Below are 57,381 nucleotides of genomic sequence, written 5' to 3'. Positions count from 1 at the left end.
TAATGAAAATAAGTAACATATATATCGTGCTATTTGCCCTCTTCTCGTTGAACGCGATGGCACAACAGGACCCCAGCTTTATATTCTACAGGTACAATATGAACTTTGTAAACCCTGCCTACGCCGGAGCGGAAAAGAAGACAGAGTTCGGGGCGAACGTACGGAGCCAGTGGTCCGGGGTAAATGGCGCCCCTGAAACGCAAAGTTTTTTGGTCGGTACGTATTTAGGAAGAAGTGTTGGTTTGGGGCTCAGCATCATAAATGACAAGACCTTCATAGAGACCCAGACTTCCGTGGCACTTGATTTTTCCTATCAGGTTCAGTGGGATAGATATACGAACATTTACTTTGGACTTAAGGCGTCGGGCAATTCCTATAATGCGAATACGGATGGCCTGATAACCTTCGATATACAATCAGACCCCTCCCTGATGAACATCGACGGAGGGATAACCCCGAATTTGGGCGCGGGAATCTATTTCCAGAATAGAAGGCTTTCGTTGTCCATTTCCTTACCCAAGATTTTAAAACCAAAAAGATTGGAACAGGACGGCGGATCGGCAAGATTGGGCAGGAACAGATTGCATATGTACCTGATGGGTGCCTATGATATCGAGATCAATGAAAACTTGATATTGAAGCCTTCTTCAATGATCAGGTATGTGGAGAGCGCGCCACTATCCATCGATCTGACCATCGCGCTTCGCTTCAATGAAATATTCGAACTTGGAGCTGCATATAGGCTTGACGAAGGCTTTGCTGGTTTCCTACTCTTTAACCTGGCCGATAGTCTTGATATAGGATATGCATATGAGGCCTCGATAAATTCTACATTGGCAAGTAGTAATAATGGGACACACGAGCTTTTTTTGAAGCTGAACCTGTAACCCGATTAAAGTAATAAAGAACTTACTATTCCTACAATGTTCTATAAAACTGAGTGACTAGCTGCTTCCATAGCCCAAGGCCATAAAGTTTAACTAAATCTATTTTCTACCTCATTCAACTTGTATTTTCAATCCCATTTGTAATTGAACTTTCAAAAAATACCATTTTGCGTAGCTAAAAAAAAGGGATTTGTATGCTAAAGTGACGAGGTAGCCATTTTAAGGATAATTTCTATAGTTCTGCAGCAGCCACGACCGTTTTAAAGAACTATTTTTTACATAAAAGCTTAAATTCGAACAAAGAAAGAAATATTTGGACATTTGATACAAATATAGTACTTTTACTTGTACATTTTTTTGTACATAAATAATAATATTATGAAAGCTATAACAATATCTACTTTAAGAAAGAGTATGAAAAAGCAATTTGATTATGTTTCTAAATCAATGGAAGTTATAATCGTTCCAAGAACTAAAGGAGATGATGCTGTTGTAATAATGTCTATTAGCGAATATAATTCACTGAAAGAAACAGAGCATTTATTATCTACAAACGCTAATAGAAAACGACTTGCAGAATCAATTGAACAAATTTCCAATGGAGAGTTAGTTCCTTATAATGAGGATGAAATTCAACTGGCACAATAATGAACATTGATTTCACCGCACACGCTTGGGATGACTTTACATATTGGTTAGAAAATGATGCTGATACAGCTCTTAAAATAAAGGAGTTGATAAAGGCAATTAAACAAAACCCCTTTAAAGGTTTCGGAAAGCCTGAACCGCTAAAACACGGACTTAAGGGGTTTTGGTCAAGGAGAATTACTGGAGAGCACAGACTTGTTTACCGTGTTTCCGGTAAAAAAGGAATTGACCAGAAATGTACAATTATTCAATGTCGATTTCATTATGACGACAAATAAAAACAGTTGGCTACTTATCTTATGAAAAGCCCCGGCCTAGTTTCTTAAACGGAACGATTTAGGGAGCACTACTTGTACTTCAAACCAGTTTTGTAAAACCGCAGTTCTAGAGGACGCTCCTATTTTATTCTTTTCTTTCCGATTGCAATTTTTTAGTGCCACTTAAATTCTTTTTTTAAAAACATTAATTTCGAAAACCAAAAAAGAAGCAATTATTAATGTTTTAAATAAAAACCTGAAACCAATATTCCCACATATAAAAAATCCTTCCGTAAAGCTACGGAAGGATCAAAGCACCTGAATATTAATTCTATTAAATCGTTCAAAAAGAGAATCCAGTAAATAATCTGAACCCAAAAGCATATAGGACTACTACGAACATGGCGAAACTGAACCATGCAAAAGCTTTGAAATAGCTTTTCACCAGCCAATTTCCCAGTTGCTTGAATCCATTTAGGTAAATCTCCTTAAAAAGTAAAATTGTTTCCATACTAAATTATTTAGGGTTTGGGAACAAAGATATTACAGTAATTTACCTTTTATTTTCTTTTTCTTCAAGATGTTAATAAATGGGGTTTAAACCCCATACAAAATATATTCATCTTGGATTATGGCACTTAATCGAATGTATATCTGTTCTTTATGAATTCTTAGGGAAGTCGATGCAGCAATTATGAACTTTGGATTGCTCGAATCAAAAAACGCGGCTCTGCCAAATTACACCTATCACACTATTGTCTAGATTGCCTTTCGATAAAACGATTTGTTTACTGCTTTTTTGAATGAAGGATCTTATCCATGATACTTTTTGAAAGCGGTTTGTCAAAATGCCCTTTTATCATAGGGTGCCCCTTGGCCCTGGCCCGGTCATTCGAATTTGCAAAGGCGGATAGAATATAGATGTCCGTCTTCTGTAAAGCATTACTGCCAATCTTTAGCTTTTCGAGAAATTCCCAGCCGTCCATACCCTGCATTACCAAATCGAGGAATAATAGATCCGGCACGTCCTCTTCATTATGTAAAGGATCGGCAAACATGTTGAGGACAGCTTCGGCAGTGTCATAAACTATGGTCCTACAATTGGAAATTGATTGTTCTATACAATATCTCGATGCAAATTGCGACACTAAGTCATCATCTATTATTAAAACTTTCAATTCCATATTTGGCATATTTATAGGCTGTAAATATGGGAAAGTTTTAACACTTTAATAGATATTGGGCAATAGAATTCAATTTTTATAGAAATTCTAATTGGTATGGGTTCAAAAGGTCAATATTTTCGGCGAAACAAGCGAGTTCCGTAAAAAGAACCATTAATAGTACTCAAACCATTTTCTTCATTTGTTCTTTCAACTGGCCATTTTATGGACCTTATAATTTAACGTATCTATGTATTAAAGCAAATACTAAAATACATACCTTTGTTTTATGGGAAAGCAAATATGTATTAGATTGGAAGCAGACGCAAAACAAATAATGGACTGTAGGTCTTCAATCGAGGAGTTGGACAGTTCTTTAAGCTTTGTTTCAGAAGTTCTGAACTTGGCTGGAAATAAAGTTAGGCTTCAAATTCTCTTTTTGCTCCAAAGGGAGGAAAGGCTTTGTGTTTGTGATTTAAGTGATATACTGCAAATGAACGTGTCCGCAATTTCACAACACCTAAGAAAACTAAAGGATAGAGATTTAATCTACGCCACGAAGGAGGCGCAGACCATATTCTATGCACTAAACAAGAATAAGATGGAGACCTTACGTCCTATTCTTAACTTATTGAAAAACGAAAATATAGTGGTATGATTGGAAACAACAAATTGATTGGCACGTCGGTTCTGACCGCTCTGGCAGCATCCATATGTTGCATAACACCTGTGCTTGCCTTACTGTCAGGAACAACAGGTTTGGTTTCTACGTTTTCTTGGATAGAACCTTTTAGACCCTATTTAATCGGCTTTACAATTTTAGTCCTGGCCTTTGCATGGTACCAAAAATTCAAGCCCAAAACCAAAGCCGAAATTGACTGTGAATGTGATGATGAGAAACCCAAGTTCATTAACTCCAAGGGATTTTTGTTTTTGATAACATTATTTACCTGTATGATGTTGGCCTTTCCTCATTACTCCCATATTTTATATTCTTCTCCCGAAACAAATAAGGAAATCGTGTATGTAGAGCAATCGAATGTAAAGGAAATCAGGGTAACCATTGAAGGAATGACCTGTACTGGTTGCGAAGCGCATATTGAAAGTGAAGTCAATAAACTAGATGGCATACTAAAAGTCGATGCAGATTACGAAGCGGCGAATACAATCGTAAAATACGATGAAACCAAGGTCGACCTTCAAAAGGTAGAAACTGCCATATTAAGTACCGGATACAAAATAATCAAATAATGGAAGTACAGTTGGAATCTACGATTACCTGCCCTGAATGTGGACATAAAGCGAAAGAGGTGATGACCACAACGGCATGCCAGTTTTTCTACGAATGCGAGAATTGTAAAACATTATTAAAACCAAAAGAAGGCAATTGCTGTGTTTATTGTTCCTATGGAACGGTGGCCTGCCCGCCTATTCAGGAAGGTTCTGGTTGTTGCTAAATAATTTCAGGATAAATTTGCAGACCACTCCCAAGACAGTTATATATTGCCAAAATTTTAGAACTGATGATACCACGAGATTTAAGCAAGGACATAAAAACAAGGCTTCAGAGCATCAGTGGTCAAATAAACGGCCTTATAAAAATGCTTGATGAGGATGCCGACCCCGACAAAATATTGATTCAATTTAAAGCAGCGCGGAAAGGACTTGATAAAGCGCACTTCCTTTTACTGGATGAAACCTATCGAAAGGCTCTGGCCATAAAAATATCCGAGACTGTTGAAGCTTGTCCTGGAAATTGTGGCAATGAAGACCGTATTGAATTCATACGGAAACAATTCCCAAATCTGGAACTGGATACCCTTACCCAACAGATGAAGGAAATAGACGTGCTTAGAAAAGGTATCGAAAATAGTAACGCTGATAATGATTAATCGGCACTATTCCTTATAGCAAAAAATCGTACCATTCAATCTTAATAATTAAAAAGCTTACCAATCGGTAAGCTTTTTTTTGTTTTTTATTTGGAGACCACCCCACTCCCCATCATACCTTCGGTCCGTTGTTTTGATGAATGACAAAAAGGATTTATCAATATTAAATATGAAGGAAATGAAACGTCAAGTAGAAATTTTTAGCGCCAATTGCCCGGTCTGTGACCCGGTAGTTCAAATGATCAATGAACTGGCTTGTGATCAGTGTGAAGTAACCATATATGATTTGGTAAAGCAATGTGATGATAAGACCTGTCTTTCCAAAATGTACGACTACGGCATACATAAAATACCGGCTGTGGCCGTTGATGGCAAATTGTTGGATTGTTGTAAAGATCCGGCCATTACCAAGGGAAAATTGATAGAGGCCGGTATCGGCCAGCAATAGGTAATCAAAATAGGGGTGGCCTTTTTTTTTCAATAATTATCTTGTTACTGTACTAGTGGGATATCTTTTAAAATCCATGAAATATGACAATTCCCAACGTGATTTTAAGAATCATTTTTTTATCGATTTTCAGTCTATCGACATTATCAGCATTATATGCTCAAGGGCACGGGCCGCTTTATGGTCTACAAACCCCTACACTTGCCAAGGGCGGTGTCGATTTAAATGTCGCCGCAATGAGTTTGAGTACAAAAACCGAAACCTCATATATGCTACGTTACTTGTTTTCCTACGGTATTACCGAAGATTTGCAGGTAAATCTGACCACGCCCACAATGATAGAGCGATTGGACAATGCACCCAGAACTCGTGGTAATAGCAATATGTCCGCGAATGGGGATATCGAGGCTTCGTTATGGTACCGATTTTTTTCCAATTCCTTTGGGGTCGGGAAGCGGTTGGAATCTACAGCGATCCTAGGTGTTTCAACTCCTACCGATGATGAACGTGGCCAGGTAAATGTAGGTAATGCCATTCACGGAGCTGTATCTACCGGATATGCCTCCCGCACTTGGTACGCTTGGATAGGTGGTGGCTATCAGTTCTATTTTGAAAAGGACAATGAACAATTAGGAGATCTGCCCTATGCAAGTGTTGTGGTTGGATATCGACCGGATATCTTTATGGGCGATTATCCAAAACCGGATTGGAGGGTCTTTGTAGAATCCCTTGCCGAATTTCCCGGAGACAATCGATATTTGGAACAGCAGGATTTTACCGATTCACGAAGCAAAAAAGTATTGGTCGGCCCTTCCTTTTTGGGATTGTATGGGGCTTGGGGAATTTCATTTGGAGCCTTGTTCCCTGTCGTGCAAGACCTGACCCCAAGTGCAGTAAAGGAAAATTACAGGATATCCATTAATTTAAGTTACTGGCTATAATAGAATTAAATTTAAAAAATAGAAAGATGAAAAAAACGGTGTGTATTGCGCTACTAACAATATTTGGAATTTTTAGTTCCAAAGCACAAATTCAGAAAGTGAACCAGGAAGTTTTTGGGATGGATTGCGCCCCTTGCGCCTATGGATTGGAACGTGGGCTTAAGAAAATGGATGGACTAAAAAATGTAAGGGTAAGTCTGAACGACGGAAAAGCGTACATAGAGCTTTCAGAAAATAACAGTTTAAGCCTCGGTCAAATTCAGGAAGAAGTAAAGAATAATGGTTTCTCCGCTAAAAAAGCGGAAGTGGTCGTTGAAGGCAAATTATTCAATGAAAACGGTAACTTTTATCTTAAAACAGATACAGAAACCTATAGTATCGTCAACGACTCCTCAAACGGTATAAGTTTAAAGCTGAAAACGGGAGCGGTAAAACTAAGCGGAATTGTTGAGGATGAAGAGGACAAAGAACTATCCGGAAATTGGAAGATTACGGTAACGGAAATCCTCTAGTAGTATGGGAAAACTAAGGAAAACTGCCCTTTTGGGAACTAGTCTTTTTACAGCAGGACTTCCCTTTTTATGCTGTTGGACGCCTGCTATTTTAATCGGCGTCGCGGGCTTTATGGGTCTTTCATCCAGTCTGGAATGGTTACATCCGGTCAGGACGTATTTGTATAGTATTTCCTTTTTGACCTTGGGTATTGTTCATTACAGAACCTATCGGAAATCCCAAGTGAGTGCTTTAGAAAGAAGTAAGGATACAAGTGAATGTGGATGTATTCAAACCAATAAAAATTCGACTTACAATAAATGGTTCTTATGGACAACTACATTTTTGGTAGTCATAATGACCCTCATAAACTATTTAATCGATTAGTAATGCTCATACCTAAAACATTACTATTAACAACCATATTTTCGATGTTATTGAGCCTGGAAATGAAGGCGCAAGGTCCTCCTATTTTTACGGATACCCCTATAATGTTGGGTGTACAAGGTCGCGGTATACGTACTTTTGGAAATATTATATCCAAAGAGAATGCTAATATTTATTCACAAATTCTGGTATTGCCCTATAATATTACCAGTAAATGGCAGGTGGTTACTGTCTTGCCTTACGTATCGATTTCTCCTGAAGGAGTCTCATCAAGATCCGGTTTCGGGGACTTAAAGGTATTTACCAAGTATCAGCTGTATCAAAAGGACGGAAAGGGTACGACATTAAGGGGGCTGATCAAACTGACCGAAACCTTTCCTACTGGAAATTCAAGCAAGATGCCCGCATTAGGTTCCGGTGCTTATCAGACAACCTTAAGCCTGGTAAACGGTTATATTACCACTAAGTATGGCATCTATGGAGAAGTGGGATATAATATTTCGGGCAATGGTCTCCCAGACAATCTTATCTATAATATTGCGGTAGGCTTTCCTTTGTTGCCCCAAAAATACCCACCAAACCAGCTAAATGTTTTTTTGGAGCTTAACGGGAATTATGTATTCGATGATGTGAGAAACAATATATTTTTATCTCCGGGCATTCAATATATAGCGGGAAGAAAATTACTTTTTGAATCGGGCATTCAAATACCATTGGCAGATGCAGCCCCAAACAACCAACAAACAAACTACATTTTGAGAATAGGAACGAGAATATTGATTTTTTAAAAATAAGCAAATGAAAAAGTTATTGATACTGCTGTTCATGGGGCTAAGCACTATGATACTGAATGCGCAAACGGAAACGACACCGTTGGAGGGTAAGGTTGTGATAGAAGTAGATGGTCTGGCCTGTCCCTTTTGTGCCTATGGCTTGGAGAAAAACCTTAAACAAATTGAAGGAGTAGAAAGCATTGCTATAAATATTGATGAAGGGTCTGTACTTCTTGGAATCGCTGACGGAATACAAATTTCAGAAAGCGTGGTCAGTGAAAAAGATAAAAGCAGCGGGTTTTACTCCAGGAACCATTAAAAGGGAAGGCGATGAATAGATTTTTGATAGTATTGGTTTTCTCCCTATTGCTTTTCAGCTGTGAGAAAGAAAGTAAAACATGGACATTCGATAGAAAAATAGAGCTTCCCGCAAAGGCACGACCTCTGGCGTTGGCCAAAACAGGTGATGATTTATGGTTTTCGGACCCGGATCAATTTCGATTGCTAAAAATAGACCTTAGCGGAAACGTACTGGATTCCATAGTGGGCATTGAGCGGCCAATGAATATCGGTTTCAACAAAGGCAAATTGTATGTCCCTGAATTTTTAACGGATACCATTTGGGTTTTTGAAAACGGGAAAAAATCGCCCCTTGATTTGAATGCTAAACCAGAAGCACCGGCAGGACTCGATGTAAAGAGCGACACTATAGCCGTAGCAGATTTTTATAATAATAGAATTATCCTCCAAATAAACGGTCAGGTTAGTTTTATCGGAAAAGAAGGGCACGATAGCGGGGAACTTTATTATCCCATAGACGTAAAAATCCAGGAAGATAAAATCTATGTTGCCGATGCATACAACAACAGGGTACAGGTATTTGACTTAAAAGGTAGGTTAATTCAAGTTCTGGGCCAGCAGGACGGATTGAATGTAGCTTCTGCAATAGACCTAAAAGGAAATTTTATTGCGGTAACAGATCAGGAAAACAGTAGGGTACTTATCTTTAATATCGATGGAAGTCTTTTCCAGATCCTGAAGAGTAATATCAACTATCCAACTGATGTTTTACTGGATGGCAATACTTTGTACATAGCAAATTTCAAGGAGAATTCAATATCGGTCTACTCTGCTAGATAGTGGCATAGATTGGGTTTTATTTTTCAGTACTGTAAAACGAACCTTTTTCGGAACAGTATTTCTAAATCCAACATTAGTTCTATCATAGATAATATTAGAGTATAGAATTAAGATTCAGTTAAGTCAAATTCTAAAATCTGACCTTATAAAGCTATAATGTTATTGTTTTTACTGTTTCAATTGTTGATAACCCACATTTTTCTGCCAAATCACGGGCTATAACCTCATTTTATTTAGTCCTGTTTGGCATCAAATGAAACCAAATAAAATTAATGTCCTTTTAGCACAATCTAGTTTGATGTTATTTATTTTAAATTGTTGTATATCAATTATTTGTGAATAACTCTTTGCGGTGAGTTATTTCTTTATTCACCTATTTTCATACATTTATCCAGTAATAATATTGAAGGAAAACAAAAGCGCTTTTGTTCATTTCGTAACCCTAAAAAAGGAAAGCAATGGACAATTTTTTAATTCTCGAACGGCTCGACCGTTTGGAAAAACTTTTAATAGCGAATAAAAAGGTATTAACCTTTGATGAAACCTGTGACTATACGGGAATATCCAGAAGTTACCTGTATAAACTTACCGCTGCGGGAAACATTCCGCACTCCAAACCTAATGGAAAACTGATATTTTTCGAGAGAAAGAAAATCGTTCGTTGGCTACTTCAAAACGAACGGAAATCCATCCAAGAAATCGAAGTGATAGCGGAGTCTATTCGCTAGACGATATCTTTTCTAAAATTTCTTATCAACTCACTTTTACACCTTGGGAATCCTCTTGGTGTTTAAAACGTCATTATATGAAAACAGTACCATACTTACGAGTAGGCACTTCGTACTATAAACTAGTGCAGGCACCAACCATCGCAGGCCATTTCAATGAAATCTTGGTACATTGGAACATAGAGACCATCCGACAAGACCATGGAAAGGATTACCTGAGCAAAGTTCCGAAGTATGATGGCTTTACCTGTATTCCAAATCACATCGATTTCAAACAAGAATATAAAGGCTTCTACAATACCTATTCCCCCTTATCCAAAATACCCAAAGATGGGGAATGTAAAACTTCATTGAGTTTCATCGAACACATTTTTGGTAGGCAATATGACTTAGGGTTAGACTACTTGCAGTTACTGTACACCAAACCAGTACAAGTATTACCCATTCTGTGTTTAGTTTCTAAAGAACGTTCCACGGGTAAGAGCACTTTTCTAAAATGGCTAAAAGCCATCTTTGATAACAACATGACCTACTTGACTAATGATAGTTTCAGTAGTCAGTTTAATGCGGACTGGGCGAACAAGTTACTTATCTGTATTGATGAAGTATTATTCAACAAAGAAGAACTAACAGAACGTATCAAATACCTAAGCACAACCAATATCAACAAGTTGGAAGCCAAGGGAAAAGACAAACGTGAAGTGGAGTTCTTTGGGAAGTTCGTCTTATGCAGCAATAATGAAGACAACTTCATCAAGATAGACGGGAACGAGACCCGTTTTTGGGTGCTGAAAATACCAGTACTCAAAAAAGAGGAGACCAATTTTTTGAATCAATTGATATCGGAAGTACCCGCATTCCTTTCTCATTTAAGACAAAGGGAGCTTTCAACGAATCATACTACTAGAATGTGGTTTACTCCAAATCAGATACGAACAACTGCTTTGAAAAAGTTGGTGCAGAATAATCGTAATAGGGTCGAAAAAGAACTTGCTACAATTCTCCTAGGAGCTATGGAGCAATTCAATATTGAAGAAATAGATATTTGTCCTTTGGATGCGCTACAATTATTAAATAGGACACGAATAAAGACGGATTTGACCCAGCTAAGAAGATTACTTAAAAGGGATTGGAAACTGGAGAACAAAGACAATTCTCTGAGCTATCAAAAATTAGTGATTTGGCAAGATGCTTCTATGCAACTATTGGATGCCAAGGGACGCTATTTTGTAGTGGACAAACTCTTTTTGCTTGACAATTTTGATGAATCGATGACAGATTAAGCTTTTCCCTTAAGCTATCGATGCTAAAGCTGTCATCAGTATATCATCATTTGTTCATCAAAAAATAAAATGATGACAAAAACTAACATAAAAAAAGCAAAAACGATGAATCGATGAAGAGAATGATGAAGAAGAAACCTAATTAAAATAAGGCTTACTAAGGGTTTGTCATCAAAACATCAAAAAAACACTTAAAATCATATGGCTTATGAAAAAAGAAAGAACAATCAGATTATCGTGTGAAAGAGCCCGAGCTTTTCCCATCGAAAAAGCGCTGGCAAAACTAGGGCACTTTCCAACCAATACAAACGATAAAGAAGCTTGGTTCCTGAGTCCGTTCCGCTCAGAAATCCAAGCCTCTTTTAAGGTGTCCAAGAAACTCAATAGATGGTACGACCACGGAGAAGGAAAAGGCGGAAATGTAATTGACCTTATTTGTTTGATTACAGAATCTACCGTTAGTGAAACTTTAAAATTTATAGCAGAGGATCAAGACTCTTTTTCTTTTCAACAGCAGCCCGTCATTAAAACTGAAAAGGATAAAGGACTTCAAATTCTTTATGCACGACCCTTACAACATTACAGTCTATTAAAATATGTAGCGGAACGAAGCATATCCATTGCTACAGCAGCTATGTACTGCTATGAGGTTCACTATCTGCATAAGGGAAGGTCTTACTTTGCTATAGGGCTTAAAAACGATTCAGACGGATGGGAATTACGGAACAAGTATTATAAGAACTCTAGTTCACCTAAGGATATCACCCATATTAAAAATGGAAATGATAAACTCATTATTACTGAAGGGATGTTCGACCTATTATCGATTTTAGATAGTACTAATAATTTGGAATTGGAATATGATTTTTTGGTTTTGAACTCTACTGCATTTTTAAACAAAGCGATGAAAGTTATTGATGATTATCATCAAATCGACCTCTATTTGGATAATGACAGAAATGGTAAAGCAACAACCCAAAAATTGATTGCTCATTCCGATAACTGCCTGGACAAACCAAGTCTGTATGAAGGATTCAAGGATATGAACGAATGGTTGATTTTTAATGCTAAAAATGGATTTGGTCAGGGAGTGCGAGATGTGTTTTTGTTGCCACAAAAACAAACTCGCTTTACTCCCGGCGGTCGCAAAGAAAAAGAGAAATGAAAAGAACCTATATCAAATTTCGATGTTCCATCTACGAGAAAAAGCTACTAAAAAAGAGGGCAGAACGGGCAGGTATTTCCCTTTCTGAATATTGCCGAAGTTCTGCTTTTGGTAATTCGGTTATCGAGCGTTTGACGGAGGAACAATTGACACAATATAAAATGCTGGTAAAGTACAAAGGTAACTTTACCCGTATCAGAAACATGTTTAAGAAACGTAACCCGAAACTGGCAAGTGAGGTCGAAAAATTAGCAGAGGAAATTCGAACACACCTCTATAATTTTAAAAAAATAACGAAATGATAGGCAAGGGAACTTCCATAGGGCATACGGGGACAAGTATCGAATACGGTTGGAACCAGGAGAAAGATGCCGAAATTGTATTTAGCGAGCATTTGGCGGGAACTGACCCTCAACAGATAACAGAAGAGTTTAAGCTGATACAGGAACAAAACACCCGTTGCCAAAAGAACACCTTGAGCTTCATTCTTAGCCCTATACCCGAAGAGGGTAAGAACCTTTCCAAGGAACAGTTAGGAGAAGTCGCCCAAAGGTTCATTAAGCAAATGCAATTGAAGGAGAATCAAGCCATCGCTTTTGTCCATCGAGACAAGGCACATACTCATGTACATCTTTATGTCAATCGTATTGGTTTCGACGGTAAGGCCTACAATGATAGCTTTATTGGAAAACGCAGTCAACTGGCTGCAGAAAATGTTGCCAAGGAAATGGGGCTTACCACGGTCAAGGAAGTACAACTGGAAAGGGGACGGAATTTCATAAAAGTCAGGCTTGAAATTAAGAATATTCATCAGAACGTAATGAAGACCGAAAGCCCTAAAACATTAGACTCCTATATAAAAGCGATGCAGGAAAGGAACGTTAGCGTCATTCCGAGCATCAACAAGGCGAACAGATTACAAGGGTTTCGTTTCAAATATCAAGGTCATAACTTCAAAGCAAGCGAGGTTCACCGCTCTATGTCTGGAGGAAGAATAATGGCGCAACTTTCCCAAAATAATGGAATAACTAAACCAATAAAGTTAGGGAAGACTATCAATTTACTTGGAAAAACTATGGAAATGAGCACCAATTTTGCCGCAAGCATCGCCAAGAATATCATCAAAAAAACAATCAAAAGAGCAATTGATACGGGAATAGGATATTAAAAATAGGAGATTATGGGATATAAGAAACTGGATGAAGTAATGGAGTTGCTAAATGATGAGCTGGACGGTTTTAATAAAACTGTAGATAAGTTAGAACTGTTGACTCAAAATATAGACAACATAAAGATAAAATCAGATACTTCTGAATTTGAAAGGTTGCTGCGTGAACATTTGAACTTTAAGAAGACCAAGAGTACAGACCTTCAGAAATCGTTATTTGATATCGATAATCAAATTTCAAAAGCAAGATTGATTCCGAAAATACAGTTATGGCTTCATTATTCAATTTGGTTTGTCTCTTTAGTAACCATTGGATATTTAGGCTTTCAAGTATCTAGAATCGGCACTTTGAAAGATGAGGCTTTTGCTAAAGGAAAGCTAGAAACAATGTCAAATGTACAAGGCTATTTTATTCAGAACCCCGAGCATTATGAGTCATATCAGAAATGGAGAAAAGAAAATAAACGTGTTCCAAATCAAAAGTAGCGTGCGCCCTATGAAATTTTTACTTAACGCTTATCTGCCGGAACGCTACAAAAATTCCATAGGATCCATGCGCAGTTAAGTTATGGTAAGATTTGGGGACAAGTTTTTTAACCACTAACAAAAAGCTCAAAATCAAATTGGTTTAATAGTGGATAGCATTAAACGCTACCAGTTAAAAGAGATTCTGTCTATCACAACTTAAAAATTAAATCATAAGCTCTAAGACACAATCAATTCATTAGCGTCATCTAACACAGAGTTATCAAAGCTTTTCAAATATACTTCGGTTGTTTTTATTGAATGATGTCCGAGACCTTCGCTAATAATCTCTGTAGAAATACCCATGTTCTTAGCGATAGTGGCCCAAGAATGTCGAATGTAGTATGAGGTTATCTTTTCTTCTATACAGGCATCTTTAGCAATCTGCTTTAATAATTTATTGACCAATCTCCGATCAGAAGTATACTTCTTAAAGGTTGCCACCGACCCATCATAACCGATAGGAAAAACAAAATCATTTTTTTTCTTGCCTTTCAAGTAATATTCCAGAATAGTAGCAAACTCATTTGTAATTCGCACCGATAAAGGATCTCCAGTTTTACTGCGACCATAAAAAATTCGACTCTCTCCGATATCTACCAATCTTAACTTGGCAAGATCTATCAAATTCATTCCTCTACAATTGAACATACATAATAGATAGTTTTGAGTGTGCCATAGATTACTTCCTTCTGTATATTGAAGGTTTCTAATGGCAATTATTTTTTCCTTTGTTAGCGCTTTCTTTTTTGTTCGTCTCGATGTTGGGATTTTGTAATGATTAAATGGATTCTTAATTGGAACGTACCTATCTTCTTTTACGGCACTATTATAAATTGCCCTAATAGCTCGCATATATGAACTTATTGCATTATTTGAATTACCTCTCGCTTTATTATCCATTTCAAAATCTTTCAAAAAAGTGACATTTAGATGATAGAGTTTAATGGCTTTACCTTTATTGAACTTTATAAATGCTGAAATTGATTCCTTATACCATTTAGCAGTACTTGGTTTTCCTTCTTTTAATTTACGGTCAATTAAGATTTTACCACATTCAGATAGTAGTATTCCGTTTGAAAGATTTTTTTTCAAGTTTGAATCTAACTTACTATCCCAAGATTCCTTAATGCTCTCTATTAGTGTATCAACGGTAATATTATTTATGGTTATTCCAAGTTTGTCGATTATTGCTTTAGCGGCATATATTCTCTCATTTAAAATTTTATTTATGTAGTCACAATCTTGTTCTCTATTGGCAATAGCCGATTTTTTAAGAACCATGTTTTTAGAATCCCAGCCATCTTTTGATGTGTTAAAAGAAAGTCGCAAAATCCTTTGCTTCTTATGATACAAGTTTAATGCAATCGGAAATAACCCTGAATTATTTTTCGAGTGTTTTCTTACATCTAAAATCAATCTAGCCCTAGCCATATGTTTGAATTTTCTACTGTAAGATACTCAAAAATGTGCTTAGTTTGTGCTTAGTTTTATTTGATGCGTTTTAACATCAAATAAGAACAAATGAGTATATCTGTCATGTTATCAGTCGATTAAGATTAATTTTGGGTTGGTTTGTTTCAGGATGGTACTAAAAAAGTTGCCTTCTAAGCAGGCGGTCCTAGGTTCGAATCCTAGTGCCATCACTTCAAAGCCCCTTTTAAGGGGCTTTTTTGTTTTTAGTATGTAAACCTTTATATTTCTTATTTCATTTAGCTACGTCTCTATTCTGTAAATACTTAATATTTTCACGATTTTATTATTTTTACTATCTAAAATCAGTTCAAATGCAGATGTACACTTTAACTTATGAATCTACTGCGACAGAAGAAGTTCAGGTTACTAATATGGAAGAGCTGTTAGAAAAGGCTCGTGTAAATAATCAACGTAATGGTATTACCGGATGTCTTATTTATTTTCAAGGTGGCTTTGTTCAATTGCTAGAAGGTGATAAAAAAAAGATTGAAGCACTCTACAAAAAGATTAAAATAGACGAGCGCCATAAAAACGTAACCATCTTTTCTGATGATGAAATAAGTGAGCGGACTTTTCCTAATTGGGGAATGGCGTATTATCCTATAGACGAGAAACACGCAACTAAATATGAATTTGAACAATTTAAAAGAAATCTAATCATGTTGTCTGACTTAGTTGAACCTACCAGTACTACCGCGAAACTATTTTGGAAAAAAATAAAAAAACTTATTTCCGAGCCACCACTGTAAATGTTTACTTGAACATCAGCTATAATATTTTAAACTAGCAAAACACTTTTAACCCTATTTTAAAATCAAATTTAATCTGCTTCTTTATTTTTTATTAATGGGTGATCGGTTATTCCCAACCCTATAATTTTGATAATGTTTATTATGGTATTATAAAGCATTAACACCACCACTATTAATGCAGAACTCAAAATAGCACTGACCGCAATAGTGACATAATAAATTACATTAAACCAATTACTTGGAATATTTTCACTCTCAGTAACCGGTAGGTTAAACATTAAGAAAAACAAAAGTGATGCAATGAAAATAGCAGTATCTAATTTAGCTATTTGCATAATGTGTAAGTAATGATCGTTTTTTAACTTAGAATTCGTTCCAGAACTAACACCCAAAAGTGTTAACATTAAGGCAAGAATAGTAGCAGAAGCCAAAACTATAGTGTTACACAAAGTATTTAGCCCCGTTAAACTAGACTTTATAAGTTCCTTTGCCTCATAACCACTAAGGTTACCTAACATAAAAGTACCTAAACCAATAAAGGCCAGCGATATTACCCCACCTATAATCGCTCGTTTTGAATAACCCGATAAGCTCATCTTACAAAATCAATATTTAAACATAAATGCTAAAAATGGTCAAAAAGTTAACCACAATAATTAAGTGCTTTTTTTATTGTTCAACCAATTATAAATAACCAGCACAATCGCCAAAATTAGTAGTAAGTGAATTACCGCTCCTAGAATTTTAAAAACTACAAATCCTAATACCCAACCAATTATCAATAGAAGAACTATTCCCCAAATAATATTTTTCATCTTTATAATCTTAATTTGTTTTCAAATATTTTCTTATCAATACTAGGCCCTATATTCATAGCATAATATGATAGGTTCAAGATAATTTAAGAGACTAATTTACTGTACTTCAAAAACATCTTTTATTAACTTAAATGCAACGTTTCATTGAGATGTACAAGTCCTCGATTTGTCGATATTATTGTATTTAAAAGAGAAATTTGATTAAAACCCAAGTAGCAGTTAACCCAAAAATAATATGTGCTACAATTAATTGAGCAAAGAAATACTTCCACTTTGTACATGGTGGATTAGAATGAAAATTAATTATAAGAGACCAGCCTACAATACCTATTATACCTAATACAAATCCCAACAAAGAACCAACCCATATACCAATGCGATCAGCCATGTAGAAATAGTAACAAAAAAGACCTGCTGCCATACAAACACCTATCGCATAATGAATTATCCATCCATAATAATGATTCTGCCCAACGTTAAAACTTATCGACTTTGAACGACTTATTAATTCATTTAATAAATGTGCTTCATTAAATTTGTGATGTGTGAGCAATTCAAGAATATGACTAAACAGGGTCATCAAAGTTGTACCTAAAACTCCCGAGGATAATATTACCAAAATAACCATATTACACTTATCTAAACCACTAACAATAAGTAAATTAGTTATTTTTTTATTTCAATATCCGAACGCATCCTTTTGAACAAAAAATTAAATCATATAAGCTATTTTTTAATTTTATATCTCCCGGATTTATGGAAAAAATTATAACAATTTGTACTGATTTTAACCCTAGTAAAAACCTTGTCATAAGCTTGAAAAGTATGGAATACAAACAAAGGTGCTCTATTACAATTATAAATAGTGTCTCAGTTATATAAAACACCAGGACTTAGCACTTAGTCATTAAAAAACTTAAAAAAATAACGAAGTACATATGTAATTAGTGTTAAACATTAATTCATACGAACAATCCAAATACCTTCATATTATAGAATTTTGAAGAAATCAATGTTACGTTTATTTTTTCAAATTCTAAATTCAATATTATGAAAGAATTATTTAATACTTCTTGGGAAACTGTTATGCTAATATCAGCAAGTGCGTTAGGTATCTATATTGCTATAATTGTCTTAACAAGAATAATCGGAAAACGAAGTTTTTCTAAAATGTCAAGTTTTGATTTTGCAATGACCGTTGCAGTCGGATCAATTGTTGCCACGACTATTCTATCTTCTTCTGTAAAAATGATAGAAGGTATCGTAGGGTTAGCCGTAGTATATCTATTACAAATTAGTGTTGCCTTAGCTCGTAGAAACAAAACCGTTCAAAGTCTAGTTGATAATTCACCGTTATTATTGATGGATGGAGATAAAATTATTGATGCCAATTTAAGAAAGGCACGAGTTACCGAAAGTGATTTACGATCTAAGCTAAGGGAAGCAAATGTTACCGAACTAAGTCAGGTTAAAGCGGTAATTTTCGAAACTACTGGTGATATTTCGGTTCTTCATGAAAAAGACAGCAAACCCTTAGATTTATGGATTATGAAAGATGTAAAACGAGATTGATTGTATACTTAATTAATGAATACACTACAAAATATATTTTTTAAAGTCTAACCTCTTCTTTTCATCTGTTGAAACTTTCATTCATTTTTTTTGAATTGGTTTTAACGTTCAACTTCTTATTAATTGAGCAAATATTTTCAATTGCTAAACAATAATTTTAACGTAGAAATAATTGTTCAACCAAAATATAAGAGATGTCTTCAAAATATCAAAACTGTATTGATGCTTGTCAAAAATGTTTTATTGATTGTCAAAAATGTATTGTACAAATGGTTGGTCAAAAGAGTAATAATGATTGTCCAAATTGCTGTATACAGTGTGTAGACGCATGCCTTTTTACCATTAAACTTATGTTAGCCGATAGTCAATTTACTATCAAACAAGTATTATTGTGTGCCGAAATTTGTGAATGGTGTGCCAGCCAATGTCAAGAACATGACCACGAACATTGTAAAGCGTGCGCTGAATCTTGTCTAGCATGCGCAAAGGAATGTAGTAAATTAGCTGCTTAATTAAATCATGCTAACTGTAATTTATTAAAGATGAATGATAGTGAGCTATTCTACATTTATTTGGCAGAAGACGATTTAGATGATCAACAAATTTTTGAAGAAGCTGTCACAGAAATAGATAGTAATATAATAATTATCCCATTTACAGATGGTCAGGCTTTAGTTGACGCCTTATCTAAAAAAAATCATGAGCCTGATGTGGTATTTTTAGATTTGTATATGCCTAAAATGAATGGAGAAGAGGTGCTAAACGAGATAAGAAAAAATTCATATTTGGATTACTTACCTGTGGTAATATTCTCAAATGAATATAATTTAGACCGTATAGCAAATTTATTTGAACTTGGCGCGAATAGATATTTACATAAACCAGAATCTTATCGGATATTGATTTTAGCGCTAGAAAGAACCATTAATTCAATTAAAAACAATGATTTAGGGGGAACTTCAATAATAAATTATGTAGAATAACAGTTATTAGAATATGGAAATTCTCAATGATTTTATGGTGAATTTTACTTATTTATTGATTTAAACAACTCTATTATTTGTTGTATTGAGTTAGATCTAAAATGAATAGCATTATTGTTTAAAACACGAAATATCTAATTTGCAATACAAAACTGATGTTATTTTTTAATTCCATTTGTCTTGATTTTTTATTTTGAAATTTAATTTATTGATTTAGCATGCGCGAAACTTTACTAAATGTCTTTTTAGCAGACGATGATAGTGATGACAGAACTTTTTTTTCTGATGCATTACGTGAAATACCTATTTCATCTAAAATTTTCGAATTTAATAACGGGGTAGATTTAATGGCCGATTTAATCTCAGAGACTATTGAAAAACCAGATGTGATTTTTTTAGATTTAAAAATGCCTATGATGGATGGGTTCGAATGTCTTTCTGATATTAGAGAACTTGTCAAATATGCAAATACACCGGTAATTATTTATTCCACTTCATACCACCCCAAAGAGATTGTTAGATTAAAAGAAATGGGAGCATCTTTATACTTGCAGAAACCTTCCTCATACAATCAGCTCAAAACTTTACTACACAAATGCCTTCGTTATGTCAAAAATTCTGAAGGAACTAAATTAGACCCAGAATTTGTTATCACCATTTAAGCCATTTTCATTATTAATGATGAGCATTTATTTTTCATACATTGCACAGCTGATTACCTTTCCTTAAAAGCATATTACATTTTATCCATTCTATTCTATAAACGATAAAAGTTCATGTTTACCATTCTGACCAGGTTCCCTATTCATTTTACACCTATGCCATTTTAGAATAAAATAAACTGGCCTGTATTTATTTTAAACGTAAAAAATACATCGTAACAATCTTATGCAACAAAAGTTTTACAAACAAGGAAGGCCAGCAAAGCTGGCCTTCCTTGTTAAATAATATATACAATTATGCAGAAATCGATACTTTTCTAATATTCATTAAATAAGTCTTAGGCGTACACTTAAATCTATTTCTAAAAATCTTAGAAAAATAACTTCTACTAGTGAAACCTATCGAATAAACTATCTCAGAAATATTCATATCTGAAGTTTGAATTAATTCTTCAGCTAAAATTAAGCGTTCATTTCTTATGAAATTAGTTACTGTCGTACCCTCCATAACTTTAAAGCCTTCTTGTAGTTTTGTTGGTGAAAGGCCATACTCCTTACTTAAATCGGTTACCGTATAAGGATATTCAGGTTTTCTTTTAATAGCATTTACAGCTTCCTCAATTCTTAACAACTCTTTTTTAGTTAAGAAGGTACTCACTTCCCCATCACTTTCAATATCTTGCTTACAATGAAGAATCTCAAGCGCCAATGTAAAGTTTACGATACCTTCAATTAAAAGTTTTCTAACCAAACCTTTTTGAGAAATAGCTCGAATTTGTAATAATTGCTCTTTTATTTTTAGATTGAAAGTTCCAATATGAGCATTGTTATCTTCATTTAAGAATGATGCAAATAATTGGTCATACAAATCAGATCCATCAGTATTTTTAGCTATTTGCTCACTGTCTTGAGTAACCTTTATAACAGACAAATTAGATTTTGTGTCTTGTCTTAATTTAATATTTATGATTTCATTAGCCCCCCCAACAACAACTGTCTGCAAAGCCTCTACCTTAGATGTATCACCACCCTTGGTGAAATTAAAATTACCTTCTAAGCAGTATATAAAATACAAACTACGATTGTGATCCAATTTTAAATCAAAATTAAAATCCTCTATCAATTCCAAATCATATTCGGTATATGATATTCCAGAGTTTAATGAAACGGTTTGAATTCTGCCGGTTCCTTTCTCATTATCGTATTGCAATACGCGATCACCTTCAAAGCTCGAAATACTTCCTCCTAAAACGTTATTGAAATAATTTAGTTGATTATGGACTATTTGCATGATATATTGTTTAGAGTGTTATTTAATGATTCATTTTCCGAGCTATTGAAACTCTTTACAAACCCAGTTGATCTTTGATGATTATTTGTATTGTGACCGTTAGAAGCTTTTGCTCTTACATTCCCAACTCTAGCATATTGAAGATTTTTCATAAAGATTGATTGTTTGCTGATACAAATATCTACTCTATGACCAGTAATTGTGTTACATCATTTTCAAAAGCTGTTACACAATTTTAAGAACTACTCTATTTTAGAGTATTAAATTAATAATGAAGGCTATAATAAAGTTGGCAAGTACACGGTGAACTCCGCACCTTTATCTAATTCTCCTTTTGCCTGTATCAACCCATGGTGCGATTGCACAATCTTTTTACAGATCGATAATCCTAGGCCTGTACCAGAAAATTCATTTTTACCATGTAGCCTTTGAAAGATTTCAAATATTTTTTCTTCGTACTTTTTTTCAAATCCAATACCATTGTCAATGAATTGAATTTTCACATAACTAAGCCCGTAAGGCACAAGTTCAGCAGGCAAATCTTTTCGTGGTACTATTTTACTTTTGATTTGGATCTTTGCCTTGGTTTCTGGTTTCATATATTTTAGAGAATTACCAATAAGATTAGCAAATAACTGTTCCAATTGAAACTGCACTCCATTTACGACCGGTAAGGCATCTGAATTAATCTCAGCATCCATATCACTTATACGTTCGCCTAAATCATCTAAAACATTAGTTAGTACATCATTTAAGTTGATTCTTTTAGGTTGCTCATCAACTTCCTCCACTTTTGAATAAGACAGCAGGTTATTAATGAGGTTTCGCATTCTGTTTGAAGAAGATTTGACTTTCTCCAAATACCCTTGAGACTTTAAACTCATATTGTCTTTTTCTTCTTCGTTCAATCGACTAACGAACATTTGAATTTTACGTAAAGGTTCTTGCAAATCATGACTCGCTACACGATTAAAAGCTTCCAAATCTGAATTTGTTCTCTTTAACTCTGCGTTTTTCGTTTGTAGTTTAGATTCCGATTCTATTTGTTGGGTGACATCTCTTATCACCCCTACCATATACCAATTCCCTTCTTTTTCGTAACACTCGCCTATAGTATTCATATACTTCATATCATTAGATTTAGTATATATGCGAAAAACTAGGTCAGATTTAGTTTTATTTATGCGAGATTCCTTAAAACTTTCTTTTACTTTTTCAATATCATTAGGGTGAACAAATGTTAACAAACGGTCAAATTTATCATCGAACTCATTTGGTTCAAAACCGAACATACGATATACGTTATCAGAATATTTAATCTGCTCTTTTCCTAAGTTCCACCTAAAGCTACCAATGTTGGCTACGTGTTCAGCTTCTAACAACAATCTATTTTGAATAAATAATTGCTCTTCGTATTTCTTTTCTTGAGTAATATCTTTTGAGAAAAGAATTAAGCCATCATTCATTTTAACGGCTCTTGTACTTAACCAAAATGATTTTTTATTGAAAATAAATTCTCTTAGATAATCCTTATTCTCACCCGTAGAAAAACATTCTTTGAGAATATCAACAACCCCATTTTCTAAATTTTGAGGATAGTATTCGAATAACGTTTTACCAATTATAAGTTCCGGCTCTTCGTTAGTGATATCATCCATTCGGTTATTGATATACTCTATCCGAAAATCAATAATTTCATCAGCCTCATTAAATATTGGTTTTATATAACAGATAATACTATCATTATTATCTAACACTCTATAACTAAAAAGGTTAGAAATTTCAAGCTCATGTATTTTAGCTTGTAAATCGCTATCTGAAAGACTCGATTCTTTGTCGACTACATAATAAACCTTAGCTTCCGTTATACTTATTAAAAGGCCATTACTATAACTATCTATTTTAAACTGCATGTTCAAATTCTTGAGACCAACCTTTTGAACAAAATTAAATGCTTTATATTTTTTTGATTTTAATACCGCATCTAAATGAATTACTAAATCACCAAATTCGAAAAATTTAGTTAATTGATTAATTGCTTTATTCTGAATACTCTCGCCCTTATTTGAAATAAGGGCTTCAGCTTTCTTATTTGCGTATACAACTACAAAATCTTTTGCTTCATTAGAATTTTTAGCATTTGGGCATATAAACACCAAAGCTTCGTTAGAATCATCGACAATATTCTTAAAAAAACTATTTGATGTAGTATTTGTCATACGCATTTTAAAAATTTAATACTCTTAAATAGATTACTGCGAAATAAGCAGTATTAATTTGATTTGACTAGTGCTAAAACTAAAAAAGTTGCTCCTAACAGAGCAACTTTTTTAATTAAATTTTATATGGGTCATTAAATTTTCAATAAAAAATTTTCTTTTTTAAAATCATTTAAATGATAAGCCCAATTCATTTTAACTACCTGTTTCAATGATTTTTTCAATTCGCTGAAACTAGACGGCTTTTTAATATAGATATTAGCACCTTTTTCAAAGGTCTCTTCAATATCTCTTTCAGCAGAAGATGTTGAATAAATGGCTACTAGCAAATCTTTTAAATGTGGTGTACGACGAATTGCTTCTAGACATTCGAACCCATTCATTATAGGCATATTCAAATCTAAAAAAACTAAATCTGGTGGATTTTCAGTTTCTTTAAGCAAATACTCCATACAGCTTTTACCATTCTCGAGCTGGTGTAAATCAGTATTAAGCTCAATGCCTTCTAATGCGTCTGCAAAAAACTGCCTATCATCTTCATCATCATCTACAAGAAGTATTCTTAATTTATCCATTTTTCAAATTTCATATTGGCTGAAGAACTATTCTTCTTATTTTTTTCTAAACTTCAAATATTGGGTTATGGTTAACCCCGTTACTTTCTTAAATTGATTAGACAAATGCGGAACACTACTAAAACTTAAATTATGCGCTATTTCACTTAAACTCGCATTTTCTAAGAGTACTAACTCCTTCACCTTTTCTATTCGCACTAAAATATAAAAATTCTCTATTGACGTATATGTTTTACTAGAAAACAAATTTGAAAGATATGGATAGCTAAAACCCAATTGGTTAGATAGTAGTTCTGAAATTTTTACATTTCTGATATCTCCATCATGTACCATTTTCTTTATGTAAATCTTTATTTCCTCAACAACATCAAGATTTTCTTTCGTCTGAATTTTTATGCCAAAATTATCAAGTTCATTAGAAATAGACCCCAGTTTCTCGTCACTTAAATCATCTAAAAACTTAATAGTACCATCCTGCAAAATTTTAAAATCAACCTCAGCAGCGAGCATTGTTCTATGAAATAATTCATTAACCATTTTTTCAGGGTCATATATGAAACTATACTCCATTCAATAAATTACAATTAATTCGCTACTCAAAAGTTTGTAAAATTATAGCATTAAAAAAAAATTCTATAACAAAATACGGTAAATTATTACCACTTTCGAATCCAATTACAAAAAATGACAGTTTTTCTGTTTTTTGACCGCTAATGCTTTATAAAACAGAATCTTGACGCTGCTTATCCCTAAGATTTTAGGAAAATTAATGAGGCATAAGCCGGTATATTTATCTTACCTGTCCATGCTTTAGTATCTGTTTCTTCTTCGACCACCTTAACACTGTCTACAGGTAAATCTGAAAATGCGGAATCATATTCTTTACTAGCAGCATTTATTCTTATCTCGTACGGCTGGTCTGCATTTAATCCTATGCCATAATCTTCATATTCTTGATTACTGAAATTTAAAACTACCAATACTGATTCATCAGCATTATTATCATCGAACCTAGTATAAGCAAGTACTTTAGTTTCATGATTTACATGTAGAATTTCAATGTTCTGACTTCTTAATCCTTCAGCCCCTTTTGCCTCCCCTGTTCTTAGTTTAATTACATCTCGAACCAAATTTTCAATTCCTTTGTGTCTTTCCTCCTTGTTCCAATCCAAACCTTCGGTATCCTTAAAATATTCATCTTCAATAAATTCTTGCCCTTGAAAAAGCATAGGTATACCTGGCGCTGTTAAGGTTAGTACGATACCTAAAATAGCTCTCTTTTTAGCAAAATCGCTTTCTGCATCGCCGGGCTGAATCTCTTCTGGTACCCTTGCTTTACCATTGGCCACCTCGTCATGAGACTCTGTATATACAATACGACTAAAGGCATCATTGCTATATTTGAACTCCAGCGCATCAATAACTTTTTGAAGATCCCTACTATCGTCATGCGCATCTTCTATGACTTCACGAATTGGATGTACAAAGTTCATATCCCATTGCGAACCATAAGCCAGACCATTCATTTCAATTGAATCGGTTACCCTACTATCCCCTTTTAAATCTTCTGCAATGGTTAATACATGTGGATACTTTTCTCTAATCTCCGTATTGATATCCCGCATTAAAATATTACCCTCTTCAATTTCTGTATCATACCCTAAGCCGCCACCTTCATATCTTATATAAGAAGTCGCATCCATACGTAAACCATCACAATGATATTTCTCAATCCACATTAATGCATTATCTCTCAAATATTGGCGCACCTCTTTTCTACCATAATCTGGTCTAGTATCACCCCAAGGAGTCACACTTCTATGGTCATTATAAAAATATATTCCGCCTTTATCATTCTCACTCCACCCATCAAATTGCCATAAGTCTACATCTGACGGACCAAAGTGATTATACACTACATCTATAATAACTGCGATACCAAGTTTATGGGCTTCATTCACCAATTTTGCAAATCCATCTGGACCACCATAATCTTGTTCAATTGCAAAAGGATGCGAAGGGTTATACCCCCAAGATATACCGCCTGCGAATTCTGCTACGGGTAGTAATTCTATACAATTAACACCTAAATTTTTTAGATATTCTAGTTTACTGATAACATCTTCAAAAGTACCTACCGCATCAGGATTCGACCTGTTAAAGGTGCCTACATGAAGTTCATAAATAACTAATGCATTCCAACTTGGCATTTTAAAATTGGCATCGTCCCAATTAAAATTCAGGGTTCTAATAACTGAATTTCCATTACTATTCGTTACTTCAAAAGCATATGGGTCGTTTCTAGAAAGTATTTCACCTTCAAATTGAATGAAAAATTTATACTCGTCACCTTCAGAAACTTTCTCGGTTATAGCGGACCAATACCCATTTTCCTCTTTCTCTAAAGAAATCTCATTTTTAGACCAATCATTGAAGCTTCCGCCAACGAAAACATTTTCTGCATGTGGAGCCCACACTCTAAAGGTTACAGCGCCATCTTCTAAGACAGCACCCATACCTGCCGATTTTGATATTGTAGTGTTCATGCGACAAATTTAGAGTGTCGTTTTAACAAAAAATATCTATAAAAAAACATGTGTTAACTCTAAAAGATAAATGTTAAGCTTCTAGTTTTTAACATGTAATATAAAATTTAACAAACCACTGTAGGAATTTAAAAAACATATGCACAATTGTATGACTGAGAAATGAGGAATTCTGGTCCATTATATAAAATAACAAAACCTACTTATAAATTGCTGCGCATAAAACAGCTAAAACGGTATATTTATATGGTATTTTCTTGTCTGCTAGGCATAATTACTTCAAATACTGCACCACTACCCGATTCACCACTTGCGCTAATAATGCCATTATGATTCTGCACAATTTTCTTAACTATTGCCAAGCCAACGCCCGTTCCCACATACTCTTGTTTTCCATGTAATCTTTGGAATACTTCAAAGATTTTTTCAGAAAATTGCTTGTCGAACCCAATTCCATTATCGGTTATTGTAATTTTTGCATAACTAACACCAGCCTTTAAAAATTTATCATCGTTTTCTAAACCTTCTATTGTCTCTCCAACAATTTTTATTTCAGGTGGCACATCAGCTTTTGAATATTTAATTGAATTAGATAATAAGTTGTAAATTAATTGACGAAATTGAAAAGGCACTACCTCAAGTTTACAACTACTTAATAACTCTACTGTACCTTGTCTTTTCAACAACTCTTCACCTAAATCATTCTCAACTTCATCAATAACAGATTTCAAATCAATAAGTTCAAATACTCTTTTTTCAGTATCGGTTCGTGAATATGCCAATAGGTCATTAATCAATGATTGCATTCTATTAGCTGCAGACTGTATTTTTTCGAACTTCACCTTACCACTTTTTGATAAGTTATCATACTCCCGCTCCATCAAAACCTCAGCGAACATCTGAATTTTTCGAAGTGGTTCTTGAAGATCATGACTAGAAATATAAGCGAACGACTGAAGTTCTTTATTCATTGACGCTAGTTTAATATTGCTATTTGCAAGCTCTCTAGTTCGATGATCAACTTCACTCTTTAAATGTTCTGCAAATGATTTTTGCTTGTCGATATTCATCCCTGTACCTATGAAACCGACCATTTCACAATCTTCCAACTTTGGCACACCCATGACCTTGAACCATTGATAAGTATTGTTCGCCGCATTTTTGACTCTATATTCTAAAGAAAATTTTGACTTGTCTTCGACCGCCTTAGCAAAGCCTGAATACACAATTTCTATATCATCTGGATGCACACTATCTTTCCAAACCTGCCCAGTAAAGTCAGCGCTGTTTTCCACACCTACATAGTTAAGAAGTTCACGATTGGCATATTGTATATTTACATCGCTGTCTGTAATCCAAATCCAAATTGGTGATAAATCGGCCATTTCACGAAAACGATGTTCACTTTCGCGCAGACTATTAGCAGCTTTTACGGCATCCGTATTATCTGTGCATACTGTTAATACACCGGCAACATTACCCGACTCATCTTTTACCGGACTATAACTAAAGGTCCAGTAAACATCTTCTAATTGACCATTTCGAAAAATAGGAATCAACTGATTCTCTCTCCAAATAGATTCTCCTTTCTCAGTAACTGAATGAAGCAATGGTGAAATATCGTCCCATATCTCTGGCCATGCCTCTTTACCGCTCATTCCTAAAATAGATGGATGTTTACCATTTATACCAAGACTTGGCCTGTAAGCATCATTATAAAAACATTTTAATTTTTTACCCCAAAAAAGAAACATGGGAAAAGGGGAATTCAACATTATACTAATGGTTGTTCTAAGGGTTTGCGGCCAGGTTTCTGGCAACCCAATTGGTGTTTTTGACCAATCTTTCTTACGCATCAATTCGCCCATTTCACCCCCATCTTCAAGAAAATAAAACTCTTTGTTCTTATTGATCATTGAATTGTTCTTATGATTTGAAAATTTACCTCAAAATTATATTAAACTTTAGTATTTGTAACACAATACTATTAAATCCAACTTTATTTCGATTTTTTCTGAGTTACACTTACAAATAAAACAAATCAAAATTTAAAAAATAACCCTAAAAGAATTTGGGTGATTTTTTTTATGTGATACAGCACATACAATTAATAATTTTTTGAAAAAAATAAAAATTTGACCTATAGTAAATATTTCAAAAAACATCAAATTTTACCCAAAATGAACCAAAAAACCTTTTAAAATAGTCAAATAAATCATAAAATGGTCAAATTACTTGTGTTTTAACTAAATATTGCTATGTTATATATGAACCAATATATACTATATGCGACAATTAAAGATTACCAAACAAATTACTAACCGAGATTCAAAATCCTTAGAAAAATATTTTCAGGAAATCAGCAAAATAGATTTGATTACTGCTAATGAGGAAGTAGAGCTGGCTAGAGAAATTCGTAAAGGTGATCAAAAGGCATTAGACAAATTGGTAAGTGCCAATTTAAGGTTTGTGGTATCTGCAGCAAAACAATATCAAAATAGAGGATTACGATTAACCGATTTAATCAATGAAGGTAATTTAGGTTTGGTAAAAGCTGCTAAACGTTTTGATGAAACTAGAGGGTTTAAATTTATCTCATACGCTGTATGGTGGATCAGACAATCTATATTACAAGCACTTTCAAAAAAATCTAGGGTAATTCGATTACCACAAAATAAAATTGCAACGAATACCAAGATATACCAGGTGTATTCTACATTAGAACAAACCTATCAAAGACCACCTAGCCCAACCGAGATAGCATCAGAATTAGACATAAGTGTATCTAAAGTGAAAAGTTCCATTAAATCATCTGTTAGACATGTATCATTAGATGCTCCTTTTAAAGACGGTGAATCGTCTTCATTGCACCATGTAATCGAATCGAAAAAATTGGATAGTCCAGATAAAGAAATGATTGATGAATCGTTAGAAATGGATATCAATCAAGTGCTGAATAAAATTCCAGAAAGACAAAGTGATGTTCTTCGACTTTATTTTGGCCTCGGTAATCAACAACCTATGAGCCTGATAGAAATAGGAGAGCTTTTCGACGTTACAAGAGAACGCGTTCGTCAAATTAAAGACAAAGGTCTTAGAGCACTTCGTCGCAAATCTAACACAGAAATGCTACGGGCTTATCTATAAGCCTACTTTATTACTATAAGCATTAATCCCCGCTTATAAATCAATTATTAATCCATATTGAGGATAGTATAACATAAGCTTAACACGTCATATTAGGACTTGGCTACGCATATGTTATGTTAACCACTATAATACTACACCATGAAATTTATTTATGTTAAAAGACAAAGCAATACTAAAGAATTATATAGAACGAGAACAGAACTTAAAAACTTAAAGGTTACTTCAATTACAAAATACTTTTTGGGCATACCAATTAAAAATATGCATACCTATAGACAGATCTACTATGGTAGAAAAAACAATGCTATTGAGAAAATGCTATTTATTTAAAAGCACATACATAAAATAATACAATCAAGACATAATTTGAATTTATGAAGATATTAGTAATAGGAGCTGGAAATATGGGCTTGACCTATGCAGAAGGCATGTCGAAATCAAAATTATTGAAGAAAAGAAATATAATGGTACTCGATACTTCAGAAGAGAAATTGGAAGAATTACGAGAGAATCCACAATTTGATGCGTTCGACGATTTAAAAAAATGTGCGCCACAGGCAGATATTATATTTATTGCAGTTAAACCTTATCATGCTGAGAGTGTATTTCTTAAACTGAATCCTTTAGTAAAACCAGGGCAGATTATAATATCCATTATGGCGGGAGTTACTATGGAAACTATAAAAAATCTAACCGGTCTTACTAAAATCGTTAGAGCTATGCCCAACTTACCGGCTTCAATTGGTAGAGGGTTAACGTCTTTTGTAGCTTCTGAAGATGTCACTAGAATAGAATTGTTGACCATTGAAAGCTTACTAGATACTACAGGGAAATCTGTTTTAGTGAGCGATGAAAATTTTATTGATGCCTCTACAGGTATATCTGGAAGCGGACCTGCCTATGTTTTCTATTTTATGCAAAGTATGATGGAAGCTGCACTGAAAATGGGTTTTACACCAAATGTGTCCAAAATTCTAGTGGCTCAGACCTTTACCGGTGCCATAGAGCTTTTTAATCAGAATGAATTATCACCGAATTCTTGGATGGACAAGGTTGCAAGCAAAGGCGGTACCACACGTGCAGCTTTAGACTCTATGGAAAATAATAATGTTGGAGAATTAATTAAAGAAGCAGCTTTCGCAGCTTTCGAACGGGCCGTAGAACTTGGTAAAGAAAAGACACATGTATAAACAGAAAATTGTTGTTAAAGTAGGTACTAACGTAATGACCAATAAAGACAACCGAATCGTGAGACCGGTATTGCGAAATTTGGTACAGCAAATTGCCGAACTCTATGAACAAGATATTATTACCGTACTTGTATCCTCTGGTTCTGTAATTGCTGGTAAAGAGGTCTTGGGTACATCAAGCATTGAAAATGATACACAGCGAAGACAGGTTTATTCCGCCATTGGGCAACCTCGTATGATGCGTCATTACTATAATATTTTTAATGATTATGGTATGAAATGTGCACAGGTGCTCCCTACCAAAAGAGATTTCACTCCTGGGATACACAGAGAGAATATGATCAGCTGTGTCGAGGGCCTTTTATCCGAAGGTGTTATTCCTATTGCCAATGAAGATGATGCCGTTTCGGTGACCATGAGTATGTTTTCTGATAATGATGAGTTGGCAAGTTTAATCGCTCAACTTATTGATGCCGATAAGCTGATTATTCTAACGGATATCGACGGACTTTATACAGGGCATCCAAATTCTGACAGTAGCGACCTTATAGAACATGTGAATCCTGAGGAAAATCTTGATGAATTTATAAAGGACAGTAATAAGAAAGCAGGCGAAGGCCGTGGAGGTATGGGCTCTAAATTAGATTATGCTCAACAGGCAGCAGCCAATAATATACCCACCTATATCGCCAATGGTAAAAAAAACCGCACGTTAATTGATATTATTGAAGGAAAAAATGTAGGCACAAAAGTGACCTTAGAAGAAAAAGCAGAAGTATAATGAAATTACTATCTACAGAATTAAAAAACAACGTATTACAGAGCATGGAGCGCATTCTTGATGAAAATCGAAAAGCAATCCTCAATGCCAATAAAAAAGATTTAGATCTATTTAACTTGGATGACCAAGCTATGTATGATCGACTAATAGTAACGAACAGTAAAATTAATGGGATGATTGCTTCTATCAAAGAAGTTAGGTCGCAAGAAGATCCCGTCAGCAAAACCATCTCCACGAAATCATTGGATAATGGTCTTGAAATTAACAATAGAACCGCACCCTTTGGCACCATCATGATTATTTACGAGTCTAGGCCAGATGTAACTATTGAAGCTGCCGTTTTAGCATTTAAGGCGAATAACAAGATATTTCTAAAGGGAGGTAAAGAGGCATTACACAGCAATACAATTCTTACCGAACTTTGGCATAGTGCATTGGAAGAAAACGGATTGTCAAAAAACTACATTCAACAATTAATCTTAAGCCGTGAAGAAACCCAAATGTTCTTGAAAAATCCGCCTGAGAAATTAGATTTAATCGTGCCAAGAGGTGGAGAGCGACTTATTAATTTTGTTAAGCAAAATGCTTCTTGCGCTGTGCTTGTAAGTGGGCGTGGTAACAATTTTCTATATGTAGATGAAAATGCAGACTGGGAGAAAAGCATAAAAGTTATTCTCAACGCAAAAACAGCTAAAATATCTGCTTGTAATGCGTTGGATAAAATCTTGATCAGTTCGAATATTGAAAATTACAGCGAAAAACTTAAAGACCTCTATAAGCTGTTACAAGTGAACGGAGTGGAAACTTTAGTGGACCCCAATGTCAATAATTTAATTGAAGGATCCAATATCATTGAAGATGAATCTGTTTGGAAAGAAGAATTTCTTGCAATGAAATGTTGTTTGGGCGCTGTTGATTCTCTCGAAGAGGCCATTAAAAAAATCAATATTAATTCTGGTGGCCATTCTGCCACTATCATGACCTCCAATAAAGAATCAGCCATGCAATTTATGGAAGAAGTAGATTGTGCTGCCGTATACCAAAATGCATCTACACGTTTTACCGATGGCGGACAAATGGGTGTTGGGGCAGAATTAGCGATTAGTACCGATAAGCTTCATCACCGCGGACCTCTAGGGTTAAAGCAATTGGTTACCAATAAATATTATGTGTTTGGTGATGGTCAAATTCGTGAATAAAATTTTCAGATTCATAAAGCTAAATCACAATTAATGTTCGAAAAAATAGAAACCATAGATGGTGCATTGGTATACCATGGGAATATGCACAATCGCATTTATTTCACTGAAGCAAACAACGCTGATTTAGGAATTCTAGTTTCAAAAATGAAGGCCCTAGCAAAGCAAAAAAAATATGAAAAGATTCTTAGCAGGGCACCCGAAAGTTCTATGGGAGTTTTACAATCTAACGGTTTTACAGTAGAAGCTAAAATTCCTGGGTTGTACAACGGTACAATAGACGGTTATTTCCTTGCAGATTATATTAAAAAAGAACGGCATATAAATGATGAGAAAAGTCGCAAAACGATTGAGTCCGTAAAATCGATTGCACTTGCTGCGAATAAACCACAGACAGATTCACATTTTGATTTACCCCTAAATACGCAAATCAAAAAACTGACCTCTGCAGATTTTCCATTGTTGGAAGATTTGCATAAAAAGGCTTATAAATACCATCCGAACCAGATTAAGGATGTTGGCCACTTTTCAATGTTGCATGAATTGAAGCATCAGTTCTACGGACTTTTTGAAAATGGGGAATTATTAGTTTCAGCTATTTTGGATATACACGAAACGGAATCAAATTTGGAAATCGTCGATTTTGTTACACATCCCGATTATCGTGGTCAAAATTTATCTTATTTCCTAGTACAGGATATTAAAGAAAAGATGAAAACCTCGGGATGCAAAACTATATACTCCCTAGTTCGTGCTACTTCATACGGACTCAATATTACCTATAGTAAACACGGTTTCATTCTTGCGGGAACATTGACGAATAACTGCGTGGTTCGTGATACCATGGAAAGTATGAATATTTGGTATTTTAAAGGAAATGAGGATGTCTAAACCTCGATAGTAATACAGTTGATTCTTGAACTTTCGGGTACTATTAATATTGAATTGAATATTCAACTTTTCCGGATATTCTATATTTAACAAAAGCACTGATTTTGAATAGTTAGCTATTCAAAATCAGTGCTTTTACATCATTGTCTCACTTTATGACAATAATTCTTTGTTTGCGTGGTAATTTGTGCTTTATTTGAAAAAGGCAATTAAAATTTATCAATGTAATCCATGAAAGGTTTAGAAAATAAGAATTTCATACATAACCTTTCGTTTGATTGTGTCATTTTTGGCTTCAACGGAAAACTACTTAAAATCCTCATTTTAGAATATCAGAATACAGGTCTTTTCGCACTTCCTGGAGGGTTTGTCGAAGAAAATCAAAGTTTAGATGATGCCGTAAAGCAAGGGGTAAAAGATCGAACAGGTCTTGATAATGTATTCTTAGATCAATTCTACATATTTGGTGATGTGAATAGAGCAGACCCTGGGCATATGAAGCGTTTGCTTATTGCCAATGATGATGATACCGAAGAAAATAACTGGATGTTGCAAAGGTTTGTAACAGTTGGGTATTATGCTCTAATCAATTACGAAGAAGTAACCCCAAAGCCTGATCATTATTCAGATAGTATAGATTGGTATGCTATAGATGAATTGCCTGAATTAATGATGGATCACAATAAAATAGTAGAAAAAGCCTTGCAGGTACTTCGTAATAATTTGAGTGAAAAACTGATAGGTATGAATCTCTTACCTTCAAAATTTACCATGAAACAATTACAATTAGTTTTTGAGGCCATTCTGAATCAAGAATTAAGACGAACCACCTTTCAAAGAAAAATGTTGTCTCTGGACATTTTAGAAAGGCATGAAAAACTTTTTCAAGGTAAAGCCCATAAAGCCCCTTATTTATACAGCTTTAAATAAATAATAAAAACTTAATCATAACGCTTAAAACAACAACAATGAAAAAATCAATCTTGAACAACATTTTTAAATGTTTAGCCCTAACCGTATTTATCTTCGGTTCAATTGCAACGTATGCGCAATCTAAAGTAGGTGGTCTTGCATTGTATACTGTTAGAGATGACATGGGTACAAATGCTAAAGCTACATTGCAAGCGGTGTCAGATGCTGGATACAAAAACATTGAAGCTGCAGGATATGCAGACGGCAAATTTTATGATATGAGTCCGGTTGAGTTTAAAAAATTACTAAAATCTTTGAAGCTTAAGCCAATTAGTACTCACCAAGGCTCAGTTACCTTAGAGAATGCAGATCAAATGATGGCCGATGTTAAAGCTGCTGGATTCAAATATTTTGTAATTCCTGTGCCACCAATGGGCATGTTCGAGTTCAATAGAGAAAAAATGAGCATGGGTATGAACGGAACCGTAGAAGATTTGGCTAATATTTTAACTACGCTAGGTGAAAAAGCCAATAAGGCAGGGTTAAAATTACTGTATCATAATCACGATTTTGAATTCAAAAAGAACGCTGATGGTATTGTTCCAATCGATTACTTATTGGAAAATGTGGATCCTAAATTATTGAACTTTCAAATGGATTTATATTGGGTAACTAAAGCAGAAGCTAATCCTATTGCATATTTCAACAAATACCCAGGTCGTTTCAAAATCTGGCATGTAAAGGATATGGACGAACAAGGTAGATTTGCCCCTGTAGGTAAAGGTTCTATCAATTTCAAGAATATATTGGATAACAAAGAACTATCTGGTATGAAATATTACATGGTTGAGCAAGACATGACTTTCGACGGATTAAAACCATTAGAAGCCATTAAAATTAGCCATGAAGGACTTAAAGAAATAGGCTTTAAATAGTCGATTGCCAACTTAGTACAATCAAAATGAAAAACTATATTCAACTAATGACCATAATGGTCGTTATCACTTTTAGCACCTCAATTTCTGCTCAAGACATCGTTGTTACCGGTTCGCAAGTTCCGGTGACAGAAACCGAGAATGGACCAGTTCGTGGATATATCCACAACGACATCCATACCTACAAAGGAATACCATATGCCCAAGCGAAACGTTTTGAAGCTGCCGAAAAACCAGCAAAATGGGATAATGTTAGAAGTACTACCATGTATGGTGCTGTTTCACCATTAATCACACCTACAACTTCAATACAAGATGAATCTGAATTTGTATTTGATCATGATTGGGGCTTCACAAATGAAGATTGCTTAAGCTTAAACGTTTGGTCTCCTGATGTATCTGACAATAAGAAAAGACCGGTGCTGTTCTGGATTCATGGTGGCGGCTTCACGACTGGTTCTAGCCATGAACTTCCTTCTTACGATGGTGAAAATTTAACCAAAAAAGGTAATGTGGTGGTCGTTTCTATCAATCACCGTTTAAACGTGTTGGGCTTTTTAGATTTATCCGCCTATGGCGATAAATACAAGAATTCTGCGAACAATAGTATTATGGATATGGTCGCTGCGCTAGAATGGGTAAAGAACAATATTTCTAATTTTGGTGGCGACCCCAATAATGTTACCATATTCGGCCAATCTGGTGGAGGCGCAAAAGTAACTACACTTATGGCTATGCCAAAAGCAAAAGGCCTGTTTCATAAAGCTATCAACCAAAGTGGTTCGTTTAAAACTGCAATGTTAGAAAAAGAAGATACCCAAGCAATTGCTAAAGAAACCTTGAATATACTTGGTTTAGAGGATAGTTCAGTAGATAGTATTCAAAATGTTCCGTTCGAGAAATTAGCCAATGCTAGTAGTAAAGCATTAAAAATAGTGGCCGAAAAAATGAAAGCTGCAGGAAAACCTGTTATCGGATTCGGACTTAATTGGGGTCCTAGTAAAGATGGAAACGTACTTCCGTATCAATTAGGCTCTAAAGAAGCGTTGGCAGTATCAAAAGACATTCCTTTCATGATCGGTACTGCAAAGAACGAATTTGCGCCTTTTGCCAATATGCGCTTCATAGGGGCATCTGAAGAAACTATAATGAAACATATTAAAGATACCTACAAAAACAAGGCTGATGCTTATGTAAAGGCGGTTAAAAAAGCCTACCCGAATGATACTGATGCGAAAGACCTTTTAGATGTTGACACCATGTTCAGACCTGGTGCCGTACTTGAAGCAAACGATAAGTCGGGCTTAAAAGGAGCTCCTGTGTATATGTATTTATTCACATGGCAATCTCCAGTTTTCGATGGTAAGTATAAAGCCTTGCACTGTATGGAACTTCCGTTTGTTTTTGACAACATCGACCTTGCCAATCACATGACAGGTGGTGGCCAAGAAGCGCACGAGCTTGCAGGCAAAATGAGCGGTGCATGGATTAATTTTGCAAAAACAGGCAATCCTAATCATGAAGGTCTTCCTGATTGGCCTGCCTATAACAGTAGCAATACGGCCACTATGCATTTCGATGTTACGTGTGAAGTTAAGCCTCAGCTAGACAAAGAACTTTTTGAACTCGTTGGTAATAATTAGTTATTAGTTGAATGAAAAAAGATACTTAAACTACATATGCTATGAAACGGGCACCCAAAATACTGTCCGCATAACGAGCACTAAGCTTTAATTTAGCTTAACAACCAAAAAGCACTGGAGAAGAAATTCTTTCCAGTGCTTTTTTCATTCTTATAAATCGATAAAATAAAGATGGTGGTTGCTTTATTTGCTTGGTTATTACTTCAAGTTAATTTTACAGGTAGTCGTTAAGTCTGTCTGATAGTATTTTTTATCCTTCGCATAAATTACAGTCCAAAACTACACGGACTAGTAGTTCAATCATTAAATACAAAAAATAATTAAATCAGTATTAAACCATTTAACACTTTTAACATCTAATTCGTTTTAACATTAATTGAATATTTTTGCCAGCGAAAAAACACAAACCAATAAACAATAAAAGATGAGAATGACCACCGGATTACGCATGAGAATTATTCACCGCTATTTAGGCTTTTTCCTAGCAGGCATTATGGCGATGTATTCTATTAGTGGCATCCTAATGATATTTAGAAATACAGATTTTTTAAAGAGTGAAGTAATTACCGAAAATCAACTAAAACCCAACTTAACAGCAGGTGAATTAAGTGCCGAAATACGAATGAAAGGCGGAGTGAAACCTGAAAAAACAGAAGGTGATATCGTTTATTTCAGACAAGGTGAGTACAATACAAAAACCGGTATGGCAACTATTAAAAAAATGGAACTCCCTACAATTTTAAGTAAGATGGAACATTTACATAAGGCTACTACAGACAGCCCTGTATATTGGTTAAATATTTTCTTTGGTCTTTCATTATTGTTTTTTGTGGTTTCTTCTTTTTGGATGTTTATGCCACAAACCTCTGTCTTTAAAAAAGGTCTTTATTTTACGCTAGGGGGAATAATCTTAACTATAATACTATTATTCGTGTAACTACACACTTACAATTTATACTTAAAAAAACCTCTAGTTAGATTTCTCTAACTAGAGGTTTTTAACATTTTAGGCATATCACAACATATATCTAAGGCAATCTTAGTATATTGTAGTTCAGACATCTAAGTACACTCCCCCTACCACTTTAGCGTAAGTAATAATATTCAGAAGCTACTCGCATCAATATCTAGATTCCATTGATTTTGGAGTATGTTGGCAGTGATAAGTATTACCGTTTGTTCGATATTTTTTAATAACCACCATTATTAAACATTAAACATGACTAAAAAAAAACGCACTTGGAAATTTTGGACAGGCAGAACTTTATTGGTATTAGTAATCTTTGGAGGATTATGGTTTACCAATCTTATATGGTTTAAGCCCTTTAACATCAATCATTTCTATGAAAAAATATTTGTTGAATTAGTTTTAGATAGCCCAGAGACAACTACATATTTGGGTATCCCTGTAATTTATGATTGGACAAAAGACGAACTAGATGATATTTCGGACGCTAAGCTGTGGGAAGGCTTTAATAAATCAAAAGAAGATTATAAAACATTATTGAGTTATGATTATGATAATCAATCGGAAGAAAATCAACTCAACACTGATATTTTAGGCTACTTCTTGAAAATGAATACGGTAGAAGCTGAACCTTACTTCTACCATGACTATCCGGTTAACCAAATGTTCGGTGTGCAAAGCGGTTTACCGAGCATGATGGCAAGTACTCACAAACTCGATAACGTAAGTGATATTGAAGCCTATATCTCGCGTTTATTAAAATTCGAGACTAAATTTTCCCAACTCATAGAAGGTCTTAAAATAAGAGAAGACAAAGGAATCATAACACCAAAATTCATTAACATCATTTTACTAAATGAAATGAAGGGGTTTGTTAACGTTAAAACAGATAGTTTAAAACTGTCAACCAACAAAAAATCTGCTGTTACCTCTAATATCCTCTACACCAATTTTGAAACAAAAGTTGATGTATTGGAAGACATTTCGGATGAAGAAAAGACGGCTTACAAAAATCAAGTGGCAGATACCCTTGAGACGGTCGTTTTTCCTGCTTACCAAAATCTTATTTCATATTTCGAAAACCTAAATTTAAAAGCTACCAATGATGCTGGTGTATGGAAATTACCAAATGGCGATGCGTATTATCGGTACATGTTAAAGCAAATGACCACAACAGATTATACACCTGAAGAGGTACATAACCTTGGACTGTCGGAAGTTGCCAGAATCAAGTCAGAAATGTCCGCTATACTAGAGGCTGAAAACTATTCAGACTCTTCCAAAACGATGGGACAAATTATTCAACTACTTAATAAGGAAGAACGATTTCTGTACCCAGATACCAATGAAGGCCGCGAGTTGATTCTAAAAGATTATAAAAGTATCATAGATGACATTAGCCAAGGTATGAGTAAAGCTTTCAACATTATGCCAAAAGCAGGTATGGAGGTAAAACGTGTTCCAATATTTAAGGAAGAAGGCCAAGTTAGCGCCTATTATGAAGGCCCAGCAATGGACGGCTCTAGGGGTGGTGTTTTCTATGCTAACTTAAGAGATACTAAAGAAACGATAAAATTTGCGATGAAAACATTGGCATACCACGAAGGTATACCTGGACATCATTTTCAAATTGCCATACAAAATGAACTACAAGACGTGCCAACATTTAGAACGGTGGTTCCTTTTACAGCATATTCTGAAGGCTGGGGGCTGTATGCCGAACGCTTAGCTTGGGAATTAGGGTTTTATGAAAATGATCCTTATGGTAATTTAGGCAGGTTACAGGCAGAGATGTTCAGAGCAGTGCGATTAGTAGTCGATACTGGTATTCATTATAAAAAATGGACACGAGAAGAAGCTATTGAGTATATGGTAGAAAACACAGGTATGACTACATCTGAAGTTACCTCAGAAATTGAACGCTATATCGTAATGCCAGGTCAAGCTTGTGCCTATAAAATTGGAATGCTTAAAATACTAGAACTACGAGAAAAAGCAAAACAAGAACTAGGGAGTCAGTTCGATTTGAGGGAGTTTCATAATGCGGTTTTAAAAAATGGCTCTCTGCCTTTAGATATCTTAGAAGAGGTAATTAACAACTACATTACTGATACTCGTGAAAAAAGTACTTCCTGAAATTTAGAGGAAAACGAACTACTAAAAATGTAGAAAATTAAAATGTAATACGATAGACAGCATGTAACTAAAATTAATTCCTTAGAAAGGGTTAAATGCACTAACATCATTCTAAAACCAATACTATGAATATATCAAATAACAACGCAATTCGTGAATATGAACTGGATACGTGGACAAGATGCTCTACAAGTTATAATGAAACATGGGCTACCTTAACCAGTGAAACACTTCCATTGTTAATTAAAAAAACAAACATTAACGCAGATACCTCTGTATTAGACATTGGCTGTGGCGCCGGTAATTCTACAAAGAAAATTAATGAAACGGGAGCTGACGTTATCGGAATAGATTTTTCTGAAAAAATGGTGGAGGAAGCTAACGCTACGTATCAAAATATCGCCTTTAAACAATCTGATGCAGAAAATATTCCTCTAGAAAATAACTCTAAAGATGTTGTGGTGTCGAATTTTGTAGTACATCATTTTGCGGAACCCGAAAAGGTTTTTAAAGAAATAAACAGAGTTTTAAAACCAAAAGGAAAATTTGCTTTTGCAGTTTGGGGAGCAAATGAAGAACAAAGTTCATTAGGAGCTTTTTTTCAAGCCTTCTCTAATCATCACGAATTATCAGCACTGCCTCACGGACCGTTATTCGGAGTTACTGATTTTGAGACCTATAACGAACTTGCTACACGCGCCAATTTGAAGAATTTTAAACTAGAAAAGCTAGATACACAATGGAAAATGGATTCGCTTGACCCTCTAATAAATGGTTGTTGGGATTGGGGCAACTTGCACTTATTCCCTAAAGAAAAGCAAGAAGCTATTAAAGCCGACTTCATTAAAAACTGCGAACCTTTTAAAAAAGAAAATGGGTATTCATTTCCACATTCAGCGATGATCGGGTACGCTGAAAAATAAAACATATAGCACTATTATTTAGCCGCATTAAAATACGCCTATGATAAAATTCTTTCGAAAAATTCGTCAACGACTACTCACTGAAAACAAAATCAGCAAATATCTAATTTACGCAATTGGCGAAATTGTGCTTGTAGTAATTGGAATTTTAATCGCCTTGGCTATAAACAACTACAATGAAAATCAGAAAAGCGTAGCACAAGAACAGGTATTTCTGAAACAATTAGTAACAGATTATAAAGCGAACTTACTTCAGTTAGAGAATAAGATTGAAATGAGGCGCAAACTAATAGCTGAAAGTCAAAACGTTTTAGAGATTACCTCAAAAGATATAACCATTAGCGAAGATTCACTTTCTGCTATATTCGCCACTTTTTTCATGGACCCTACTTTCGACCCCATCGAAAATGATGTACTGAATTCTGGTAATATTAAATTGATACAAAATGATTCGTTGAAACAAGCCCTGTCGCATTGGACATCAGACGTTAAGGCCTATTCAGAATCTGAACATATACAGCATGACCATTACATTTCTGAAATAATACCTTTTATGAAAGAAGTAGGTATTATGCGTAATGCAAACCACGTTTTTTGGAGGGCACAAGAACTTAGAATGGGATTTTTGGATAAGGGTAAAAACGACAAAATTTTAACCATCGGTAAAAGCCAAAAACCAATAGCTGTGGATGCTATTTTAAAAGACCCAAGATTAGAAGGTTTAGTTACTTTCATTTTTACATTTTCTCAAGTTTGTAATTTAGAAGGACAAACACTTAAAGAGAAAATGGAAAAAATTATTGAAATTCTTGAAAGTGAGATCGAATAGAAAAGTATACTTGTCATAAAAGAACTTTGGTGATGAAATATAAGTACCTACTTAAAATCGTTTTGACCTTAATCTTGTGTCCACTACTCTATTATTCTTGTAATAAACGACTCTACACTTCAACGTTTCATCACAATAACATAGACCGTGAACATGTACTCTATATTCCGAAATATTTACCAGAAAACGCACCTTTAGTTTTTGTGCTTCATAGTTATGGCCGTTACGCAAAAGACCATATGCAGAGCCTTCAATTAGATAGCCTTGCAGAAGTTCACAAATTTGTTGTTTGCTACCCACAAGGCACCTTAGATGTAAATACGGGCCAGCCTTATTGGTCGGGTGGGTTAGGTTCTAAATCAATTGATGATGTTGGCTATTTGAAAGCACTTGCAAAACAGCTGCAAACAACGTACAATCTAGATGCAGATAGAACTTTTGTATGTGGTATCTCTAATGGTGGCTTCATGAGTTATACCTTGGCTGCAGAAGCACCAGATGTGTTTAAAGCGGCCGCATCTGTAACGGGAACTATGACAGAACTCGTTTGGAATAACAGAAAAACAATTCCCCAACCTATACCAGTTCTGCAAATCTCTGGAGTGAAAGATGAAGTTGTTCCTATAGATGGTAGCATGTCTACCGAATATGGATGGGGTGGCGCACCACACATGGATGCCGTTATGGAATATTGGGGTGCATTTAATCAATGTACCGAAATTGATACACTGTCGATTTCAGAAAATATAGATGCCTATCATTACAAAACTTGTATAAATGATAATGAGGTCTGGTACTATAAGCTAAAGGAATTCGGACATGACCTACCCACTTTAGAAAATTCAGGTATTAATGCCAATGAATTGATCCGGGAGTTTTTCAGTAAATACTAAGTACGTTCATTCTCTTTTCAAAAATTGGTCAAAGGTGTTTTAAATTATCGATCTTAGTATTAGAATAAAATTGACCATGACTATAGAATCTAATAAAGTATCAGTTGTTATGTTAGGCGCAAGTGGGGCCGTAGGCACAGAAGCTTTAAATACCCTAATTCTGCTCAAGAACATTCAACAAATTACATTGTTGGGCAGAAATCCTATTCCAAACATAACAGCAGGTAACGTACAACAGCACAGAATAGATATTAGTGATGCTGGCTCTTACCAGGGTTTTGTGCAAAATCACACTACAGCTATTTGTACGTTAGGCGTTGGTCAACCTTCAAAAATCAGCAAAGAAGAATTTATAAAAATCGATAAAACTGCGGTATTGGATTTTGCAACGGAATGTAAAAAAGCCGGAGTCAAACATTTCGAATTACTGGCCTCCGTAGGTATCAGTTCAACCTCATCCACTTTTTATCTTCGTACCAAAGGTGAATTGGTAGATGAACTAAAAGCCTTGAATTTTGACCGTCTAAGTATTTTTCAACCTTCTATGATTTTAACCCCAAATAACCGCTACGGTATTGGGCAAGCTATTACCTTAAAAATTTGGCCACTATTAAAACCACTATTATTCGGGAATCTACGAAAATATAGAGGTGTTCCGGTGAATGTTTTGGGGCAAGCTATGGCAAAGAATATTCTGAAAGAAGGTGAAGGGTACGAAGCGCTTCAATGGGACGAGTTTTATGCTATTAATACATAGACTAGCAAAAAAACATCCAAAATTAAATCGCATATTACAATTTAAATAAATGCTCTTTTTTGACTTTCAATGACATACAAAATAACACAGCAAACTTCTGTATATTGCAGTAGACCAAGCAAAGAACACTCCCCCTGCCGTCTGTCCAAATAAGTCATTTGACAATAATAGAAACTAATATGAAAAAGTCTATAGTAATCAAGACCCTATTATTTTGTTACTTACTAATACTGATTACTGCTTGTAAATCTACTTTCAAGCAAAAATGGGCCAAAGTAGAAGCTCCGGCATATTTTACGGCGAAATTTGAAACTTCTAAAGGAAATTTTGAAATAGAATCAAGAAAAGAATGGTCTCCTGAAGCGGTAAATAGATTGTACGGATTGATACAAAGCGGCTTCTATACCGATATCGCAATCTTTAGGGTACTGCCTAATTATATCGCTCAATTTGGAATACATAATGACAGCCTTGTCAATAAAGCTTGGAACGAAATAAAAGTGATAGATGAACTTGTTTTAAAAAAGAACACAAAAGGAACTTTATGTTTTGCCCGTGGCGAACCAGAAACGAGAGGTACAGCCTTGTTTATTAATTTAGACGATAATACCCCGTTTTTAGATACCATCGCATTTATGGATGTAACAGGATTCCCTGTGGTTGCTCAAATTACTTCGGGTTTAGATGTTGCTAACTCATTTTACAATGGTTATGGCGCAGAATTAGATGAAAAACAAGACTCTATTTATAAGTTTGGAAATGAATATCTTAAAAATCAGTATCCGAAGTTAGACTATATAAAGAAAGCTTACATTACTGAAAGGAGTCCAAAAGATGAAATAAAGTAAAAAGTTTTAACGAAGGACTTAACCGAAAAGGTATGGTCTTATTTTTCATCTGTTTTCATTCTTGAACTATCATTTTCCACCAAAACTACTATAGAAACTAACCTCTAGTAAAGGATACTTTTTTCTATTAATATGATAAACTTGATCCGGTTTAAAAGTCTAAATTCGTTCTAAAGTTCAGAACTAAAAAATGCTCTTCTTTGAATTTCAAGAACATAAGAAAATTACCATCAAACTTCTGTATATTGCAGTAGACCTAGTAAAGTACACTCCCCCATCATATTAGTGTTTGTAACACCAAAACACAGATATAAGTACTAGTAACTATATTTCTAGAAAACAGAAGAAATACGCACTAGTAAGCATATTCATAAATTGTGCTTCAACCCGATAGCCATCGGGACCAACCTAAAAACCAATGATAAAATTCTTTCGAAAAATTAGACAAAATTTACTTTCAGAAGGAAAAGCTGGAAAGTATCTGAAATACGCAATTGGTGAGATTATTCTTGTTGTTATTGGAATTTTAATTGCTTTAAGCATTAATAATTGGAACGAAACCAGAAAACAATCCGAATCAGAAAAGGCATTTATTACAAGCGTAAAAAATGACCTTAAACAAGATAAAGCTTTCATTCAACAGATAGTAGAAATTATAGAACCAAGAATAGAAGCTTATAAAGTCTTAAATAGTGACTTACCGAATTTATATGCTAATGACAAAAAATCATTGGATTCCATTTTTGATAATTATTTTAAAACACAACGCACATTCTACCCGATATCTGGTTCTTATGAATCCGCGGTTTCAGGAAATCAAATTACTGTTTTTAGAAATAAAAAATTAATACAAAAGATTATTAAATTATATAATTCAACTTATGATAGGTTGCTTGATAACGGTCAAATTTTGGACGAAAGATGGGCTTTTTTAAGTAAAAAATATAGTTATGAAAGAAGAACTGGACACTTTCGTGAAATGAAACCTGAGCAACTTTCTGAGTTTCTTGATGATTTGTATCATCATTATATTCAAATGGAATGGTACTTAAATCAGTTAAAATTGGCCAAATCTGAAATTGATAGCATAAATTAGGAAACAGAAGAACAACAAAGAACTGAGAAAAAACATAAAAAATCAGCGTCTTTTCACACGCTACGTTTCAAACCCAAAACCGTTGCTAGCAATTTGACAAAATAGCCGAAAAAAGAATGAAAATAATTAAAAACACTAAAAATGTAACGTGGATTAATACTGGATTATTTTACATTCTCGCGTGTGGATTAACATATTTATTTGTTCAACTTCCTAATTTAATCGAAAAAATTTGGGAACCTATTTTTGGTTTTAATGCAAATTTTAGTTGGAATCACGGAATTGCTTTGCTTGTAGCAAGTATAATTGCTTATCGAATTTTTAAAGTTAAACGAGAAACCACTCTTCTTGGAAAAAACCCAATTTTCAGTTTGATTTTTGGAGGTATTTTTCTAATTGGATATTCCGCAATTGGATTTAATAATGATTTTGGAATCAATACTCATTTATGGGCATTTATATTTTGCCTAGCCACTTTGATTTATGATATTTTCGAAGAAAGTGCATGGAGAGGGTTTTTAAATGATAGTTTAAAATCTATTCCTTTTTGGCTTAAAGGAATTATAACAGGAATACTTTGGGGGTTTTGGCATCTTTTAATATTTAACGGTTTTGACCAATTTGGTGGAATCCATATTTTTGTTCTCTTATCAATTGTAGTGTCAATCATTATGGCATATGCTACTGATAAAACCAACTCAATTTTAGTAGCTTCTTCAATTCACGCTTTAATGATTTTAAGAGATATAAATATTACTATAATCTGTGTAGTGATTTGGATTATAATGATAATTGTTTGGAACAAATGTTTGCTGAATAAAAAGAGAATTAAAACAAAATATGGAGCATGAATTAAAACCATTTTGGAATAAGGTTTTCAAGTTTGATTGGAAATTTGGACTCTTTTTGATTCTAATAATCTGTATTCCTCGATTTATTTTGGTGCTACACGCTAATGAAACCGCAAACTATGGCTATATCGGCCTTATTATGGTCATTTCAGCGATTGCACCATTCATATTTTTAAGCAAGTTTGGCAGAAAGAAAATCGGAATTAAAAAACCTACGAATTATCGGTGGCTAATTATTGCATTCGTAATTGGAATCGTTTGTAGCATTGTACTTTACTTTTTGGGAGAAACTATATATAGTAACTCCTATGAAAATTGGTATTACTACATTGGAAAATCCTATAAAATTCCAACTGAAATTGACCAACAGAGTAAACTCACTATGTTTGTAATTATGGCATTGACCGGAATGACATTTAGCCCAATTGGAGAAGAACTATTTTTTCGAGGAATTGTCCATTCAAGTTTTGCTAATTCAGTGGGTAACAAAAGAGCTTCGATTATTGATAGTTCTGCATTTGCTATCGTCCATATTTCGCATTTCGGACTAATTTTTACGAATCAGCAATGGCAATTCTTGATCATACCGACTTTAATTTGGGTTTTAAGTATGTTTTGTGTCAGTATTTTATTTTACCGATGTAGAAAAAATTCAGGTTCGATATTAGGAGCAATTATATGCCATTCTGCATTTAACTTAGGAATGATTTATTGCATCTTTTATCCAATTATCAGAAGTTAGTGCTGCACATAAAACATTTTGAACTATGAAAAATATCTTATTTGCTATTTCATGACTATTGAGTTCTTCAGTTTTCGTACAAGCAATTGAAGAAAAATATATGGAAAACGTTAATAACAGAATAGCTACCCTTTATGGGAATATTGCACAAGTTTGGAGTGCTTTTGAAATATGAACCGACCCCAAAAATGAACACCAATACTAGAGGACTAAATAGTGTTCAACTTATATTGAAAATGGCCGATGGTTTATAGATAGCTGGACATGTGAAATGGAAACGGTAAAAAATCTATTAGTAGCCGACTTTTAAAAAAAAGAATAAGAATAGAGACTGCTTGTTCTCACCTATAATGAATATGATGTTTAAAATGAAATGGTTATTCAGGTTTAAAAGCCCAAACACCCTTACCATTTTCCCAATCAAAATATTGCTCTTCTTTGAATTTCAAGAACATAAGAAAATTACCATCAAACTTCTGTATCTTGCAGTAGACCAAGCTAAGTACACTCCCCTACCACTTTAGCAAAACTAATTTTTATTAAAAATTCTGAAACTACTATTCAAACTCCCCTTATAGAAAGAGTTGAATACGTGTAAGTTTTCACTATTGCTATATATATTATTAACCCGGCCCAATAAAAGGCCACAAGAACCAAACTACCATTTATGAAACATTTCTTATTGTTATTGCTGCTTTTAACAACTACTATTTCAGTACAAGCACAATCTAAATTGGTCAAAGCAGATTCATATTTAGACGTTAGAACAGGAAAATTAATTTCTCCCGCAAATCTGCTTATCGAAAACGGACTTATAAAAGCCATCAATCCAAAAGCACTTCCTGAAGGCATCGAAATAATTGACCTAACAGGTAAAATTCTTTTACCAGGTCTTATGGATATGCACGTACATTTAGACGGTGATTTTACAGGTAGCTGGGATTATGTTTATAAAGAAAGTGCAAGCCAAGGTACTGTAAGGGCAATAGTCAATGCAGAAAAAACATTAATGGCCGGTTTCACTACCATAAGAAGTATAGGGCAATTACATATTACACCAGAACTTATTGATGTTGCCATTTCCGAGGCTTCTGACAAAGGTATGATCGCTGCACCAAGGGTTATCCCTTCAGGACATATGATTTCTATAAGTGGCGGACACGGAGATATTTCTCTTGGTCTAGCCGAAGGGTTGGTGACCGTTGGACCTAATGACGGAATCATCAATGGAAAATATGATGCTATTCAGGCGGTGAGGTATCAGATTAAACATGGGGCTAAATTCATAAAAATGCATGCTACGGCAGGCGTACTTTCTATGGAAGATGCTATTGGCGCACAACAATTAAGTAATGAAGAAATGAAAACCATTGTAGACGAGGCTGCACGACACCATATTAAAGTAGCTGCCCACGCACATGGTACCGAAGGTATTAAAGAAGCTATTAAGGCTGGTGTGTATTCTATTGAGCATGGATCCATTATAGATGATGAAGGCATCAATTTAATGAAAGAACACGGTGTGTACTTAGTTCCTACAAGGGGTCTTGCGACTATAATTGAACCTATGATCGACAAAATGGATCCCGTTATGGCAGGTAAAGCGAACTATGTTATGCCTATTGCCAAGCAAAACCTTAAGAATGCTATTAAAGCAGATGTCAAAATTGCTTTTGGTACAGATACGCCTATAATCCCTCATGGAAAAAATGCTATTGAATTTGCAGCATTGATAGAATGTGGCATGAATACTACAGAAGCTATAAAAACAGCCACAACCAATGCTGCCGAAATGCTTGGACTTACGGATCGTGGTGAATTAAAGCAAGGGTTACTTGCAGATATTATTGCCGTTGATGCAAATCCTATTAAAGATATATCCACCTTAGAAAATGTAAAGTTTGTGATGAAAAATGGGGTGGTGTATAAGAATGAAGAATAAGAAAAATTGAGAGTTTTTTAATATTGACAATTTAAACAAAGACAAATGTAATTGATAGCACCTGAAATACAACCAACCTAAAACAAGCGCATTATGGAGACTAAAAAACTAAATTCATTACTACTGTTTGGATTACTTGTAGTGTTCATTTCTTGTAAAGAGAATTCGGCCAAAACCGATACTACCTTAACTGAAAAAATAGACGCCGAAGCTTTATTTACCCAACAATGCGCAACTTGTCATACAGGTAATGGTTCTTTTACAGCACCTTCTTTAGTTCACTTAGCCTATATGACTCCGAGGAGTATAGTTTCATCTCTTGAATCGGGGAAAATGCAAGTGCAGGGCGCTTCGTTAAGTAGAAAGGAAAAAATAGCATTGGGCGAAATGCTAACTAAAATTGAGTTTACAGAAGGGGCAACTCCGCCGAATATGTGTGAAAATGCCAATTTTAAGTTGTCTAACGTAACCTCTGCTGGCTGGGGAGGTAATAATCATGGTACCGGCTACGTACTAAAAGAAAATGCCAATTTAACCGCAATTGAAGTTCCTAATCTTAAACTCAAATGGGCATTTGGGTTTGAAGGTGGTACCACTACCAGAGCAATCCCTACCGTAATCGACAACAGTATCATTTTCAACAGCCAATTCGGTGAAGTCTATTGTTTGAATATGCAGACCGGGTGTGTGCAATGGATATATCAAACCGATGGCAATTTAAGAGGAGGAATTGCTGTTAGCCAAAACAGCAATGGTGAGACAAACGTATTTTTTTGCAGATTTCAATTGCAAAGTCTATGCGCTTAATGCCAATTCTGGTGACCTATTATGGAGCAAAAGTGTTAGGACCGAAGCACCTAATTCCGTTACCGGAACTGTTGCGTACGCAGATGGCATAGTGTACGTTCCACTTTCTTCTATGGAAGTTTCTATGGGAAGTCAAGAATCGTACGAATGTTGTAAAGGTTCTGGTATGGTGGTAGCTGTTAATGCCGAAATCGGTAATGAAGTATGGCGACACAGAGTAGTTCAAGAAGAAGCGACAGCACAAACCAAAAGCTCCACGGGAGTAACTAAATACGGACCATCAGGCGCACCGGTTTGGAGTAGTCCCACGGTCGATGAAAAAAGAGGTCTATTATATATAGGTACCGGAGAGAACAATTCATATCCTACTACAAACAGTTCTGATGCGTTACAGGCATTAAACTTAAAAACAGGTGAATTGGTTTGGACGTATCAGGCTACCTCTGGAGATGCTTATGTGACTGGGACTTTTAATGAAGATGGAACAAAGATGGAGCCATGTGAACATTGTCCTGACCCAACTGGGCCAGATGTTGATTTTGGGATGGCCCCCGTACTTACTACAAACCAAGATGGTAAAGATGTACTCATTGTAGGTCAAAAATCTGGAGTTGCTTATTCCTTGGATCCTGATACCGGACAACTTATCTGGAAGAAAAGATTAGGACGCGGAGGTGCTTTGGGTGGTATACATTGGGGAATAGCCACTGACGGGAAAGTAGCCTATGTACCTATTTCTGATTGGTTTGCTTTTGGTGGCGACAGCGAATATCCCGCAAGTCCGGGATTGTACGCATTAGATGTAATGAGTGGTGAAGTTCTTTGGAAGTCCGTGCCAGATTTTAGCCTTTGTGAAGGTATGCCAGGTTGTTTTACAGCGAACTCTGCGGCTCCAACATTAATTGACGGTGTTGTCTTCGCAGGCAACCTCGATGGCCATATAAGAGCTCATGATGTTGCGACAGGAAATGTCATTTGGGATTATAATACGGTACAGGACTATGAGACCGTAAATGGGGTTAAGGCACATGGAGGAGCATTAGATGGACCAGGACCGGTAATTGCCAATGGCATGGTTTTCATTAATAGTGGTTATGGGAAGTTTTCTCAAATGGGTGGTAATGTATTACTAGCTTTTGAAGCTAAATAGACAATTGATTTAAAAAAGTAATTCATTCAAAGGACAAAACGGTAAGCAAAAGCTTACTAGAATTTTGTTTGTGCAAAGCAAGTTAGAACCCAAGCATTAAAATACGACCATGTTAAATTCTTTCGAAAAATACGTCAACGATTAGTATCTGAAAACAAATTCAGTAAGTATCTCATGTACGCCATAGGTGAGATTGTTTTGGTCATCATCGGTATCTTGATGGAGTTACAGATAAACAACTGGAATTCAGATAGGATAGTCCGTAATACTGTAGCAAATTATTACAAACGTATTCATGGCGAAATTCAAGAGGGTATCAAGACCATAGAATCGTTTATAGAAGATGCGAAGTATATTGAATCTTTAAACAAAAGGACGTTGAATATTTTAGCCTCTAAAAACTATGATTCCATTCCTATTTTAAAAGAAACCTTGGGTGCTTTAGGAACTGCTTTTGTATTAGACTTGAATTTTCCGGTGACAGAATAATTTTTAAATCAAGGGTATTTATCAAAAGTTCAAAATGACAGTGTTAAACTAGCATTCAATTACTATGTGGATTCAATGATTGTATAGGTCCATATATCATCAAAAAACTGAACTATAGTGAAATTGTACTACCGAATTATAGAAAGGGGCTTATACAAGGTGGCACTCCAACGAATTTTGAACTTCTTTTCAATGATCTAGAGCTATGGAATAACGTAACTTTTAAGTTGGAGGCTATAACACAAGATATTGAATCCCATAATAAAATAATTGAATGGTTGAATAAACTGGACAGGCAGATCTTAAGGCAACTTCAACAAGGTAAAACAGAATAATAGTGAACCTAAAGACTATACTTCACCCAACACTGGTATCTTGCATATATAAACTACCATTATGAAAATCAATTTATTGTCTTGTGATGCTCAAAGACCAGATAGAAGGGCTATTGCCAATTGTATTGTAGAGATATCATCTAACTGTAGTGCATCGCTAGCAAATGAACTTACAGACATACTCTTAGAAGGTGATGCCGTAGATATAGAAATGGATGATAAAAACACCGGTTCCGCATTAAGAGCTTTGCGAAAGCTAAGTATAGATTATGAGATTATAGAATAACACATTCTTTATTCATTCCCAAAACATAAAACACCCACCCCTAGCCCCTCCCAAGAGGGGAACAGATTGTGACTGTGATTTAGCTTTTTAGATACATAAAACGAAATATTAGTTCTAGAACTAGAAGCGCCCAACAACCACAATTTCGAAAACAAAAACGAAATTCTCCCCTCTTTGGAGGGGATTTAGGGGTGGGTACTACAGTGTAGTAGTTTTAATCACAAAACTACCCCGCACTATTTTCTGTCAACTTTACAGCACCCCGCAAGAAAACCTACCACAAATTTCTATATCTTTCAGTAGTTCAAGCAAAGTACACTCCCCTAACACTTTAGCGTAATATTTAGATAGCAATAGGCATAGGTAATTGTACATCTACGCGTATGTTGTAAGCCTTTTAGGGTTGTCATGTGATTTGAAATTTTTACTAAAAAAATATAATTATGAGAAGAATAGTCATTTATGTACTGGTTATACTAGCGACCTTCGAATTTTCATTTGCTCAAGATTCAGATAAGGACTTCAAATGGCCCGAAAAGAAAAAAGCCGCTGTCTGTTTAACCTTTGATGATGGTCAAGATTCTCATCTCGATAATGCCATACCCATACTTGACTCCTTTAATATGAAAGCAACTTTTTATTGTCCAGGAAATAAAGAGTCTTTACATAATCGTACCCCTGAATGGAAAAAGATTGTTGAAAACGGCCATGAATTGGGCAATCATTCTTTATTTCACCCATGTGATGGTAGGCTGTTCGATTGGGTTTTACCTGAATATGACTTAAACAATTATTCTAGAGCGCAAATTCGAATGGAGTTGTATACTTCCAACACATTACTAAAAGCAGTAGATGGAAAAACGAATAGAACCTATGGGTATCCCTGCTCAAACTTTAAAGTCCATGGCGATTCGACTTACGTAGATATCGTGAAGCAACAATTTTCAGCAGCACGAAGTGATGGCCCAATACCAAATACGATGCAAAATATTGACATTAATTTTATGCCAAGTTGGTGTGTAGACAGTCATACAGGCAAAGAACTGATAGCTTATGTAGAAGAGGCTAGAAAAAATGGGACAATTGCCACATTTATGTTTCACAGTGTTGGGGGTGGTTACTTAAACGTATCTAATGAAGCATTACAGGAACTATTAATTTACCTTAAAGAAAATGAAGAAGATTATTGGGTAGATACCTTTTATAATGTTACAAATTACATAGCAAATCAATCAGGCAATATTGAATAATATAGGCCACCTAATTTTATACCACATATCTGAAAATTTAACAACCAACTAAAACCAAATTCATGAGAACCAATCAAAACATTCAAACTATTGACTCATTGTACAACGCTTTTTCAACTGGCGATATACCAGCTGTACTAGGATTGATGCATTCAAAAATCGAATGGAACGAAGCCGAAAGTAATTCGCTTTCAGATGACAACCCCTACATTGGGCCAGATGTAATTTTAGAAGGCGTATTTGCACGTCTTGGCGCTAATCATGAACACTTTTCCTTACAAGATGTAAAAATCCATGGTATGGACGATAATATGGTCTTGGCTACACTACGGTATGATGCTAAGGTAAAAGCAACCGGTAAGAGCTATAACGCGCAAGCAGCACATTTATGGACACTTAATGATGAAGGTAAAATTAGTGCCTTTCAGCAATTTGTTGACACTAAGAAGTTGGCAGACGCTGAAAAGTAATTTTAAAGGCATTTCCCATTCAACTCTTGTGGCCTATTCAATTTAAGTACTATTGTTACTTCGAGTGAATTTAAGAAGTATGAGAAAATTCGTATCGAGAAGCTCGCGTATTTCAAACCTGTTCTCGATACAATTTTAGGTCTTCGTTGCTCTCAGCCTAAAACCACTCGAACTGACAATGCGCTTTCAATTCAGCTCTTGTTAGCCTATTCAATTTAAGTACTATTGTTACTTCGAATGAATTTAAGAAGTATGAGAAAATTCGTATCGAGAAGCTCGCGTATTTCAAACCTGTTCTCGATACAATTTTAGGTCTTCGTTGCTCTCAGCCTAAAACCACTCAAACTGACAATGCGCTTTCAATTCAGCTCTTATTAGCCTTTTTGTTTAAAGTCAGGATGTCACTTCGAGTCAATTTACGAGGCACGAGTAAATTTGTATCGAGAACTCGTGTGTCACTAACTCCACAACAACTATAACCACCTCTCACCATTTTCCTAAAAAAAAGACGTGTTTACCTTTCAACTTTACCGAACCCCGGAAGAAATGTAAATCAATATTATTTATATTGCAGTAGACCAAGCGAAGTAAACACCCACTACTACTATAGTTCAAATTAGTATAAAAATAGATATACGTACTAGTACTCATATAACAACGTTGGGCAACATTTTAAAAAACTAAAAAATATGGAAAAATTAAATTTAGCAGATGCGAAACAAATCGGTTCCGACCTTGGAATTGACTGGAATGAAATTAACCTTGAAGAATTCACAATGGGTTTAAATGTTGAATTTGAGCATGGAACAAGATATCCTGAAACCAATGTCACAAATAATGACAAAAGCTTGACAGGAAAGATTGCTTGGGCGCATCTTAAAGAATTCCCAGACTACTATACAAGATTAGAAAAAATGGAGAAGGAAGCTGATGCGTATTGGAAATCTAAAAAATAAGACAAAAACGATTTCCCAAAACCGTATATAATTTAATGCTAGTTCTAGCTTATAATCACTTCGAATGAACTTTCGAGGTGTTTGCTGAGCCAGCCGAAGTGTATGAAAAAATTCGTATCGAGAAGCATGCGTGTTCCAAACCTGTTCTCGATACAATTTTAGGTCTTCGTTGCTCTCAGCCTAAAACCACTCGAACTGACAATGCGCTTTCAATTCAGCTCTTATTAGCCTTTTTGTTTAAAGTCAGAATGTCACTTCGAGTGAATTTACGAAGTATGAGAAAATTTGTATCGAGAAGCTCACGTGTACCAAACCTGTTCTCGATACAATTTTAACTTTCCATTTCATTACAACTTAAAACCACTCGAACTGACAAGGCGTTTTACATGCAGCTCTTGTTATCCTGTTCGTTCTAAGTACTGTTGTCACTTCGAGTGAATTTACGAGGTCCGAGGAAATTTGTATCGAGAAGCTCGCGTGTACCAAACCTGTTCTCGATACAATTTTAAGTTTCCATTTCATTACAACTTAAAACCACTCGAACTGACAATGCGTTTTACATGCAGCTCTTGTTATCCTGTTCGTTCTAATTACTGTTGTCACTTCGAGTGAATTTACGAGGTACGAGAAAATTTGTATCGAGAAGCTTTTTGGTTACCATCAAAATCGTAAATTGAAAGAGTGAAAACATACTACGTTTACATAATAGAATGCTCCGATAAAACTTTCTATACCGGAATCACATCAAACCTTACTGAAAGGCTAGAATCACACGAAAAAGGAAAATACAAAGATAGTTACACGAGCAAAAGGAGACCTTTAGAATTAGTCTATTACTGCGAATTTACCGACCCTAATATAGCTATAGAAACAGAAAAACAAATTAAGAAATGGTCACAAGACAAGAAACGAGCGCTTATTGCTGGGGACTTTGATGAGTTACCGAATTTGGCTAGGAAGAAATTTTAAACCTAAATAAAAACAATAAGTATTCGTGTACCAAACCTGTTCTCGATACAATTTTAGGTCTTCGTTGCTCTCAACCTAAAACCACTCGAACTGACAAGGCGTTTTTGTTCAGCTCTTGTTAGCCTGTTCGTTCTAAGTAACATTGTCACTTCGAGTGAATTTACGAGACACGAGTAAATTTGTATCGAGAACTCGTGTGTTCCAAACCTGTTCTCGATACAGTTTTAGGTCTTCATTGCTCTCAGCCTAAAACCACTCGAACTGACAATGCGCTTTCAATTCAGCTCTTGTTAGCCTATTCAATTTAAGTACTATTGTTACTTCGAATGAATTTAAGAAGTATGAGAAAATTCGTATCGAGAAGCTCGCGTATTTCAAACCTGTTCTCGATACAATTTTAGGTCTTCGTTGCTCTCAGCCTAAAACCACTCGAACTGACAATGCGCTTTCAATTCAGCTCTTATTAGCCTTTTTGTTTAAAGTCAGAATGTCACTTCGAGTAAATTTGTATCGAGAACTCGTGTGTCACTAACTCCACAACACCTAAAACCACCCCTCACCATTTTCTATAAAAAGAAGTGTTTACCTTTCAACTTTACTATACCCCGGAAGAAATGTAAATCAATATTATTTATATTGCAGTAGACCAAGCGAAGTAAACACCCACTACTACTATAGTTCAAATTAGTATAAAAATAGATATACGTACTAGTACTCATATAACAACGTTGGGCAACATTTTAAAAAACTAAAAAATATGGAAAAATTAAATTTAGCAGATGCGAAACAAATCGGTTCCGACCTTGGAATTGACTGGAATGAAATTAACCTTGAAGAATTCACAATGGGTTTAAATGTTGAATTTGAGCATGGAACAAGATATCCTGAAACCAATGTCACAAATAATGACAAAAGCTTGACAGGAAAGATTGCTTGGGCGCATCTTAAAGAATTCCCAGACTACTATACAAGATTAGAAAAAATGGAGAAGGAAGCTGATGCGTATTGGAAATCTAAAAAATAAGACAAAAACGATTTTCCAAAACCGTATATAATTTAATACTAGTTCTAGCTTATAATCACTTCGAATGAATTTACGAGGTGGTCGCTGAGCCTGCCGAAGTGTACGAGAAAATTAGTATCGAGAAGCTCGCGTGTTCCAAACCTGTTCTCGATACAATTTTAGGTCTTCG

The 57,381-nt window shown here is 35.0% G+C and carries 66 protein-coding genes and 1 tRNA gene; 55 read left to right on the top strand and 12 right to left on the bottom strand.

The features are described 5' to 3' along the window. The first annotated feature begins 2 nt into the window (after positions 1–2). From AAC084_RS10945 to AAC084_RS10935, 3 genes are all read left to right on the top strand, one after another. On the top strand, positions 3–887 hold the full coding sequence (locus AAC084_RS10945; RefSeq protein ID WP_339840220.1) for a type IX secretion system membrane protein PorP/SprF: 885 nt from the start codon (positions 3–5) through the stop codon (positions 885–887). Positions 888–1,265: 378 nt separating this feature from the next. Continuing rightward, on the top strand, positions 1,266–1,535 hold the full coding sequence (locus AAC084_RS10940; protein ID WP_247097545.1) for a type II toxin-antitoxin system Phd/YefM family antitoxin: 270 nt from the start codon (positions 1,266–1,268) through the stop codon (positions 1,533–1,535). Further along, positions 1,535–1,813, top strand: coding sequence for a Txe/YoeB family addiction module toxin (locus AAC084_RS10935; RefSeq protein ID WP_339840219.1), 279 nt, complete (start codon positions 1,535–1,537; stop codon positions 1,811–1,813). The genes AAC084_RS10940 and AAC084_RS10935 overlap by 1 nt, the downstream gene beginning before the upstream one ends. Positions 1,814–2,135: 322 nt before the next feature. Here the strand turns inward: AAC084_RS10935 and AAC084_RS10930 are convergent, their stop codons facing one another. Further along, complete coding sequence (locus AAC084_RS10930) at positions 2,136–2,303, bottom strand: DUF6747 family protein (RefSeq protein WP_339840218.1); 168 nt, start codon at positions 2,301–2,303, stop codon at positions 2,136–2,138. A 277-nt stretch (positions 2,304–2,580) separates the two neighbouring features. Beyond that, on the bottom strand, positions 2,581–2,976 hold the full coding sequence (locus AAC084_RS10925) for a response regulator (RefSeq protein ID WP_339840217.1): 396 nt from the start codon (positions 2,974–2,976) through the stop codon (positions 2,581–2,583). A gap of 268 nt (positions 2,977–3,244) precedes the next feature. Here AAC084_RS10925 and AAC084_RS10920 point away from each other — a divergent pair, with 268 nt between their 5' ends. The 17 genes from AAC084_RS10920 to AAC084_RS10840 all read left to right on the top strand — a co-directional run bounded on the left by AAC084_RS10920 (position 3,245) and on the right by AAC084_RS10840 (position 13,858). Next, a complete protein-coding gene (locus AAC084_RS10920) occupies positions 3,245–3,613 on the top strand; it encodes a metalloregulator ArsR/SmtB family transcription factor (protein ID WP_339840216.1) in 369 nt (122 codons plus the stop codon). Continuing rightward, on the top strand, positions 3,610–4,206 hold the full coding sequence (gene merTP / locus AAC084_RS10915; protein WP_339840215.1) for a mercuric transport protein MerTP: 597 nt from the start codon (positions 3,610–3,612) through the stop codon (positions 4,204–4,206). The genes AAC084_RS10920 and merTP overlap by 4 nt, the downstream gene beginning before the upstream one ends. Further along, positions 4,206–4,412 carry a GDCCVxC domain-containing (seleno)protein gene (locus AAC084_RS10910; RefSeq protein WP_339840214.1) on the top strand — a complete coding sequence of 69 codons (207 nt, stop codon included), beginning with the start codon at positions 4,206–4,208 and terminating at the stop codon, positions 4,410–4,412. The genes merTP and AAC084_RS10910 overlap by 1 nt, the downstream gene beginning before the upstream one ends. 66 nt (positions 4,413–4,478) lie before the next feature. Next, the gene (locus AAC084_RS10905) at positions 4,479–4,847 is read left to right on the top strand and encodes a metal-sensitive transcriptional regulator (protein ID WP_339840213.1); all 369 of its coding nucleotides are present in this window, start codon (positions 4,479–4,481) and stop codon (positions 4,845–4,847) included. A gap of 178 nt (positions 4,848–5,025) precedes the next feature. Further along, entirely contained in the window at positions 5,026–5,295 is a 270-nt protein-coding gene (locus tag AAC084_RS10900; RefSeq protein ID WP_339840212.1) for a thioredoxin family protein, read from the top strand. 383 nt (positions 5,296–5,678) lie between these two features. Beyond that, positions 5,679–6,236 carry a hypothetical protein gene (locus tag AAC084_RS10895; protein ID WP_339840211.1) on the top strand — a complete coding sequence of 186 codons (558 nt, stop codon included), beginning with the start codon at positions 5,679–5,681 and terminating at the stop codon, positions 6,234–6,236. 98 nt (positions 6,237–6,334) lie between these two features. After that, positions 6,335–6,748, top strand: coding sequence for a heavy metal-associated domain-containing protein (locus AAC084_RS10890; RefSeq protein ID WP_339840210.1), 414 nt, complete (start codon positions 6,335–6,337; stop codon positions 6,746–6,748). Positions 6,749–6,752: 4 nt separating this feature from the next. After that, positions 6,753–7,115: a hypothetical protein gene (locus tag AAC084_RS10885; protein ID WP_339840209.1), complete on the top strand. Its 363-nt coding sequence runs from the start codon at positions 6,753–6,755 to the stop codon at positions 7,113–7,115. Continuing rightward, positions 7,058–7,903, top strand: coding sequence for a hypothetical protein (locus tag AAC084_RS10880; RefSeq protein WP_339840208.1), 846 nt, complete (start codon positions 7,058–7,060; stop codon positions 7,901–7,903). Before AAC084_RS10885 ends, AAC084_RS10880 begins: the two co-directional genes overlap by 58 nt. Positions 7,904–7,913: 10 nt before the next feature. Then, a complete protein-coding gene (locus AAC084_RS10875; RefSeq protein ID WP_339840207.1) occupies positions 7,914–8,207 on the top strand; it encodes a heavy-metal-associated domain-containing protein in 294 nt (97 codons plus the stop codon). A gap of 11 nt (positions 8,208–8,218) precedes the next feature. Next, a complete protein-coding gene (locus AAC084_RS10870) occupies positions 8,219–9,028 on the top strand; it encodes an NHL repeat-containing protein (protein WP_339840206.1) in 810 nt (269 codons plus the stop codon). A gap of 458 nt (positions 9,029–9,486) precedes the next feature. Next, positions 9,487–9,756 carry a helix-turn-helix domain-containing protein gene (locus tag AAC084_RS10865; protein WP_339840205.1) on the top strand — a complete coding sequence of 90 codons (270 nt, stop codon included), beginning with the start codon at positions 9,487–9,489 and terminating at the stop codon, positions 9,754–9,756. Positions 9,757–9,833: 77 nt separating this feature from the next. After that, positions 9,834–11,039 carry a primase-helicase family protein gene (locus tag AAC084_RS10860; protein WP_339840204.1) on the top strand — a complete coding sequence of 402 codons (1,206 nt, stop codon included), beginning with the start codon at positions 9,834–9,836 and terminating at the stop codon, positions 11,037–11,039. 208 nt (positions 11,040–11,247) lie between these two features. Next, on the top strand, positions 11,248–12,204 hold the full coding sequence (locus tag AAC084_RS10855; RefSeq protein WP_339840203.1) for a toprim domain-containing protein: 957 nt from the start codon (positions 11,248–11,250) through the stop codon (positions 12,202–12,204). Then, positions 12,201–12,506 carry a mobilization protein MbpA gene (gene mbpA / locus AAC084_RS10850; RefSeq protein ID WP_339840202.1) on the top strand — a complete coding sequence of 102 codons (306 nt, stop codon included), beginning with the start codon at positions 12,201–12,203 and terminating at the stop codon, positions 12,504–12,506. The genes AAC084_RS10855 and mbpA overlap by 4 nt, the downstream gene beginning before the upstream one ends. Then, entirely contained in the window at positions 12,503–13,372 is an 870-nt protein-coding gene (locus tag AAC084_RS10845) for a relaxase/mobilization nuclease domain-containing protein (RefSeq protein ID WP_339840201.1), read from the top strand. The genes mbpA and AAC084_RS10845 overlap by 4 nt, the downstream gene beginning before the upstream one ends. A gap of 12 nt (positions 13,373–13,384) precedes the next feature. Further along, positions 13,385–13,858 carry a DUF6730 family protein gene (locus AAC084_RS10840; RefSeq protein ID WP_339840200.1) on the top strand — a complete coding sequence of 158 codons (474 nt, stop codon included), beginning with the start codon at positions 13,385–13,387 and terminating at the stop codon, positions 13,856–13,858. Between the two features lie 219 nt (positions 13,859–14,077). On the opposite strand, the gene AAC084_RS10835 is transcribed toward AAC084_RS10840, so the two are convergent. Then, positions 14,078–15,331: a site-specific integrase gene (locus AAC084_RS10835; RefSeq protein ID WP_339840199.1), complete on the bottom strand. Its 1,254-nt coding sequence runs from the start codon at positions 15,329–15,331 to the stop codon at positions 14,078–14,080. A gap of 134 nt (positions 15,332–15,465) precedes the next feature. Here AAC084_RS10835 and AAC084_RS10830 point away from each other — a divergent pair. Together AAC084_RS10830 and AAC084_RS10825 are read left to right on the top strand one after the other, a co-directional pair. Then, positions 15,466–15,543 (top strand) — tRNA-Arg (locus AAC084_RS10830). Between the two features lie 141 nt (positions 15,544–15,684). Continuing rightward, positions 15,685–16,122, top strand: coding sequence for a BLUF domain-containing protein (locus AAC084_RS10825; RefSeq protein ID WP_339840198.1), 438 nt, complete (start codon positions 15,685–15,687; stop codon positions 16,120–16,122). Positions 16,123–16,193: 71 nt separating this feature from the next. Here the strand turns inward: AAC084_RS10825 and AAC084_RS10820 are convergent, their stop codons facing one another. From AAC084_RS10820 to AAC084_RS10810, 3 genes are all read right to left on the bottom strand, one after another. Continuing rightward, positions 16,194–16,721, bottom strand: a complete 528-nt coding sequence (locus AAC084_RS10820) for a hypothetical protein (protein ID WP_339840197.1) — start codon at positions 16,719–16,721, stop codon at positions 16,194–16,196. Positions 16,722–16,781: 60 nt separating this feature from the next. Beyond that, entirely contained in the window at positions 16,782–16,940 is a 159-nt protein-coding gene (locus tag AAC084_RS10815; protein WP_339840196.1) for a lmo0937 family membrane protein, read from the bottom strand. A gap of 187 nt (positions 16,941–17,127) precedes the next feature. Beyond that, on the bottom strand, positions 17,128–17,571 hold the full coding sequence (locus tag AAC084_RS10810) for a hypothetical protein (protein WP_339840195.1): 444 nt from the start codon (positions 17,569–17,571) through the stop codon (positions 17,128–17,130). Positions 17,572–17,993: 422 nt separating this feature from the next. On the opposite strand from AAC084_RS10810, the gene AAC084_RS10805 reads away from it, so the two are divergent. The 4 genes from AAC084_RS10805 to AAC084_RS10790 all read left to right on the top strand — a co-directional run bounded on the left by AAC084_RS10805 (position 17,994) and on the right by AAC084_RS10790 (position 20,160). Next, positions 17,994–18,515, top strand: coding sequence for a YetF domain-containing protein (locus tag AAC084_RS10805; RefSeq protein WP_339840194.1), 522 nt, complete (start codon positions 17,994–17,996; stop codon positions 18,513–18,515). Positions 18,516–18,709: 194 nt separating this feature from the next. Beyond that, positions 18,710–19,027, top strand: a complete 318-nt coding sequence (locus tag AAC084_RS10800; protein WP_339840193.1) for a four-helix bundle copper-binding protein — start codon at positions 18,710–18,712, stop codon at positions 19,025–19,027. Positions 19,028–19,057: 30 nt separating this feature from the next. Further along, positions 19,058–19,498, top strand: coding sequence for a response regulator (locus AAC084_RS10795; protein WP_339840192.1), 441 nt, complete (start codon positions 19,058–19,060; stop codon positions 19,496–19,498). A 218-nt stretch (positions 19,499–19,716) separates the two neighbouring features. Then, a complete protein-coding gene (locus AAC084_RS10790) occupies positions 19,717–20,160 on the top strand; it encodes a response regulator (RefSeq protein WP_339840191.1) in 444 nt (147 codons plus the stop codon). Positions 20,161–20,455: 295 nt separating this feature from the next. Here AAC084_RS10790 and AAC084_RS10785 read toward each other — a convergent pair whose 3' ends face one another. From AAC084_RS10785 to AAC084_RS10760, 6 genes are all read right to left on the bottom strand, one after another. Next, positions 20,456–21,451, bottom strand: a complete 996-nt coding sequence (locus tag AAC084_RS10785; RefSeq protein ID WP_339840190.1) for an AraC family transcriptional regulator — start codon at positions 21,449–21,451, stop codon at positions 20,456–20,458. Positions 21,452–21,729: 278 nt separating this feature from the next. Next, entirely contained in the window at positions 21,730–23,676 is a 1,947-nt protein-coding gene (locus AAC084_RS10780) for an ATP-binding protein (RefSeq protein WP_339840189.1), read from the bottom strand. A 128-nt stretch (positions 23,677–23,804) separates the two neighbouring features. Next, entirely contained in the window at positions 23,805–24,245 is a 441-nt protein-coding gene (locus tag AAC084_RS10775; RefSeq protein WP_339840188.1) for a response regulator, read from the bottom strand. A 36-nt stretch (positions 24,246–24,281) separates the two neighbouring features. Continuing rightward, the gene (locus AAC084_RS10770; RefSeq protein WP_339840187.1) at positions 24,282–24,815 is read right to left on the bottom strand and encodes an AraC family transcriptional regulator; all 534 of its coding nucleotides are present in this window, start codon (positions 24,813–24,815) and stop codon (positions 24,282–24,284) included. Positions 24,816–24,994: 179 nt separating this feature from the next. Further along, positions 24,995–26,791, bottom strand: coding sequence for an alpha-amylase family glycosyl hydrolase (locus AAC084_RS10765; RefSeq protein WP_339840186.1), 1,797 nt, complete (start codon positions 26,789–26,791; stop codon positions 24,995–24,997). A 242-nt stretch (positions 26,792–27,033) separates the two neighbouring features. Next, positions 27,034–28,707, bottom strand: a complete 1,674-nt coding sequence (locus AAC084_RS10760) for an ATP-binding protein (protein ID WP_339840185.1) — start codon at positions 28,705–28,707, stop codon at positions 27,034–27,036. A gap of 370 nt (positions 28,708–29,077) precedes the next feature. Here AAC084_RS10760 and AAC084_RS10755 point away from each other — a divergent pair, with 370 nt between their 5' ends. The 29 genes from AAC084_RS10755 to AAC084_RS10615 all read left to right on the top strand — a co-directional run bounded on the left by AAC084_RS10755 (position 29,078) and on the right by AAC084_RS10615 (position 57,212). Continuing rightward, entirely contained in the window at positions 29,078–29,938 is an 861-nt protein-coding gene (locus tag AAC084_RS10755) for an RNA polymerase sigma factor RpoD/SigA (RefSeq protein WP_339840184.1), read from the top strand. A gap of 141 nt (positions 29,939–30,079) precedes the next feature. Continuing rightward, positions 30,080–30,271: a hypothetical protein gene (locus tag AAC084_RS10750; protein ID WP_339840183.1), complete on the top strand. Its 192-nt coding sequence runs from the start codon at positions 30,080–30,082 to the stop codon at positions 30,269–30,271. Between the two features lie 44 nt (positions 30,272–30,315). After that, positions 30,316–31,131, top strand: a complete 816-nt coding sequence (proC, locus tag AAC084_RS10745) for a pyrroline-5-carboxylate reductase (RefSeq protein ID WP_339840182.1) — start codon at positions 30,316–30,318, stop codon at positions 31,129–31,131. Next, positions 31,124–31,912: a glutamate 5-kinase gene (gene proB / locus AAC084_RS10740; protein WP_339840181.1), complete on the top strand. Its 789-nt coding sequence runs from the start codon at positions 31,124–31,126 to the stop codon at positions 31,910–31,912. The genes proC and proB overlap by 8 nt, the downstream gene beginning before the upstream one ends. Beyond that, the gene (locus AAC084_RS10735; protein ID WP_339840180.1) at positions 31,912–33,111 is read left to right on the top strand and encodes a glutamate-5-semialdehyde dehydrogenase; all 1,200 of its coding nucleotides are present in this window, start codon (positions 31,912–31,914) and stop codon (positions 33,109–33,111) included. The genes proB and AAC084_RS10735 overlap by 1 nt, the downstream gene beginning before the upstream one ends. A 33-nt stretch (positions 33,112–33,144) precedes the next feature. Further along, positions 33,145–34,002: a GNAT family N-acetyltransferase gene (locus AAC084_RS10730; RefSeq protein WP_339840179.1), complete on the top strand. Its 858-nt coding sequence runs from the start codon at positions 33,145–33,147 to the stop codon at positions 34,000–34,002. Between the two features lie 231 nt (positions 34,003–34,233). Next, entirely contained in the window at positions 34,234–34,932 is a 699-nt protein-coding gene (locus AAC084_RS10725; RefSeq protein ID WP_339840178.1) for an NUDIX domain-containing protein, read from the top strand. Positions 34,933–34,970: 38 nt separating this feature from the next. Next, entirely contained in the window at positions 34,971–35,849 is an 879-nt protein-coding gene (locus tag AAC084_RS10720; protein WP_339840177.1) for a sugar phosphate isomerase/epimerase, read from the top strand. Between the two features lie 26 nt (positions 35,850–35,875). After that, on the top strand, positions 35,876–37,492 hold the full coding sequence (locus tag AAC084_RS10715) for a carboxylesterase family protein (protein ID WP_339840176.1): 1,617 nt from the start codon (positions 35,876–35,878) through the stop codon (positions 37,490–37,492). A gap of 424 nt (positions 37,493–37,916) precedes the next feature. Beyond that, positions 37,917–38,429, top strand: coding sequence for a PepSY domain-containing protein (locus tag AAC084_RS10710; protein ID WP_339840175.1), 513 nt, complete (start codon positions 37,917–37,919; stop codon positions 38,427–38,429). A 282-nt stretch (positions 38,430–38,711) separates the two neighbouring features. Next, on the top strand, positions 38,712–40,595 hold the full coding sequence (locus AAC084_RS10705; RefSeq protein ID WP_339840174.1) for a DUF885 domain-containing protein: 1,884 nt from the start codon (positions 38,712–38,714) through the stop codon (positions 40,593–40,595). Between the two features lie 125 nt (positions 40,596–40,720). Further along, complete coding sequence (locus AAC084_RS10700) at positions 40,721–41,518, top strand: class I SAM-dependent methyltransferase (RefSeq protein ID WP_339840173.1); 798 nt, start codon at positions 40,721–40,723, stop codon at positions 41,516–41,518. A gap of 40 nt (positions 41,519–41,558) precedes the next feature. Continuing rightward, positions 41,559–42,347 carry a DUF6090 family protein gene (locus AAC084_RS10695; protein WP_339840172.1) on the top strand — a complete coding sequence of 263 codons (789 nt, stop codon included), beginning with the start codon at positions 41,559–41,561 and terminating at the stop codon, positions 42,345–42,347. 32 nt (positions 42,348–42,379) lie between these two features. Beyond that, entirely contained in the window at positions 42,380–43,240 is an 861-nt protein-coding gene (locus AAC084_RS10690) for a PHB depolymerase family esterase (protein WP_339840171.1), read from the top strand. 76 nt (positions 43,241–43,316) lie between these two features. Beyond that, positions 43,317–43,997 (top strand): NAD(P)H-binding protein, encoded by a 681-nt coding sequence (locus AAC084_RS10685; RefSeq protein WP_339840170.1) that lies wholly within the window; start codon positions 43,317–43,319, stop codon positions 43,995–43,997. A gap of 179 nt (positions 43,998–44,176) precedes the next feature. Further along, positions 44,177–44,845, top strand: a complete 669-nt coding sequence (locus AAC084_RS10680; RefSeq protein WP_339840169.1) for a peptidylprolyl isomerase — start codon at positions 44,177–44,179, stop codon at positions 44,843–44,845. Positions 44,846–45,263: 418 nt separating this feature from the next. After that, complete coding sequence (locus tag AAC084_RS10675; RefSeq protein WP_339840168.1) at positions 45,264–45,941, top strand: DUF6090 family protein; 678 nt, start codon at positions 45,264–45,266, stop codon at positions 45,939–45,941. Positions 45,942–46,057: 116 nt separating this feature from the next. Beyond that, a complete protein-coding gene (locus tag AAC084_RS10670) occupies positions 46,058–46,792 on the top strand; it encodes a CPBP family intramembrane glutamic endopeptidase (protein WP_339840167.1) in 735 nt (244 codons plus the stop codon). Beyond that, positions 46,782–47,534, top strand: coding sequence for a type II CAAX endopeptidase family protein (locus AAC084_RS10665; RefSeq protein WP_339840166.1), 753 nt, complete (start codon positions 46,782–46,784; stop codon positions 47,532–47,534). The genes AAC084_RS10670 and AAC084_RS10665 overlap by 11 nt, the downstream gene beginning before the upstream one ends. Positions 47,535–48,201: 667 nt before the next feature. Further along, positions 48,202–49,476 (top strand): amidohydrolase family protein, encoded by a 1,275-nt coding sequence (locus tag AAC084_RS10660; protein WP_339840165.1) that lies wholly within the window; start codon positions 48,202–48,204, stop codon positions 49,474–49,476. A gap of 93 nt (positions 49,477–49,569) precedes the next feature. After that, positions 49,570–50,283: a c-type cytochrome gene (locus AAC084_RS10655; protein WP_339840164.1), complete on the top strand. Its 714-nt coding sequence runs from the start codon at positions 49,570–49,572 to the stop codon at positions 50,281–50,283. After that, positions 50,207–51,433, top strand: a complete 1,227-nt coding sequence (locus AAC084_RS10650) for a PQQ-binding-like beta-propeller repeat protein (RefSeq protein WP_339840163.1) — start codon at positions 50,207–50,209, stop codon at positions 51,431–51,433. The genes AAC084_RS10655 and AAC084_RS10650 overlap by 77 nt, the downstream gene beginning before the upstream one ends. 174 nt (positions 51,434–51,607) lie before the next feature. Then, on the top strand, positions 51,608–51,922 hold the full coding sequence (locus tag AAC084_RS10645; protein WP_339840162.1) for a hypothetical protein: 315 nt from the start codon (positions 51,608–51,610) through the stop codon (positions 51,920–51,922). A 396-nt stretch (positions 51,923–52,318) separates the two neighbouring features. After that, complete coding sequence (locus AAC084_RS10640) at positions 52,319–52,543, top strand: hypothetical protein (protein ID WP_339840161.1); 225 nt, start codon at positions 52,319–52,321, stop codon at positions 52,541–52,543. A 443-nt stretch (positions 52,544–52,986) separates the two neighbouring features. After that, positions 52,987–53,793, top strand: a complete 807-nt coding sequence (locus AAC084_RS10635) for a polysaccharide deacetylase family protein (RefSeq protein ID WP_339840160.1) — start codon at positions 52,987–52,989, stop codon at positions 53,791–53,793. A 62-nt stretch (positions 53,794–53,855) separates the two neighbouring features. Next, the gene (locus AAC084_RS10630; protein WP_339840159.1) at positions 53,856–54,263 is read left to right on the top strand and encodes a nuclear transport factor 2 family protein; all 408 of its coding nucleotides are present in this window, start codon (positions 53,856–53,858) and stop codon (positions 54,261–54,263) included. Between the two features lie 689 nt (positions 54,264–54,952). Then, positions 54,953–55,219 carry a DUF5661 family protein gene (locus AAC084_RS10625; RefSeq protein WP_339840157.1) on the top strand — a complete coding sequence of 89 codons (267 nt, stop codon included), beginning with the start codon at positions 54,953–54,955 and terminating at the stop codon, positions 55,217–55,219. Positions 55,220–55,900: 681 nt separating this feature from the next. Continuing rightward, positions 55,901–56,188 (top strand): GIY-YIG nuclease family protein, encoded by a 288-nt coding sequence (locus AAC084_RS10620; protein ID WP_339840158.1) that lies wholly within the window; start codon positions 55,901–55,903, stop codon positions 56,186–56,188. A gap of 757 nt (positions 56,189–56,945) precedes the next feature. Further along, positions 56,946–57,212 carry a DUF5661 family protein gene (locus AAC084_RS10615; protein WP_339840157.1) on the top strand — a complete coding sequence of 89 codons (267 nt, stop codon included), beginning with the start codon at positions 56,946–56,948 and terminating at the stop codon, positions 57,210–57,212. Positions 57,213–57,381 lie beyond the last annotated feature (169 nt).

It is taken from the genome of uncultured Maribacter sp. (assembly GCF_963977385.1).
Taxonomy (GTDB): Bacteria; Bacteroidota; Bacteroidia; order Flavobacteriales; family Flavobacteriaceae; genus Maribacter.
Note: the sequence above shows the minus strand (reverse complement) of the source record. Positions and strands in the feature narration are given on the sequence as shown.

What these genes read in the sequence shown, in the direction of transcription:
- AAC084_RS10815 (WP_339840196.1), bottom strand. Translation starts at nt 16,940, where the DNA reads ATGAAAAATATTATTTGGGGAATAGTTCTTCTATTGATAATTGGTTGG.
- AAC084_RS10925 (WP_339840217.1), bottom strand. Translation starts at nt 2,976, where the DNA reads ATGGAATTGAAAGTTTTAATAATAGATGATGACTTAGTGTCGCAATTT.
- AAC084_RS10665 (WP_339840166.1), top strand. Translation starts at nt 46,782, where the DNA reads ATGGAGCATGAATTAAAACCATTTTGGAATAAGGTTTTCAAGTTTGAT.
- AAC084_RS10820 (WP_339840197.1), bottom strand. Translation starts at nt 16,721, where the DNA reads ATGAGCTTATCGGGTTATTCAAAACGAGCGATTATAGGTGGGGTAATA.
- AAC084_RS10715 (WP_339840176.1), top strand. Translation starts at nt 35,876, where the DNA reads ATGAAAAACTATATTCAACTAATGACCATAATGGTCGTTATCACTTTT.
- AAC084_RS10755 (WP_339840184.1), top strand. Translation starts at nt 29,078, where the DNA reads ATGCGACAATTAAAGATTACCAAACAAATTACTAACCGAGATTCAAAA.
- AAC084_RS10660 (WP_339840165.1), top strand. Translation starts at nt 48,202, where the DNA reads ATGAAACATTTCTTATTGTTATTGCTGCTTTTAACAACTACTATTTCA.
- AAC084_RS10805 (WP_339840194.1), top strand. Translation starts at nt 17,994, where the DNA reads ATGAAAGAATTATTTAATACTTCTTGGGAAACTGTTATGCTAATATCA.
- AAC084_RS10645 (WP_339840162.1), top strand. Translation starts at nt 51,608, where the DNA reads ATGTACGCCATAGGTGAGATTGTTTTGGTCATCATCGGTATCTTGATG.
- AAC084_RS10860 (WP_339840204.1), top strand. Translation starts at nt 9,834, where the DNA reads ATGAAAACAGTACCATACTTACGAGTAGGCACTTCGTACTATAAACTA.
- AAC084_RS10680 (WP_339840169.1), top strand. Translation starts at nt 44,177, where the DNA reads ATGAAAAAGTCTATAGTAATCAAGACCCTATTATTTTGTTACTTACTA.
- AAC084_RS10835 (WP_339840199.1), bottom strand. Translation starts at nt 15,331, where the DNA reads ATGGCTAGGGCTAGATTGATTTTAGATGTAAGAAAACACTCGAAAAAT.
- AAC084_RS10795 (WP_339840192.1), top strand. Translation starts at nt 19,058, where the DNA reads ATGAATGATAGTGAGCTATTCTACATTTATTTGGCAGAAGACGATTTA.
- AAC084_RS10760 (WP_339840185.1), bottom strand. Translation starts at nt 28,707, where the DNA reads ATGATCAATAAGAACAAAGAGTTTTATTTTCTTGAAGATGGGGGTGAA.
- AAC084_RS10905 (WP_339840213.1), top strand. Translation starts at nt 4,479, where the DNA reads ATGATACCACGAGATTTAAGCAAGGACATAAAAACAAGGCTTCAGAGC.
- AAC084_RS10825 (WP_339840198.1), top strand. Translation starts at nt 15,685, where the DNA reads ATGCAGATGTACACTTTAACTTATGAATCTACTGCGACAGAAGAAGTT.
- AAC084_RS10800 (WP_339840193.1), top strand. Translation starts at nt 18,710, where the DNA reads ATGTCTTCAAAATATCAAAACTGTATTGATGCTTGTCAAAAATGTTTT.
- AAC084_RS10940 (WP_247097545.1), top strand. Translation starts at nt 1,266, where the DNA reads ATGAAAGCTATAACAATATCTACTTTAAGAAAGAGTATGAAAAAGCAA.
- AAC084_RS10710 (WP_339840175.1), top strand. Translation starts at nt 37,917, where the DNA reads ATGAGAATGACCACCGGATTACGCATGAGAATTATTCACCGCTATTTA.
- AAC084_RS10865 (WP_339840205.1), top strand. Translation starts at nt 9,487, where the DNA reads ATGGACAATTTTTTAATTCTCGAACGGCTCGACCGTTTGGAAAAACTT.
- AAC084_RS10840 (WP_339840200.1), top strand. Translation starts at nt 13,385, where the DNA reads ATGGGATATAAGAAACTGGATGAAGTAATGGAGTTGCTAAATGATGAG.
- proC (WP_339840182.1), top strand. Translation starts at nt 30,316, where the DNA reads ATGAAGATATTAGTAATAGGAGCTGGAAATATGGGCTTGACCTATGCA.
- AAC084_RS10655 (WP_339840164.1), top strand. Translation starts at nt 49,570, where the DNA reads ATGGAGACTAAAAAACTAAATTCATTACTACTGTTTGGATTACTTGTA.
- AAC084_RS10695 (WP_339840172.1), top strand. Translation starts at nt 41,559, where the DNA reads ATGATAAAATTCTTTCGAAAAATTCGTCAACGACTACTCACTGAAAAC.
- AAC084_RS10895 (WP_339840211.1), top strand. Translation starts at nt 5,679, where the DNA reads ATGTCCGCGAATGGGGATATCGAGGCTTCGTTATGGTACCGATTTTTT.
- AAC084_RS10880 (WP_339840208.1), top strand. Translation starts at nt 7,058, where the DNA reads ATGGACAACTACATTTTTGGTAGTCATAATGACCCTCATAAACTATTT.
- AAC084_RS10670 (WP_339840167.1), top strand. Translation starts at nt 46,058, where the DNA reads ATGAAAATAATTAAAAACACTAAAAATGTAACGTGGATTAATACTGGA.
- AAC084_RS10700 (WP_339840173.1), top strand. Translation starts at nt 40,721, where the DNA reads ATGAATATATCAAATAACAACGCAATTCGTGAATATGAACTGGATACG.
- AAC084_RS10625 (WP_339840157.1), top strand. Translation starts at nt 54,953, where the DNA reads ATGGAAAAATTAAATTTAGCAGATGCGAAACAAATCGGTTCCGACCTT.
- AAC084_RS10730 (WP_339840179.1), top strand. Translation starts at nt 33,145, where the DNA reads ATGTTCGAAAAAATAGAAACCATAGATGGTGCATTGGTATACCATGGG.
- mbpA (WP_339840202.1), top strand. Translation starts at nt 12,201, where the DNA reads ATGAAAAGAACCTATATCAAATTTCGATGTTCCATCTACGAGAAAAAG.
- AAC084_RS10770 (WP_339840187.1), bottom strand. Translation starts at nt 24,815, where the DNA reads ATGGAGTATAGTTTCATATATGACCCTGAAAAAATGGTTAATGAATTA.
- AAC084_RS10725 (WP_339840178.1), top strand. Translation starts at nt 34,234, where the DNA reads ATGAAAGGTTTAGAAAATAAGAATTTCATACATAACCTTTCGTTTGAT.
- AAC084_RS10855 (WP_339840203.1), top strand. Translation starts at nt 11,248, where the DNA reads ATGAAAAAAGAAAGAACAATCAGATTATCGTGTGAAAGAGCCCGAGCT.
- AAC084_RS10640 (WP_339840161.1), top strand. Translation starts at nt 52,319, where the DNA reads ATGAAAATCAATTTATTGTCTTGTGATGCTCAAAGACCAGATAGAAGG.
- AAC084_RS10930 (WP_339840218.1), bottom strand. Translation starts at nt 2,303, where the DNA reads ATGGAAACAATTTTACTTTTTAAGGAGATTTACCTAAATGGATTCAAG.
- merTP (WP_339840215.1), top strand. Translation starts at nt 3,610, where the DNA reads ATGATTGGAAACAACAAATTGATTGGCACGTCGGTTCTGACCGCTCTG.
- proB (WP_339840181.1), top strand. Translation starts at nt 31,124, where the DNA reads ATGTATAAACAGAAAATTGTTGTTAAAGTAGGTACTAACGTAATGACC.
- AAC084_RS10810 (WP_339840195.1), bottom strand. Translation starts at nt 17,571, where the DNA reads ATGGTTATTTTGGTAATATTATCCTCGGGAGTTTTAGGTACAACTTTG.
- AAC084_RS10630 (WP_339840159.1), top strand. Translation starts at nt 53,856, where the DNA reads ATGAGAACCAATCAAAACATTCAAACTATTGACTCATTGTACAACGCT.
- AAC084_RS10735 (WP_339840180.1), top strand. Translation starts at nt 31,912, where the DNA reads ATGAAATTACTATCTACAGAATTAAAAAACAACGTATTACAGAGCATG.
- AAC084_RS10780 (WP_339840189.1), bottom strand. Translation starts at nt 23,676, where the DNA reads ATGCGTATGACAAATACTACATCAAATAGTTTTTTTAAGAATATTGTC.
- AAC084_RS10705 (WP_339840174.1), top strand. Translation starts at nt 38,712, where the DNA reads ATGACTAAAAAAAAACGCACTTGGAAATTTTGGACAGGCAGAACTTTA.
- AAC084_RS10945 (WP_339840220.1), top strand. Translation starts at nt 3, where the DNA reads ATGAAAATAAGTAACATATATATCGTGCTATTTGCCCTCTTCTCGTTG.
- AAC084_RS10885 (WP_339840209.1), top strand. Translation starts at nt 6,753, where the DNA reads ATGGGAAAACTAAGGAAAACTGCCCTTTTGGGAACTAGTCTTTTTACA.
- AAC084_RS10690 (WP_339840171.1), top strand. Translation starts at nt 42,380, where the DNA reads ATGAAATATAAGTACCTACTTAAAATCGTTTTGACCTTAATCTTGTGT.
- AAC084_RS10635 (WP_339840160.1), top strand. Translation starts at nt 52,987, where the DNA reads ATGAGAAGAATAGTCATTTATGTACTGGTTATACTAGCGACCTTCGAA.
- AAC084_RS10845 (WP_339840201.1), top strand. Translation starts at nt 12,503, where the DNA reads ATGATAGGCAAGGGAACTTCCATAGGGCATACGGGGACAAGTATCGAA.
- AAC084_RS10935 (WP_339840219.1), top strand. Translation starts at nt 1,535, where the DNA reads ATGAACATTGATTTCACCGCACACGCTTGGGATGACTTTACATATTGG.
- AAC084_RS10790 (WP_339840191.1), top strand. Translation starts at nt 19,717, where the DNA reads ATGCGCGAAACTTTACTAAATGTCTTTTTAGCAGACGATGATAGTGAT.
- AAC084_RS10765 (WP_339840186.1), bottom strand. Translation starts at nt 26,791, where the DNA reads ATGAACACTACAATATCAAAATCGGCAGGTATGGGTGCTGTCTTAGAA.
- AAC084_RS10720 (WP_339840177.1), top strand. Translation starts at nt 34,971, where the DNA reads ATGAAAAAATCAATCTTGAACAACATTTTTAAATGTTTAGCCCTAACC.
- AAC084_RS10685 (WP_339840170.1), top strand. Translation starts at nt 43,317, where the DNA reads ATGACTATAGAATCTAATAAAGTATCAGTTGTTATGTTAGGCGCAAGT.
- AAC084_RS10910 (WP_339840214.1), top strand. Translation starts at nt 4,206, where the DNA reads ATGGAAGTACAGTTGGAATCTACGATTACCTGCCCTGAATGTGGACAT.
- AAC084_RS10675 (WP_339840168.1), top strand. Translation starts at nt 45,264, where the DNA reads ATGATAAAATTCTTTCGAAAAATTAGACAAAATTTACTTTCAGAAGGA.
- AAC084_RS10785 (WP_339840190.1), bottom strand. Translation starts at nt 21,451, where the DNA reads ATGCAAATAGTCCATAATCAACTAAATTATTTCAATAACGTTTTAGGA.
- AAC084_RS10900 (WP_339840212.1), top strand. Translation starts at nt 5,026, where the DNA reads ATGAAACGTCAAGTAGAAATTTTTAGCGCCAATTGCCCGGTCTGTGAC.
- AAC084_RS10870 (WP_339840206.1), top strand. Translation starts at nt 8,219, where the DNA reads ATGAATAGATTTTTGATAGTATTGGTTTTCTCCCTATTGCTTTTCAGC.
- AAC084_RS10875 (WP_339840207.1), top strand. Translation starts at nt 7,914, where the DNA reads ATGAAAAAGTTATTGATACTGCTGTTCATGGGGCTAAGCACTATGATA.
- AAC084_RS10920 (WP_339840216.1), top strand. Translation starts at nt 3,245, where the DNA reads ATGGGAAAGCAAATATGTATTAGATTGGAAGCAGACGCAAAACAAATA.
- AAC084_RS10615 (WP_339840157.1), top strand. Translation starts at nt 56,946, where the DNA reads ATGGAAAAATTAAATTTAGCAGATGCGAAACAAATCGGTTCCGACCTT.
- AAC084_RS10775 (WP_339840188.1), bottom strand. Translation starts at nt 24,245, where the DNA reads ATGGATAAATTAAGAATACTTCTTGTAGATGATGATGAAGATGATAGG.
- AAC084_RS10750 (WP_339840183.1), top strand. Translation starts at nt 30,080, where the DNA reads ATGAAATTTATTTATGTTAAAAGACAAAGCAATACTAAAGAATTATAT.